Annotated in this window: 50 protein-coding genes, 2 tRNA genes and 2 pseudogenes (2 of these 54 cut by a window edge); 14 read left to right on the top strand and 40 right to left on the bottom strand. The window is 62.7% G+C overall.

What is annotated here, in order from left to right; genetic code table 11:
• The 4 genes from N430_RS04985 to N430_RS04970 all read right to left on the bottom strand — a co-directional run.
• Positions 1 to 458, bottom strand: partial view of an ATP-binding cassette domain-containing protein gene (locus N430_RS04985; protein WP_085676784.1) — the 5' portion only. 418 nt of this gene lie to the left of the window's left edge; 458 of the gene's 876 nt are visible here — the first part of the coding sequence; its start codon is at positions 456 to 458; its stop codon lies beyond the left edge, outside the window.
• Positions 455 to 1756 carry a high-affinity branched-chain amino acid ABC transporter permease LivM gene (gene livM / locus N430_RS04980; RefSeq protein WP_110633543.1) on the bottom strand — a complete coding sequence of 434 codons (1302 nt, stop codon included), beginning with the start codon at positions 1754 to 1756 and terminating at the stop codon, positions 455 to 457. Before livM ends, N430_RS04985 begins: the two co-directional genes overlap by 4 nt.
• Positions 1757 to 1758: 2 nt before the next feature.
• Positions 1759 to 2673 carry a branched-chain amino acid ABC transporter permease LivH gene (locus tag N430_RS04975; RefSeq protein WP_103445874.1) on the bottom strand — a complete coding sequence of 305 codons (915 nt, stop codon included), beginning with the start codon at positions 2671 to 2673 and terminating at the stop codon, positions 1759 to 1761.
• 153 nt (positions 2674 to 2826) lie between these two features.
• Positions 2827 to 3963, bottom strand: a complete 1137-nt coding sequence (locus N430_RS04970) for an ABC transporter substrate-binding protein (RefSeq protein WP_110633541.1) — start codon at positions 3961 to 3963, stop codon at positions 2827 to 2829.
• Between the two features lie 469 nt (positions 3964 to 4432).
• Between N430_RS04970 and pncB the strand changes: the two genes are divergently transcribed.
• Both pncB and nadE read left to right on the top strand, forming a co-directional pair.
• The gene (gene pncB, locus N430_RS04960; protein WP_110633534.1) at positions 4433 to 5638 is read left to right on the top strand and encodes a nicotinate phosphoribosyltransferase; all 1206 of its coding nucleotides are present in this window, start codon (positions 4433 to 4435) and stop codon (positions 5636 to 5638) included.
• Between the two features lie 3 nt (positions 5639 to 5641).
• Complete coding sequence (gene nadE, locus N430_RS04955) at positions 5642 to 6469, top strand: ammonia-dependent NAD(+) synthetase (protein ID WP_110633531.1); 828 nt, start codon at positions 5642 to 5644, stop codon at positions 6467 to 6469.
• 98 nt (positions 6470 to 6567) lie between these two features.
• Here the strand turns inward: nadE and azu are convergent, their stop codons facing one another.
• The gene (azu, locus tag N430_RS04950) at positions 6568 to 7017 is read right to left on the bottom strand and encodes an azurin (RefSeq protein WP_110633528.1); all 450 of its coding nucleotides are present in this window, start codon (positions 7015 to 7017) and stop codon (positions 6568 to 6570) included.
• 349 nt (positions 7018 to 7366) lie between these two features.
• Here azu and N430_RS04945 point away from each other — a divergent pair, with 349 nt between their 5' ends.
• Positions 7367 to 7954, top strand: a complete 588-nt coding sequence (locus tag N430_RS04945; protein WP_110633525.1) for a TIGR00730 family Rossman fold protein — start codon at positions 7367 to 7369, stop codon at positions 7952 to 7954.
• 130 nt (positions 7955 to 8084) lie between these two features.
• Here the strand turns inward: N430_RS04945 and N430_RS04940 are convergent, their stop codons facing one another.
• From N430_RS04940 to rnr, 8 genes are all read right to left on the bottom strand, one after another.
• Positions 8085 to 10388 carry a YgiQ family radical SAM protein gene (locus N430_RS04940; protein WP_110633522.1) on the bottom strand — a complete coding sequence of 768 codons (2304 nt, stop codon included), beginning with the start codon at positions 10386 to 10388 and terminating at the stop codon, positions 8085 to 8087.
• Positions 10389 to 10492: 104 nt separating this feature from the next.
• Positions 10493 to 11890: a replicative DNA helicase gene (dnaB, locus tag N430_RS04935; protein WP_060477967.1), complete on the bottom strand. Its 1398-nt coding sequence runs from the start codon at positions 11888 to 11890 to the stop codon at positions 10493 to 10495.
• Positions 11891 to 12001: 111 nt separating this feature from the next.
• A complete protein-coding gene (gene rplI / locus N430_RS04930) occupies positions 12002 to 12448 on the bottom strand; it encodes a 50S ribosomal protein L9 (protein ID WP_008101037.1) in 447 nt (148 codons plus the stop codon).
• Between the two features lie 20 nt (positions 12449 to 12468).
• The gene (locus N430_RS04925; RefSeq protein ID WP_060485666.1) at positions 12469 to 13332 is read right to left on the bottom strand and encodes a hypothetical protein; all 864 of its coding nucleotides are present in this window, start codon (positions 13330 to 13332) and stop codon (positions 12469 to 12471) included.
• Positions 13333 to 13365: 33 nt separating this feature from the next.
• Positions 13366 to 13596, bottom strand: a complete 231-nt coding sequence (gene rpsR, locus N430_RS04920) for a 30S ribosomal protein S18 (RefSeq protein ID WP_003249563.1) — start codon at positions 13594 to 13596, stop codon at positions 13366 to 13368.
• 28 nt (positions 13597 to 13624) lie between these two features.
• On the bottom strand, positions 13625 to 14050 hold the full coding sequence (gene rpsF / locus N430_RS04915; RefSeq protein WP_013974420.1) for a 30S ribosomal protein S6: 426 nt from the start codon (positions 14048 to 14050) through the stop codon (positions 13625 to 13627).
• A 282-nt stretch (positions 14051 to 14332) separates the two neighbouring features.
• Positions 14333 to 15079 carry a 23S rRNA (guanosine(2251)-2'-O)-methyltransferase RlmB gene (rlmB, locus tag N430_RS04910; protein ID WP_027920757.1) on the bottom strand — a complete coding sequence of 249 codons (747 nt, stop codon included), beginning with the start codon at positions 15077 to 15079 and terminating at the stop codon, positions 14333 to 14335.
• On the bottom strand, positions 15076 to 17661 hold the full coding sequence (gene rnr, locus N430_RS04905; RefSeq protein ID WP_110633519.1) for a ribonuclease R: 2586 nt from the start codon (positions 17659 to 17661) through the stop codon (positions 15076 to 15078). The genes rlmB and rnr overlap by 4 nt, the downstream gene beginning before the upstream one ends.
• Positions 17662 to 17933: 272 nt before the next feature.
• Between rnr and N430_RS04900 the strand changes: the two genes are divergently transcribed.
• The 4 genes from N430_RS04900 (at position 17934) to N430_RS04885 (ending at position 20962) form a co-directional block, all read left to right on the top strand.
• A tRNA-Leu gene (locus tag N430_RS04900) sits at positions 17934 to 18020 on the top strand.
• 88 nt (positions 18021 to 18108) lie between these two features.
• Positions 18109 to 18195: transfer RNA gene (locus N430_RS04895), tRNA-Leu, on the top strand.
• A 188-nt stretch (positions 18196 to 18383) separates the two neighbouring features.
• Positions 18384 to 19397 (top strand): extracellular solute-binding protein, encoded by a 1014-nt coding sequence (locus N430_RS04890; protein ID WP_110633516.1) that lies wholly within the window; start codon positions 18384 to 18386, stop codon positions 19395 to 19397.
• Positions 19397 to 20962 carry an iron ABC transporter permease gene (locus N430_RS04885; RefSeq protein WP_110633513.1) on the top strand — a complete coding sequence of 522 codons (1566 nt, stop codon included), beginning with the start codon at positions 19397 to 19399 and terminating at the stop codon, positions 20960 to 20962. Before N430_RS04890 ends, N430_RS04885 begins: the two co-directional genes overlap by 1 nt.
• Before the next feature lie 423 nt (positions 20963 to 21385).
• Here the strand turns inward: N430_RS04885 and N430_RS04875 are convergent.
• The 16 genes and pseudogenes from N430_RS04875 to N430_RS04805 form a co-directional block, all read right to left on the bottom strand.
• Positions 21386 to 22356: pseudogene (locus N430_RS04875) on the bottom strand (hypothetical protein).
• 9 nt (positions 22357 to 22365) lie between these two features.
• Entirely contained in the window at positions 22366 to 22833 is a 468-nt protein-coding gene (locus N430_RS04870; protein WP_110633507.1) for a type VI secretion system tube protein Hcp, read from the bottom strand.
• Between the two features lie 232 nt (positions 22834 to 23065).
• Positions 23066 to 23557 (bottom strand): DUF2867 domain-containing protein, encoded by a 492-nt coding sequence (locus tag N430_RS04865; RefSeq protein WP_110633504.1) that lies wholly within the window; start codon positions 23555 to 23557, stop codon positions 23066 to 23068.
• A 233-nt stretch (positions 23558 to 23790) separates the two neighbouring features.
• Entirely contained in the window at positions 23791 to 24495 is a 705-nt protein-coding gene (locus tag N430_RS29945; RefSeq protein ID WP_371260276.1) for a methyl-accepting chemotaxis protein, read from the bottom strand.
• Between the two features lie 201 nt (positions 24496 to 24696).
• Positions 24697 to 24909 (bottom strand): annotated as a pseudogene (locus tag N430_RS29940) (methyl-accepting chemotaxis protein); the annotation flags it as partial.
• Between the two features lie 1050 nt (positions 24910 to 25959).
• Positions 25960 to 27252, bottom strand: coding sequence for an adenylosuccinate synthase (locus tag N430_RS04855; protein WP_003249542.1), 1293 nt, complete (start codon positions 27250 to 27252; stop codon positions 25960 to 25962).
• Positions 27253 to 27307: 55 nt separating this feature from the next.
• Complete coding sequence (locus N430_RS04850; protein ID WP_110633498.1) at positions 27308 to 28495, bottom strand: ATP phosphoribosyltransferase regulatory subunit; 1188 nt, start codon at positions 28493 to 28495, stop codon at positions 27308 to 27310.
• 301 nt (positions 28496 to 28796) lie between these two features.
• On the bottom strand, positions 28797 to 29666 hold the full coding sequence (hflC, locus tag N430_RS04845) for a protease modulator HflC (protein WP_103445892.1): 870 nt from the start codon (positions 29664 to 29666) through the stop codon (positions 28797 to 28799).
• Positions 29666 to 30844 (bottom strand): FtsH protease activity modulator HflK, encoded by a 1179-nt coding sequence (gene hflK / locus N430_RS04840; protein WP_110633495.1) that lies wholly within the window; start codon positions 30842 to 30844, stop codon positions 29666 to 29668. Before hflK ends, hflC begins: the two co-directional genes overlap by 1 nt.
• Before the next feature lie 96 nt (positions 30845 to 30940).
• On the bottom strand, positions 30941 to 32242 hold the full coding sequence (gene hflX / locus N430_RS04835; RefSeq protein ID WP_110633492.1) for a ribosome rescue GTPase HflX: 1302 nt from the start codon (positions 32240 to 32242) through the stop codon (positions 30941 to 30943).
• Between the two features lie 12 nt (positions 32243 to 32254).
• Positions 32255 to 32515, bottom strand: a complete 261-nt coding sequence (hfq, locus tag N430_RS04830; protein WP_060510654.1) for an RNA chaperone Hfq — start codon at positions 32513 to 32515, stop codon at positions 32255 to 32257.
• Positions 32516 to 32610: 95 nt separating this feature from the next.
• Positions 32611 to 33582 carry a tRNA (adenosine(37)-N6)-dimethylallyltransferase MiaA gene (miaA, locus tag N430_RS04825; protein ID WP_110633489.1) on the bottom strand — a complete coding sequence of 324 codons (972 nt, stop codon included), beginning with the start codon at positions 33580 to 33582 and terminating at the stop codon, positions 32611 to 32613.
• Between the two features lies 1 nt (position 33583).
• Positions 33584 to 35473 (bottom strand): DNA mismatch repair endonuclease MutL, encoded by a 1890-nt coding sequence (gene mutL / locus N430_RS04820; protein ID WP_110633486.1) that lies wholly within the window; start codon positions 35471 to 35473, stop codon positions 33584 to 33586.
• Positions 35470 to 36900, bottom strand: a complete 1431-nt coding sequence (locus N430_RS04815) for an N-acetylmuramoyl-L-alanine amidase (RefSeq protein WP_110633483.1) — start codon at positions 36898 to 36900, stop codon at positions 35470 to 35472. The genes mutL and N430_RS04815 overlap by 4 nt, the downstream gene beginning before the upstream one ends.
• An 11-nt stretch (positions 36901 to 36911) precedes the next feature.
• Positions 36912 to 37370 carry a tRNA (adenosine(37)-N6)-threonylcarbamoyltransferase complex ATPase subunit type 1 TsaE gene (gene tsaE / locus N430_RS04810; RefSeq protein ID WP_371922761.1) on the bottom strand — a complete coding sequence of 153 codons (459 nt, stop codon included), beginning with the start codon at positions 37368 to 37370 and terminating at the stop codon, positions 36912 to 36914.
• A gap of 2 nt (positions 37371 to 37372) precedes the next feature.
• Positions 37373 to 38233, bottom strand: coding sequence for an NAD(P)H-hydrate dehydratase (locus N430_RS04805; protein WP_110633477.1), 861 nt, complete (start codon positions 38231 to 38233; stop codon positions 37373 to 37375).
• Between the two features lie 64 nt (positions 38234 to 38297).
• Here N430_RS04805 and queG point away from each other — a divergent pair, with 64 nt between their 5' ends.
• Positions 38298 to 39362, top strand: coding sequence for a tRNA epoxyqueuosine(34) reductase QueG (gene queG / locus N430_RS04800; protein WP_110633474.1), 1065 nt, complete (start codon positions 38298 to 38300; stop codon positions 39360 to 39362).
• 237 nt (positions 39363 to 39599) lie between these two features.
• Here queG and N430_RS04790 read toward each other — a convergent pair whose 3' ends face one another.
• Together N430_RS04790 and orn are read right to left on the bottom strand one after the other, a co-directional pair.
• Positions 39600 to 40211, bottom strand: a complete 612-nt coding sequence (locus tag N430_RS04790) for a trimeric intracellular cation channel family protein (RefSeq protein ID WP_103445901.1) — start codon at positions 40209 to 40211, stop codon at positions 39600 to 39602.
• A 91-nt stretch (positions 40212 to 40302) separates the two neighbouring features.
• Complete coding sequence (gene orn / locus N430_RS04785; protein WP_110633471.1) at positions 40303 to 40845, bottom strand: oligoribonuclease; 543 nt, start codon at positions 40843 to 40845, stop codon at positions 40303 to 40305.
• Between the two features lie 141 nt (positions 40846 to 40986).
• Here orn and rsgA point away from each other — a divergent pair, with 141 nt between their 5' ends.
• Together rsgA and N430_RS04775 are read left to right on the top strand one after the other, a co-directional pair.
• Positions 40987 to 42018, top strand: coding sequence for a small ribosomal subunit biogenesis GTPase RsgA (gene rsgA / locus N430_RS04780; RefSeq protein ID WP_110633468.1), 1032 nt, complete (start codon positions 40987 to 40989; stop codon positions 42016 to 42018).
• Between the two features lie 113 nt (positions 42019 to 42131).
• Complete coding sequence (locus tag N430_RS04775) at positions 42132 to 42611, top strand: molecular chaperone Tir (RefSeq protein WP_110633465.1); 480 nt, start codon at positions 42132 to 42134, stop codon at positions 42609 to 42611.
• Between the two features lie 30 nt (positions 42612 to 42641).
• On the opposite strand, the gene motB is transcribed toward N430_RS04775, so the two are convergent.
• Together motB and motA are read right to left on the bottom strand one after the other, a co-directional pair.
• Positions 42642 to 43667: a flagellar motor protein MotB gene (motB, locus tag N430_RS04770; protein ID WP_110633462.1), complete on the bottom strand. Its 1026-nt coding sequence runs from the start codon at positions 43665 to 43667 to the stop codon at positions 42642 to 42644.
• Between the two features lie 3 nt (positions 43668 to 43670).
• Positions 43671 to 44522: a flagellar motor stator protein MotA gene (motA, locus tag N430_RS04765; protein WP_079229923.1), complete on the bottom strand. Its 852-nt coding sequence runs from the start codon at positions 44520 to 44522 to the stop codon at positions 43671 to 43673.
• Between the two features lie 130 nt (positions 44523 to 44652).
• On the opposite strand from motA, the gene N430_RS04760 reads away from it, so the two are divergent.
• The 3 genes from N430_RS04760 to asd are packed head-to-tail and all read left to right on the top strand — an operon-like array spanning position 44653 to position 47920.
• Positions 44653 to 46188, top strand: coding sequence for an HDOD domain-containing protein (locus N430_RS04760; RefSeq protein ID WP_110633459.1), 1536 nt, complete (start codon positions 44653 to 44655; stop codon positions 46186 to 46188).
• A 44-nt stretch (positions 46189 to 46232) separates the two neighbouring features.
• Positions 46233 to 47042 (top strand): rhodanese-like domain-containing protein, encoded by an 810-nt coding sequence (locus tag N430_RS04755; RefSeq protein ID WP_110633456.1) that lies wholly within the window; start codon positions 46233 to 46235, stop codon positions 47040 to 47042.
• Between the two features lie 14 nt (positions 47043 to 47056).
• On the top strand, positions 47057 to 47920 hold the full coding sequence (gene asd, locus N430_RS04750; protein ID WP_110633453.1) for an archaetidylserine decarboxylase: 864 nt from the start codon (positions 47057 to 47059) through the stop codon (positions 47918 to 47920).
• 56 nt (positions 47921 to 47976) lie between these two features.
• Here asd and serB read toward each other — a convergent pair whose 3' ends face one another.
• Positions 47977 to 49191, bottom strand: a complete 1215-nt coding sequence (gene serB / locus N430_RS04745) for a phosphoserine phosphatase SerB (RefSeq protein ID WP_110633450.1) — start codon at positions 49189 to 49191, stop codon at positions 47977 to 47979.
• A gap of 135 nt (positions 49192 to 49326) precedes the next feature.
• Between serB and N430_RS04740 the strand changes: the two genes are divergently transcribed.
• A complete protein-coding gene (locus N430_RS04740; protein ID WP_110633447.1) occupies positions 49327 to 50790 on the top strand; it encodes an AhpA/YtjB family protein in 1464 nt (487 codons plus the stop codon).
• A 94-nt stretch (positions 50791 to 50884) separates the two neighbouring features.
• Here the strand turns inward: N430_RS04740 and N430_RS04735 are convergent, their stop codons facing one another.
• The 6 genes from N430_RS04735 to N430_RS04710 all read right to left on the bottom strand — a co-directional run.
• On the bottom strand, positions 50885 to 51595 hold the full coding sequence (locus tag N430_RS04735; protein WP_110633444.1) for a membrane integrity-associated transporter subunit PqiC: 711 nt from the start codon (positions 51593 to 51595) through the stop codon (positions 50885 to 50887).
• A gap of 175 nt (positions 51596 to 51770) precedes the next feature.
• Positions 51771 to 54029: a DNA topoisomerase IV subunit A gene (gene parC, locus N430_RS04730; RefSeq protein ID WP_110633442.1), complete on the bottom strand. Its 2259-nt coding sequence runs from the start codon at positions 54027 to 54029 to the stop codon at positions 51771 to 51773.
• A gap of 10 nt (positions 54030 to 54039) precedes the next feature.
• Complete coding sequence (locus N430_RS04725; protein WP_110633441.1) at positions 54040 to 54558, bottom strand: TIGR02281 family clan AA aspartic protease; 519 nt, start codon at positions 54556 to 54558, stop codon at positions 54040 to 54042.
• Positions 54555 to 55541 carry an esterase-like activity of phytase family protein gene (locus tag N430_RS04720; protein ID WP_110633436.1) on the bottom strand — a complete coding sequence of 329 codons (987 nt, stop codon included), beginning with the start codon at positions 55539 to 55541 and terminating at the stop codon, positions 54555 to 54557. Before N430_RS04720 ends, N430_RS04725 begins: the two co-directional genes overlap by 4 nt.
• Positions 55538 to 57442 (bottom strand): DNA topoisomerase IV subunit B, encoded by a 1905-nt coding sequence (gene parE / locus N430_RS04715; protein ID WP_110633433.1) that lies wholly within the window; start codon positions 57440 to 57442, stop codon positions 55538 to 55540. The genes N430_RS04720 and parE overlap by 4 nt, the downstream gene beginning before the upstream one ends.
• A 35-nt stretch (positions 57443 to 57477) precedes the next feature.
• Positions 57478 to 57671, bottom strand: partial view of a YqiA/YcfP family alpha/beta fold hydrolase gene (locus tag N430_RS04710; protein ID WP_110633430.1) — the final stretch only. The gene runs 415 nt beyond the window's last position; the window shows 194 of its 609 coding nt (coding positions 416-609); its start codon lies off the right edge, out of view; its stop codon occupies positions 57478 to 57480.

The following is a 57671-nucleotide window of genomic DNA, read 5'->3' as shown; positions in this document are numbered from 1 at the left end:
GCCTTGGTGTTGAGCACCCCGGCCAGCAGGTTGCGGTTGACCCACATGTGCTGGGCTACCAGCAGGTTTTCCACCACCGACATTTCCTTGAACAGGCGAATGTTCTGGAAAGTCCGCGCCAGACCTGCGCGATTGACCAGGTGGGTACCGCCGAACATCTTGTAGTACAGACGGTTGGCAAAGCGCGCCGGCGACACGAAATCTGCCGCCTGGAAGCGCTCGCCAAGCAGCTGGATGACATTGGTGTGGCTGCCGCGCACGTTCAGCTCGATGCGCCCGCCACTGGCCTTGTAGAAGCCGGTCAGGCAGTTGAACACGGTGGTCTTGCCGGCGCCGTTGGGGCCGATCAGGGCGAAGATCTGGTTGCGCTTGACCTTCAGGCTGACGTCGCTGAGCGCCTTGATGCCGCCGAACTGCATCATCAAGTTGTCGACCGAGAGAATGATTTCGTCGCTCATGGCGCCACTCCTTTACGCGGGGTCACACCGGTACGGCTGATGCGGATCAGCCCACGCGGTCGCCAGATCATCATCAGCACCATCAGCACACCGAACAGCAACACGCGGTACTCCGAGAAGCTGCGCAGCAGCTCCGGTGCCACGGTCAGCACGAACGCTGCGATCACCACGCCAACGGTCGAGCCCATGCCGCCGAGCACGACGATGGCGAGGATCAGCGCCGACTCGAAGAAGGTGAACGACGATGGGTTGACGAAGCCCTGGTAAGTGGCAAAGAACACCCCGGCCAGGCCTGCGGTGGAAGCACCGAGGGTGAAGGCCGAGAGCTTGACCAGCACGTGGTTCAGGCCCATCGAGCGGCAAGCGATCTCGTCTTCGCGCAGCGCTTCCCAGGCGCGGCCGACCGGCATGCGGGTCAGCCGGTGCTTGATGTACAGCACCGCCAGCACGACCAGGAACAGCACGGCGTAGATGAACACGAACTTGAGGTTGGCGTTGTACTCGATGCCGAGGAACTCGTGGATAGGTACCCCGCCGTCCTTGGCCCTGCGGCCGAACTCCAGGCCGAAGAAGGTCGGCGACGGTGCCGGCATGCCGTTCGGGCCGCCAGTGAACGACAGCCAGTTGTTCAGCACCAGGCGGATGATCTCGCCGAAGCCCAGGGTCACGATCGCCAGGTAGTCACCGTGCATTCGCAAGACCGGGAAGCCGAGGATGCACCCCGCCAGCGCTGCGGCAATGGCCGCCAGCGGCAGCACGCTCCAGAAGCCCAGGCCGAGGTACTGGTAGCCCAGCGCCAGGCCGTAGGCACCGATGGCGTAGAACGCCACGTAGCCCAGGTCGAGCAACCCGGCGAGGCCGACCACGATGTTCAGGCCCAGGCCCAACAGTACGTAGATGAGGCCAAGGATGACCACGGTCAGCAGGTACTTGTTGGCGAATACCGGGAAGATGATGGCGATCACCACCAGCGCCGGGATGATGTAGCGCAACCGCGACTTGTAGTCCGGCGCGTTGACGTGCACGCCCGACCCGCCGCTGTCGAAGCCTTCGAGCATGCGCCGCCCGGCGGCGGTCTGCACGTAGAGGCTGAGCAGGAAGCGCCCGAGCATCACCCCGCCGACCAGCCACGCCACCCGGCGTGGTTCGGCGTTGAAGGTGTAGCCGTCGAGGACCACACCGACGATCGGGCCGAACACGATGAGCGCCAGCAGGCCGGCGACGATGGTCTCGAGCAGGCTGCGCTTGATATCGAAACCTTTGGTTTCAGAGGCAGAGGCAATCTTGGCAATCGACATGTTCACACCTTAGCCACGAGCGGGCGACCCAGCAGGCCTTGTGGGCGGAAGATAAGGATCATCACCAGCAGCGAGAAGCTGAACACGTCCTTGTAGTCGGAGTTGATCAGGCCAGAGAACAGCGACTCGGAAATGCCCAGGATGATCCCGCCGAGCATGGCGCCTGGCAGCGAACCGATGCCGCCGAGTACCGCGGCGGTGAACGCCTTGATACCGATGATGAAGCCGGCGTAGAAGTCAAAGGTGCCGTAGTTGAGGGTGATCAGCACGCCGGCCAGCGCGGCCATCACCGCACCGATGACGAACACGTAGGAAATCACCCGGTCGGTGTTGATACCGAGGATCGAGGCCATTTTGCGGTCTTGCTGGGTAGCGCGGCACATGCGGCCGAGCTTGGTGTACTTGATCACGTAGGTGAGCAGGCCCATGCCGACGAACGCCGCCACCAGAATGAAGATCTTGGTGTAGGTCAGTTGCACGAAGCCGGTGCCGACTTCGATGCGCATGGCGCCTTCGAGCAGGGTCGGCACGCCTTGCTGGCGGGCGCCCTGGCTGATCTGTGCGTAGTTCTGCAGGATCAGCGAGATGCCGATGGCACTGATCAGCGGTGCCAGGCGGGTGGAGTTACGCAGGGGTTTATAGGCGATGCGCTCGATGGTGAAGCCATACACGCCCGTGACGACGATGGTGAACAACAGTGTGCCCAGCATCAGCAGGGGGAACGACTCGACACCGAAATAGGCCAGCAATGCCAGGCTGATCGCCGCGAGGTACGCGGAGATCATGTACACCTCGCCGTGCGCGAAGTTGATCATGCCGATGATGCCATAGACCATTGTGTAGCCGATGGCGATCAGGCCATAGACCGACCCGAGGGTCAGGCCGTTGACCAGTTGCTGCAGGAAAATACCATCCATAACGCAATCTCACCTGAGCGAGACTGCACGCGCGCTGACCACCACAAGCCACGGATGAAGCGGGCCTGGCAGCGCAGAACCGTGCAGGTCTCCGAATAAGGACCGGTACCGCAGGGGCAATGGCCCGGACGGGCGTCCGGGCCAGCTGCCGTATTATTTTTGTTTTTCCAGCTGGTGGTACTTGCCGTCCTTGTCCCACTGGTAGACCACGTAGTCGGAGACTTTCAGGTCGCCCTTGCTGTCCCACTCCTTCTTGCCCATGACGGTTTCGACCGGGTTGGCCTTGAGCCACTTGGCAGCATCTTCGCCCTTGTTCGACTTGGCGCCGTTGAAGCCAGCGGCCAGGGCCTGGACCGAGGCGTAGGCATACAGGGTATAGCCTTCAGGCTCGGTGCCGGCCTTGCGGAACTCCTCGACCACCGCCTTGCTTTCCGGCAGCAGGCGCGGGTCGGCACCGAAGGTCATGTACACGCCATCGACGTACTGCGCGCCGCCGGCAGTGGACACCAGTTCGTCGGTGACGATGCCGTCATCGGACATGAACTTGACGTCCTTCAGGCCCTGTTCGCGCAGCTGGCGCACCAGCGGGCCGGCTTCCGGGTGCAGGCCACCGAAGTAGACCACGTCGGCACCGGCGGCACGGATCTTGGTGACCACGGCGCTGAAGTCCTTCTCGCCACGGGTCAGGCCTTCGTACAGCACCGGCTTGACGCCGCGCTTCTCCAGCTGCGCCTTGGTCGCATCAGCCAGGCCCTGGCCGTAGGTGTCCTTGTCGTGCAGCACCGCGACCTTCTTGCCCTTGAGCACGTCGACGATGTAGTTGCCAGCGACGATGCCCTGCTGGTCGTCACGACCGCACATGCGGAACATCGCGTTCAGGCCGCGCTCGGTGACCTGCGGGTTGGTGGAGCCCGGGGTGATGGCGATCACGCCGGCTTCGTCATACACCTCGGAGGCCGGAATGGTGTTGGAAGAGCAGAAGTGGCCGACCACGCCGATCACCTTGTCCTGGTCGACCAGGCGGTTGGCCACGGCCACGGCCTGCTTCGGCTCGCAGGCGTCATCGCCTTTCACCAGGACGATCTTCTCGCCATTCACGCCGCCAGCGGCGTTGATCTTGTCGGCCGCTGCCTGCGCACCTTTCATGTACTGCTCGCCAAACGCTGCGTTGGCCCCGGTCATGGGGCCCGCGACGCCGATCTTGACGTCGGCCTGAACATACGAAGAAACACCCAGTGCCGTAGCTACGGCAAGAGCCAGGAAACCTTTCTTGTAAAACGTCTGCGACATGAGGTGGTGCTCCTAGAGTTTTTTTAGTGTGGCACTACAACTTCTCAGCCCTGAGCTCAGAGCAAGGGCCGTGCCATCGGTTTTGTCTTCCGGGAAAACACACTGCAGAGGTCGACCCCAGGCGACCGACGGCCTTTTCTTTATTGAGCGTGCAACCGTCTGCCACGCGGCAGGCGCCACCACACGTACAGACAAGGAGCAACCGTCGAGCGCCATCATTGCAACCCTGGCAAGTGTTTACGTGCAACCGCCCTGTAACAGTGGACGTCACCGAAGTGCACACCGCTGGTGCGCGACTGCTACAGGCAGCACTGTTTCAAGGCTAGCTGGTGCACGGAAAAACACCTGATTTGGCTATTACGCGGCCTCTGTGGGAACGGGCTTGCCCGCGAACAGGCCGGCCCAGACACAACAAGACTCAAAAGACTGGCACAATGTCCACCATTCGCCGTTTCCGGAGCCCCCTTTGATGAGCGAGAGCGCATTCGCCGAGCGCATCGTGCACAACCTGCTCGACACCGACTTCTACAAGCTCACCATGATGCAGGGCGTGCTACACAACTACCCAGACGCCGACGTCGAATGGGAGTTTCGCTGCCGCAATGGCGAGGACCTGCGCCCCTACCTTGGCGAGATTCGCCACCAGCTCGAATTGCTCGCCGACCTGACCCTGGATGATGGCCAGCCGGCCTTCCTCGAACGCATCAGCTTCCTCAAGCCCGACTTCCTGCGCTTTCTGCGCCTGTTCCGCTTCAACCTGCGCTATGTGCGCATCGGCATCGAGAACGACCAGCTGTTCCTGCGCCTGAAAGGCCCCTGGCTGCACGTGATCCTGTTCGAAGTGCCGCTGCTGGCGATCATCAGCGAAGTGCGAAACCGCCACCTGCACCCGCGCATGCGCCTCTCCGAGGCCCGTGATCAGCTGTACCGCAAGTTCGACTGGCTGCGCGCCCACGCCAGCGACGACGAACTGGCCGAGCTGCAGGTGGCCGATTTCGGCACTCGCCGGCGCTTTTCCAGCCGCGTGCAGGAAGACGTGGTGCGTGTACTGCGCGACGACTTCCCGGGCCGCTTCGTCGGCACCAGCAACGTCGACCTGGCATGGAAACTGGACATCAAGCCGCTGGGCACCATGGCTCACGAGTGGATCATGGCCCACCAGCAACTCGGCCCGCGCCTGATCGACAGCCAGATCGCCGCGCTGGATTGCTGGGTCCGCGAGTATCGTGGCCTGCTCGGCATCGCCCTGACCGACTGCATCACCATGGATGCCTTCCTCAACGATTTCGACTTGTACTTCGCCAAGCTGTTCGACGGCCTGCGCCACGACTCGGGCGAGCCGGTGGCCTGGGCGGAAAAGGCCATCGCCCATTACCAGAAACTGGGAATCGACCCGATGACCAAGACCCTGGTGTTCTCAGATGGCCTCAACCTGACCCGCTCGCTGGAAATCTTCCGTGCCCTGCGCGGGCGCATCAACGTCAGTTTCGGCATTGGCACCAACCTCACCTGTGACATCCCCGGTGTGGCGCCGATGAACATCGTGCTTAAAATGACCGACTGCAACGGCTCGCCGGTGGCGAAGATCTCCGACGAAGCCGCCAAGACCCAGTGCCGCGACGAAAACTTCGTCGCCTACATGCGTCACGTATTCAAAGTCCCCAGCAAGGAGTAACCCATGCAAGCGGTTCAGCAAGAGATTGCCCAGGCGCTGAAGGTCCAGCCGCCGTTCGCCGACGCCGCTGCGCTCGAGGCCGAAGTTGCCCGGCGCGTGGCGTTCATCAAGGACTGCCTGGCCAATGCCAGGCTCAAGACCCTGGTGCTGGGCATCAGCGGCGGCGTCGATTCGCTGACCGCCGCCCTGCTCGCCCAGCGCGCCGTCAACGAGCTGCGCGCCGAAACCGGCGACCAAGCCTACACCTTCATCGCCGTGCGCCTGCCGTACCAAGTGCAGCATGACGAGCATGACGCCCAGGCCTGCCTTGAGGTGATCAAGGCCGATGAGGTGCACACCGTCGACATCGCCCCGGCCGTGCGCGCATTGGCGGCTGAAGTGGTGGAGTTGAAGAATGGCTCGCCGACACTGGTGGACTTCGTGGTCGGCAACGTCAAGGCACGGACGCGCATGGTGGCCCAGTACACCATCGCCGGCGCCCGCGCAGGCCTGGTGATCGGTACCGACCACGCCGCCGAGGCGGTGATGGGCTTCTTTACCAAGTTCGGGGATGGTGCCTGCGACCTGGCGCCGCTGAGCGGGCTGGTGAAGAACCAAGTGCGGGCGATCGCTCGCAGCTTTGGTGCGCCGGAATCGCTGGTGGAGAAGGTGCCGACAGCGGACCTGGAAGACCTGGAGCCGGGCAAGCCGGACGAGGCGTCCCATGGCGTGACCTACCAGCAGATCGATGCCTTCCTGCATGGGCTGCCGGTTGACCAGGCAGCGTTCGACATCATCGTCGCCACCTACCGCAAGACCCAGCACAAGCGCGAACTGCCGTTCGCCCCTTGAAAAGCTTCGCGGGCAAGCCCGCTCCCACAGGGTTCGGTGATCAACCTGTGGGAGCGGGCTTGCCCGCGAATAGGCCCTGAAGCCCTATACAGCTGTCGTTACTTGACGACAACCTTGCCCTTCATCATCGAGATGTGGCCCGGGAAGGTGCAGAAGAAGCTGTAGTCACCACCGGCTTCCAGCTTGGAAGTGTCGAACTTCACTTCGGTTTTCTTTTCCGGCGCGCCGATCATCTTGGTGTGGGCGATGATCCCGGCGTTGGCGCCGTTGATGTAGTCGTTCTCCAGGCCTTTGCTCATACCTTCGGTAGCAATGCCCTGCATGTCTGCAGTCTTGCTGATCACCAGGTTATGGCCCATGACGTTCTTCGGCAGGCTGCCGGAGTGGGTCAGTTCGACGGTGAATTCCTTGCAGCTCTTGTCGACGGTGAATTCCTTGCTGGTGTAGGACATCTGGTCGGTCGAGTCGACGGTCACCGAGCACTCGGCTGCGAAGACAGAGGCGCTGGCGAGGGTCAGCAGGGATACCGCTACAGCTTTCGCAAACATCATGAATCTCCTTGGCAGGGTTTTATCAATTGCGAGACTGCCTGAAACCGTTCTACCCCCTGCTGATATGGGTCAAGGGGGTGTCAAGTGGCCAGCCAGTTGAATTGTTCAATGGATTGTATACAACCAATCTAAGGGCACATCATGCCCTTTTAATAGACGATGGGACAACCCTCTCATTCAGGAGCCATCGCAATGTCCCTTTCAAGTTTCATGAACAGCATGCTCGCCGCCTACGCCCACGGGGCCACGGGTGCCAGCTGCGAATTCTCACGTCCGGAGTAAAACCGGCATTGGAGACGTCAGACTATTCGCTTTACCCTGTCAGCGATATGACTGGAGAAGCCCGATGTCTGTACGTTCCGTTTGTGTGTTCTGTGGCGCCAGTATCGGCGCCAACCCTGCCTACCGTGAGGCGGCCGCCGCGCTTGGCCAGGCCATTGCCCGCCGCGGCCTGACGCTGGTCTACGGCGGTGGCGCGGTCGGCCTGATGGGCACCGTCGCCGATGCGGCCATGGCGGCCGGCGGCGAAGTGATCGGGATCATTCCCGAAAGCCTGATGAATGCCGAGATCGGGCATAAAGGCCTGAGCCGGCTGGAGGTGGTCGACGGCATGCATGCGCGCAAGGCGCGTATGGCCGAGCTGAGCGATGCCTTCATTGCCCTGCCGGGTGGCCTGGGCACGCTGGAAGAGCTGTTCGAGGTGTGGACCTGGGGGCAACTGGGCTATCACGCCAAACCACTGGGGCTGCTCGATGTGAATGGCTTCTACGAGAAGCTGGGCGGGTTCCTCGACCATATAGTCGAAGAAGGCTTCGTGCGGCCGCAGCATCGGGCCATGTTGCTGCTGGCGCAGCAGGCCGATGCGCTGCTGGATGGGATGGAACGGTTCGAGTCGCCGGTGTTGCCAAAGTGGGTCGACAAGAAGCCTGACTGAAGGCTGATATCCTGGGACCGCTTCGCGGTCCTTTCGCGACACAAGGCCGCTCCTACAAGGAATCGCGTTAACCTGTAGGAGCGGCCTTGTGTCGCGAAAGGGCTGCGCAGCAGCCCCAAAGTGGATCAGCTTAACGCGGGATTACGGGCTGGCGTGGCTTCTTGCCCTTGCCGCCACCGCCCTTGGCCGCTTCCTTGCGCTCCTTGGCCGCCTGCTGGTTGCGGGCAAACGCCTCGGCCTTGGCCTTCTCGCGCTTGTCCCACGGCTTGCTGCCATCGCTGCCACGCGGTGGCAGGCCGGTGTGCTGGGTGAGGATCTTCTGATCCTTGCCCACCTTGTGGCTGCCGGCCGGGGTCGAGTTCTTGCGGCGCGCGCTCTGGTACGTGTCGGTCTGCGGCTGGTGCAGCGGTATCAGCTGGTGCTTGCCCGGCCCGATCAGGTCGGCACGGCCCATGCGCTGCAGCGCTTCACGCAGCATCGGCCAGCCCTTCGGGTCGTGATAGCGCAGGAACGCCTTGTGCAGGCGACGCTGCTCCTCGCTCTTGACGATCTCCACCCCTTCGCTCTTGTACGTGACCTTGCGCAGCGGGTTCTTGCCCGAGTGGTACATGGCCGTGGCCGAGGCCATCGGCGACGGGTAGAACGCCTGCACCTGGTCAGCGCGGAAGCCGTTGCCCTTGAGCCACAGGGCCAGGTTCATCATGTCTTCGTCGGTGGTGCCCGGGTGCGCGGCGATGAAGTACGGGATCAGGTACTGCTCCTTGCCCGCCTCTTTCGAGAACTTCTCGAACATGCGCTTGAAGCGGTCGTAGGTACCGATGCCCGGCTTCATCATCTTGTCCAGCGGCCCACGCTCGGTGTGCTCCGGGGCAATCTTCAGGTAGCCGCCAACGTGGTGGGTGACCAGCTCCTTGACGTACTCCGGCGATTCCACCGCCAGGTCGTAGCGCAGGCCCGAGGCGATCAGGATCTTCTTCACGCCTGGCAGGGCACGGGCCTTGCGGTACAGCTCGATCAGCGAGCTGTGGTCGGTGTTGAGGTTCTCGCAGATGCCCGGGAACACGCACGACGGCTTGCGGCAGTGCTTCTCGATCTCGTGGCTCTTGCAGGCGATGCGGTACATGTTGGCGGTCGGGCCGCCAAGGTCGGAGACCACGCCGGTGAAGCCCGGCACCTTGTCACGCATCTCTTCGATTTCGTGCAGGATCGACTCGTGGGAGCGGTTCTGGATGATGCGGCCTTCGTGCTCGGTGATCGAGCAGAAGGTGCAGCCACCGAAGCAGCCACGCATGATGTTCACCGAGAAACGGATCATCTCGTAAGCCGGGATGCGCTCTTTGCCGTAGGCCGGGTGCGGAATACGCGCGTAGGGCATGCCGAACACGTAGTCCATTTCCTCGGTGGTCATGGGAATGGGTGGCGGGTTGAACCACACATCCACTTCGCCATGCTTCTGCACCAGGGCGCGGGCGTTGCCCGGGTTGGTCTCCAGGTGCAGCACGCGGTTGGCGTGGGCATAGAGCACCGGGTCGTTACGGACCTTTTCGAACGACGGCAGGCGGATCACCGACTTTTCCCGGGTCACGCTCGGGCTGTCGAGGATCTGCACCACCTTGGCTTCATTCGGGTCTTCCTGGTCGCCCTTGGCCTGCTCGATGGCGCAGGCCTGGGTGTCCTGGGTATTCACGTACGGGTTGATGATCTTGTCGACGCGGCCCGGGCGGTCGATACGGGTAGAGTCGATCTCGTACCAGCCTTGCGGCGTGTCACGGCGTACGAAGGCAGTGCCGCGCACGTCGGTGATCTGCTCGATGCTTTCACCCTGCGACAGGCGCTGGGCCACTTCGACGATGGCCCGTTCGGCGTTGCCGTACAGCAGGATGTCGGCGCTGGCGTCGATCAGGATCGAATGGCGGACCTTGTCCTGCCAGTAGTCATAGTGGGCAATGCGACGCAGCGAGGCCTCGATGCCGCCCAGCACGATCGGTACGTGCTTGTAGGCTTCCTTGCAGCGCTGGCTGTACACCAGGCTGGCACGGTCCGGGCGCTTGCCCGCCAGACCACCCGGGGTATAGGCGTCGTCGGAGCGGATCTTCTTGTCCGCAGTGTAGCGGTTGATCATCGAGTCCATGTTGCCGGCCGCGACGCCAAAGAACAGGTTTGGCTCGCCCAGTTTCATGAAGTCGTCTTTGGACTGCCAGTTCGGCTGGGCGATGATGCCCACGCGGAAGCCCTGGGCTTCCAGCAGGCGGCCGATGATGGCCATGCCGAACGACGCGTGGTCGACGTAGGCATCCCCGGTCACGATGATGATGTCGCAGGAATCCCAGCCGAGCTGATCCATCTCCTCCCTGCTCATCGGCAGGAATGGTGCTGGCCCGAAGCATTCGGCCCAGTACTTGGGATAGTCGTAGAGTGGTTTGGCTGCTTGCATGTCAGTGACCGGTTTTGATGTGCAGGGAAATCGCGGGCGCGGAATATAGCACAAATTTTGATCAAATCCGACGGTGGTTGTCGGATTCATGTGAGGCCAGTGGCTTATTCGTCGTCGTCGAAGTTGTACATGCCCGGCGCGAGGTTCTCGAAGCGGGTGTACTTGCCGATGAACGCCAGGCGCACGAAGCCGATGGGGCCGTTACGCTGTTTACCGATGATGATTTCCGCCACGCCCTTGTGCTCGGTTTCGGGGTGGTACACCTCGTCGCGGTACACGAACATGATCACGTCGGCGTCCTGCTCGATTGCACCGGATTCACGCAAGTCAGAGTTAACCGGGCGCTTGTTCGGCCGCTGTTCCAGGGAGCGGTTCAGCTGCGACAGGGCGATCACCGGGCAGTTGAACTCCTTGGCCAGGGCCTTGAGGGAACGGGAGATCTCGGAAATCTCGTTGGTCCGGTTGTCACCGGCGGAGCCTGGAATCTGCATCAGCTGCAGGTAGTCGACCATGATCATGGCGATCTCGCCATGCTCACGGGCCAGGCGGCGGGTACGCGCACGCATTTCCGACGGGCTGATACCGGCGGTATCGTCGATGAACAGCTTACGGTCGTTGAGCAGGTTCACCGCCGAGGTCAGGCGCGGCCAGTCGTCGTCATCGAGCTGGCCGGAACGCACCTTGGTCTGGTCGATGCGGCCCAGCGACGAGAGCATACGCATGATCAGCGACTCACCTGGCATTTCGAGGGAGAACACCAACACCGCCTTGTCGGTCCGCAGAACAGCGTTTTCCACCAGGTTCATGGCGAAGGTGGTCTTACCCATCGACGGACGGCCGGCGACGATGATCAGGTCGGCCGCCTGCAGGCCGCTGGTCTTCTCGTCCAGGTCGGTGAAGCCGGTGGACACGCCGGTGATGTCGCTGTCGGAATTGAACAGCGTATCGATACGGTCGATGGCCATGGTCAACAGCTCATTGACGCCCACCGGGCCGCCGGTTTTCGGCCGCGCCTCGGCGATCTGGAAGATCTGCCGTTCGGCATCGTCGAGGATTTCCTCGGCATTACGCCCTTGCGGGTTGAAGGCGTTGTCGGCGATGTCGGTACTGATGCTGATCAGTTGGCGCAGCGTGGCCCGCTCGCGAATGATCGCGGCATAGGCCTTGATGTTGGCCACCGACGGGGTGTTCTTGGCCAGCTCGGCCAGGTACGCCAGGCCGCCGACCTGGGACGACAGGCCTTCCTTGTCCAGCTGCTCGTGCAGGGTCACCACGTCGAATGGCTGGTTGGCGTCGGCCAACTTGTGCACGGCACGGAAGATCAGGCGGTGGTCATGCCGGTAGAAATCGCCATCCGACACCTGGTCCAGCACCCGCTCCCAGGCATTGTTGTCCAGCATCAGGCCACCGAGCACGGCCTGTTCGGCCTCGATGGAATGCGGCGGCACCTTCAGGGCAGCGGTTTGCAGGTCGAGCTGTTCGGAGTTGGTGATCTCGTTCATGGCCACGAAAGAATTCTGGAGGATGAAAAAGACAAAGGGCACGGCCTGAACGAACAGGACCGTGCCCGATGTTAACCGGCTATCCCGTGAGGGACCACCAGTCAGCGCAGCTTAGGCAGCTACGACGACCACACGTACGGTGGCTTCAACGTCGCTGTGCAGGTGCACGGCTACGTCGTATTCGCCAACCTGACGGATGGTGCCGTTCGGCAGACGAACTTCAGCTTTGGCCACTTCAACGCCGGAGGCGGTCAGGGCGTCAGCGATGTCGTGGGTGCCGATCGAACCGAACAGCTTGCCTTCGTCGCCAGCGGTGGCAGTGATGGTCACTTCCAGCTCGGCCAGTTGGGCAGCACGGCTTTCAGCCGAAGCTTTACGGTCAGCAGCTGCTTTTTCCAGCTCGGCGCGACGCTCTTCGAACGCAGCCAGGTTGGCGGCGTTGGCAACGGTGGCCTTGCCGAATGGCAGCAGGAAGTTACGGCCGTAACCAGCCTTAACTTTAACTTTGTCGCCCAGGTTGCCCAGGTTAGCGACTTTTTCCAGCAGGATCAGTTCCATTTGGTAAAACCTCTTAACTTTTAACCTTCACCGTTCGCGGAGTCTTTCCCCGGAGGGGACTTGCGACCGCGAAAATCAATCAGGCTGTCGACAATGGCCAGGACCATCAGCAACGGGTAGATCAGCTGCATGATCAGCGGCAACGTCACGTACATGCCCACCAGCCAGAAACCGGCCAGTCGCCCCTGTGCCACAAGGCCGTGCATCAAGGCGATGCCAGCCAGCACCAGTACCAGGCTCGACGCCGATGCCAGGATGATGAACTGCGACCCGATAAACGGAGCCACCACCATCACTGCCACCAAGACCGCCATGGTCTGTTTCGGCAACTTCAGTTCGCGAAATTCGCGACCGAAGCCTCCAGGGTTGTACAACGCTGCCTGCCAATAACGCGCCAGCACCAGGGCCAACACGCTGAACAATTGCACCGTCACTGCTGTGGAAGCGACCAGCACAGGGCGGATCAGCTCACCGGAGAGCACCGGCTCCCCTTCGATTTTCGGCATGGCTTCGGCAAACGCCTTGGCCAGCACATCGAAGGTCTGCGCCAGGGCCATGTCGAGCACGAGGCTGAAAACCACGGCAAACACGGCACTGGCGACCAGCACACGGCTCCAGGGATGCTCGGCGCGCAACAGCGCGGCCAGGCCCAGGGCACCAGCAATCACCAGGAAGGTGATCGGATCGCCCATGAACCACACGGCCAGCCCGGCCAGCAGGCCGCCGGCGATGACCGTTGAAGCATCCTTGAACCCACGCCGCAGCAGCACAAGGCTGCCAGCAGCGGCACTCAACCAGAACAGCAGCGGCAGTACCGCGCTGATGACCACCACCAGGGTGGCCTGCACACGACCGCGCATGATGAAACTTGCTAACGCTCGCATGCTAATCCCTTACTGCTTGTCGACGACCCGGTCTCAGCGGCCGTGGCTGTCGGTGTAGGGCAGCAGGGCCAGGAAGCGGGCGCGCTTGATAGCGGTAGCCAGCTGACGCTGATAACGAGCTTTGGTACCGGTGATACGGCTTGGAACGATCTTGCCGGTTTCGGATACGTAAGCTTTCAGGGTGTTGAGATCTTTGAAGTCGATCTCTTTCACGTCTTCAGCAGTGAAGCGGCAGAATTTACGACGACGGAAGAAACGTGCCATTTAATAGGCTCCTCTAAAGGTCCGTGGATTACTCGTCAGCGTTATCGCTGGAGTCGCTGTCATTGCTGTCGTCGCCGTCGGCGGATTCAGCATGCTCAGGACGCTCACGACGCTCACGGCGCTCGCTGCGGTTTTCTTCAGCCTTCAGCATCTCGGACTGGCCGGTTACGGCTTCGTCGCGACGGATGACGAGGTTACGGATAACGGCATCGTTGTAGCGGAAGTTGTCTTCCAGCTCGGCCAGGGCCTTGCCAGTGCACTCAACGTTCAGCATCACGTAGTGAGCCTTGTGAACATTGTTGATTGCGTAGGCCAGTTGACGACGGCCCCAGTCTTCCAGGCGGTGGATCTTGCCGCCATCTTCTTCGATCAGCTTGGTGTAACGCTCAACCATGCCGCCGACTTGCTCGCTCTGGTCCGGGTGAACCAGGAAGATGATTTCGTAATGACGCATGAATGCTCCTTACGGGTTAGTAGTCTGCCAGCGTATCTGATCAGACAAGGAGTGAATGACACTGTATGTCTTGCACGGAGGGGAGGCACATAGGCGCCTGCCAGCTCGGCAAGGGGCGCAATTGTAGAGAAGGCGGGGCGTACAAGCAAGGAGAGTGGTGAATATTTGAACAGCTGGAAACATATTCACAGGCAACCGGCCCTTTCGCGGGACAAGCCCGCTCCTACACGATCCCTGTAGGAGCGGGCTTGTCCCGCGAAGAGGCCGGTGAAGCTTACGTGATCAGCGCTTGGCCTGACGCTGGCGCACGGCCTCGAACAGACACACGCCCGTCGCCACCGACACGTTCAGGCTGCTGACGCTACCGCTCATCGGCAACTTCACCAGGAAGTCGCAATGCTCGCGGGTCAGCCGGCGCATGCCCTTGCCTTCCGCGCCCATGATCATCACCAGCGGGCCGGTCAGGTCCTGCTGGTAGATCTCCTGTTCAGCCTCGCCAGCGGTACCCACTACCCAAAGGCCACGCTGCTGCAGTTTCTCCAGCGTGCGCGCCAGGTTGGTCACGGCCACCAGCGGAATCACTTCCGCCGCGCCGCAGGCCACCTTGCGCACCACAGGCGTCAGGGTGGCCGACTTGTCCTTGGGCACGATCACCGCCGTGGCACCGGCCGCATCGGCGGTGCGCAGGCACGCGCCAAGGTTGTGCGGGTCGGTCACACCATCCAGCACCAGGATCAGCGGTGGGGTTTCGCTGCGTTCGAGCAACTCCTCGAGCATCAACTCGCCCCACACCTGGCTCGGGCTCACCTCGGCGACCACGCCCTGGTGCACGCCTTCGACCCAGGCATCCAGCTCACGGCGCTCGGCCTGGCCGACCGGCACGCGGTTTTCCGCGGCCAGTTCCAGCAGCGCCTGGATGCGCGGCTCGCTGCGCCCTTCCGACAGCCAGATCTGCTTGACCCGCTTCGGGTGGTGCTGCAGCAGTGCCTGCACGGCGTGCACGCCGTAGATCTTTTCCAGCTGACTCATGACTTGCTCTTGCTCTTGCGTGGCGCGCCGGACTTCGGCGGGCCTTTACGGTGCTTGGTCGGTTTGCCGGACGGCTTGCCGCCCTTGTCCGACTTGCTGCTGGCGTGGCCGCTGGTGCGCGCCTCGCTCATCAGCGCCTTTTTCATTTCGCGGCTCTTGCGCACTTCGGCGTTGCGCTGCACGGCGTCTTTCGGGAAGTACGCCTCCGCAGCCTCGCTCTTGCGGCTGCGCGGCTTCGGCGTGGCCTTGGCCTCGACCGCTGGCTCGGACTTCTCGGCCTTTTCGGCGCCTGGCGCGGCAGCACCACGCCCCTTGCGGCCAATCGGCGCATTGAGTTGCTGCTCGGAGACCTCGAAGTCGATCTTGCGCTCGTCGAGGTCAACACGCATGACCTTGACCTCGATGGTGTCGCCCAGGCGGAAGCTGCGCCCGGTGCGCTCGCCCGACAGGCGGTGGTGCACCGGGTCGAAGTGGTAATAGTCGCCCGGCAGCGCACTGACGTGCACCAGGCCTTCCACATAGATGTCGGTCAGCTCGACGAACAGGCCGAAACCGGTGACTGCGGTGATCACGCCCGGGAAGGTCTCGCCCACGCGATCCTTCATGAACTCGCACTTGAGCCAGTTGACCACATCACGGGTGGCTTCGTCGGCACGGCGCTCGGTCATCGAGCACTGCTCGCCGAGCTGGTCGAGGGCATTCACGTCGTACGGGTAGATACGCGCCTTGGGGATGCTCATGGCCCCGGCCCGCTTGACGTGCGGGGTCTCGACCTTGGAACGGATGATGCTGCGGATGGCGCGGTGCACCAACAGGTCCGGGTAACGGCGGATCGGCGAGGTGAAGTGGGTGTACGCCTCGTAGTTCAAGCCGAAGTGGCCGTTGTTGTCGGTGCTGTACACCGCCTGGCTCAGCGAGCGCAGCATCACGGTCTGGATCAGGTGGAAGTCCGGGCGCCCGGCGATGCTCGCCAGCAGGGCCTGGTAGTCCTTCGGCGATGGGTCCTTGCCCTTGTGCAGGGTCAGGCCCAGCTCGCCGAGGAAGGCGCGCAGTTTTTCCAGGCGCTCCGGCGGCGGGCCGTCGTGCACGCGGTAAAGGGCTGGGACTTCGTGCTTCTGCAGGAACGCGGCGGTGGCAACGTTGGCTGCCAGCATGCATTCTTCGATCAGCTTGTGGGCATCGTTGCGCACGGTCGGGCGGATTTCCGCGATCTTGCGCTCGTCGCCGAAGATGATTCGGGTTTCCTGGGTCTCGAAGTCGATGGCACCCCGAGCGTGGCGGGCATCCACCAGCACCTTGTACAGGTTGTACAGGTTCTTCAGGTCCGGCAGGACTTCCTTGTACTCCTCGCGCAGCGCCTTGCCCTCACGGGTACGGGCATGTTCGAGCATGCTGCTGACCTTGTTATAGGTCAGGCGGGCGTGGGAGTGGATAACGCCTTCGTAGAACTGGTAGTCGACCATCTGGCCGGCTTTGTTCATGGTCATTTCACAGACCATGGCCAGGCGATCGACATGCGGGTTCAGCGAGCACAGGCCGTTGGACAGCTCTTCGGGGAGCATCGGCACCACGCGCTCGGGGAAGTACACCGAGTTGCCGCGTTGCTGGGCTTCGTTGTCCAGGGCCGAGCCAAGGCGTACGTAGCTGGAGACGTCGGCGATTGCCACATACAAGCGCCAGCCACCAGAGAACATGCGCAGCTTGCCCAGCGGTTCGCAGTAGACGGCGTCATCGAAGTCGCGGGCGTCTTCGCCGTCGATGGTGACGAACGGCAGGTGACGCAGGTCGATGCGCTTCTCTTTGTCCTTCTCTTCGACTTCGGAGCGGAACTTGCGCGCTTCCTTGACCACATCGTTGGGCCAGACATGGGGAATGTCGTAGCTGCGCAGGGCAACGTCGATTTCCATGCCCGGCGCCATGTAGTTGCCGATCACCTCGACCACATCACCCTGCGGCTGGAAGCGCGGGGTTGGCCAGTGGGTGATCTTGATCTCGACGAACTGGCCGATCTTGGCGCCACCGTTACGCCCGGCGGTCACCAGCACTTCCTGCTGGATCTTCGGGTTGTCCGGGGTCACGTAGCCGATGCCGCCTTCTTCGAAGTAGCGGCCGACCACGCTTTCATGGGCGCGGGAGATGACTTCGACCAGCACGCCTTCGCGGCGGCCACGGCGGTCGACGCCGGAGACGCGGGCCAGGCCGCGGTCGCCGTCGAACACCAGGCGCATCTGCGACGGGCTGAGGAACAGGTCTTCGCTGCCGTCATCAGGGATCAGGAAGCCGAAACCGTCACGGTGGCCGGAGACACGGCCACAGATCAGGTCCAGCTTGTCTACCGGGGCATAAGTGCCGCGCCGGGTATAGATAAGCTGGCCGTCACGCTCCATGGCACGCAGGCGGCGGCGCAAGGCTTCGATCTGGTCTTCTTCATAAAGACCGAACTCTGCCGCCAGCTCCTCGCGCGCGGCCGGTTCGCCACGGTCGGCGAGGCGCTGCAGGATCAGCTCACGGCTGGGAATAGGGTTGTCGTATTTTTCCGCTTCGCGAGCGGCCTCGGGATCGAGGGATTGCCAATCGGCCATCAGAAGGGGTTCACCTTGGGGTATATAGATAGGAATTCTGGCATGTGCGTATTGAAACCGGAAATGTCAGCCTTGGACAGCCCCCGCTGCTGTGTATAGAGAGGGGCAATAGGCCTTCGGAATCAACAAGTTGAATTTTTTGAAATTTTTTTCGCTTGGGGGGTTTACAGCCCCCCCGGACCGTCCGTATAGTGCGCACCACAACGACGGACAAGCCCGAAGTTGTAGTAGAGATGAGCGGCGCTGTAAAGCATCTTTTATCTCGAATGTGTGCCCAGGTGGCGGAATTGGTAGACGCGCTGGTTTCAGGTATCAGTGACCGCAAGGTCGTGGAAGTTCGAGTCTTCTCCTGGGCACCAAATATTTTCAAGTAACAGATGACCAAGGATCTGTTACTACTGTGTGAAAGCGAACGATAGTCGCCTTCTCCAGATGATGTAAAGCTTTGCCCAGGTGGCGGAATTGGTAGACGCGCTGGTTTCAGGTATCAGTGACTTAACGGTCGTGGAAGTTCGAGTCTTCTCCTGGGCACCATACAAAAACCCACTAGCTTGCTAGTGGGTTTTTTCTTGCCTGCGATTTTTTGTACCCCCCACCTCCCCTCGCAACCCCCGGCATTACACGTTTGTCTGCCGATGAATTTCTCGTCACCCGGCCACTTGAGAAACGATTTCGTTTACCATTGTTTCCGAATATGTAGCCGTAAGCGAGGAAGTACCCGCATGACGATTCGCCCGCAACCGCTGATGCGCACCCTGGCCGCCGCAGTTCTAAGCCTGGTGATCGGCGCTCCGGCCGCCCTGGCAGACGAACCGGTCACGCTGACCATGTACAACGGCCAGCACAAGGAAATCGGCGAAGCCATCGCCAAGGCCTACGAGGCCAAGACCGGTATCCACATCAATATCCGCAAGGGCAGCAGCAACCAGCTGGCCAGCCAGATCATCGAGGAAGGCGACCGCTCGCCGGCCGACATCATCTATACCGAAGAGTCCCCACCGCTGAACAACCTGGGTGAGCTGGGCCTGCTGGCGAAGATCGATGCCGCCACCGCGAACATGGTGCCCACGGAATACGTAGGCGCCAACGGTACCTGGATGGGCATCACCGCCCGTACCCGCATCGTGGTGTTCAACCCGAAGAAGGTCGACGAGAAAGACCTGCCGACCACGGTCATGGATTTCGCCAACCCGGAGTGGGAAGGGCGCGTCGGCTATGTACCGACCAGCGGCGCCTTCCAGGAACAGGCCGTGGCCATCCTGAAGATGCACGGGCGTGAAGCCACCGAAGAATGGCTGACCGGCCTGAAGGCCTTCGGCAAGACCTACACCAACAACATGGTCGCTCTCAAGGCCGTGGAAAAAGGTGAAGTCGCTGCGGTACTGGTGAACAACTACTACTGGTATGCGCTGCAGCGCGAGCGCGGCAAGCTCGACACCAAGCTCTATTACCTGGCCGATGGCGATGCCGGCAACCTGGTCACCATCTCCGGCGCTGCCGTGGTCAAGGCCAGCAAGCACCCGAAAGAATCTCAGGCCCTGCTCAACTGGATGGCCAGCGAAGAAGGCCAGCGCGTGATCACCCAGACCACCGCCGAGTACCCGCTGCACAAGGGCATGGTCTCCGACCGCGGCCTGAAACCTTTCGAAGACTTGCGCCCGCCGAAGATCTCGCCAGCCGACCTGGGCAATGCCGAGGAAGCGCTGGAGCTTGAACGCGAGGTCGGCCTGCTCTGATGACCGCCGCCCTGTCCGAGCCGGCGCAGGTACGTTTCGTGCCGCGCCGCAAGCGCCCCTCGATCTGGGTGCTGCTGCCTGTGCTGTTCCTGGTGGCGATGAGCTTGCTGCCGCTGCTGTACGTCGCCATGAAAGCCTGGGAGGCCGGCTGGCGCGAAGCCCTGCACCTGCTCTGGCGCCCGTTCGTCTGGGGGTTGATGAAGAACACCCTGATGCTGATGGCCGGGGTGACGCTGGCATGCATGGTAGTCGGCCTGGCCCTGGCCTGGCTGCTCGAGCGCAGCAACCTGCCCGGTCGGCGACTATGGGGCGTGGTGCTGTGCCTGCCGTTCGCGGTGCCGTCATTCGTCAGCAGCTTCACCTGGGTGTCGCTGAGCTCGGATTTCGAAGGCCTCGGCGGGGCGATCCTGGTCATGGCACTGTCCAAGTACCCGCTGGTGTTCCTGCCGGTGGCGGCAACCCTGCGCAACCTCGACACGTCGCTTGAAGAGTCGGCGCGCACCCTGGGTTACAGCCGCTGGGGCGTGTTCCGCAAGATCACCCTGCCACTGCTGTGGCCGTCGATGCTGGGCGGCGCACTGCTGATTGCGTTGCACATGCTGGTCGAGTTCGGCGCGCTGTCGATCCTTGGCCTGCAGACCTTCACCACGGCGATCTACCAGCAATTCGAACTGGAGTTCAGCAACGCCAACGCGGCGATGCTCTCGGCTGTGCTGCTGGCGCTGTGCCTGCTGATGCTGTGGCTGGAACTGCGCGTGCGCGGCAAGGCTCGGCATGTGCGTATCGGCCAGGGCGTGGCACGCCGTGGGCAGCCGGTGCGACTGCGTGGCTGGATGCCGTTGGCGCAGCTGTTCTGCCTGGGCCTGGCGATTCTCGGCAGCGGCATTCCGCTGGCCATGCTGGGTTACTGGTTGAGCGTGGGTTCGTCGGCGGCCTTCCCGGTGGCGGCGATCAGTAAAGCGTTGCTGACTTCGCTGTCGGTGTCGCTGGGTGGCGCAGGTTTCTGCGTGCTACTGGCCCTGCCGGTCAGCTTCCTGGTGGTGCGCTACAAAGGTCGCCTGGCGATCTGGGCCGAGCGCCTGCCGTACCTGTTGCACGCCCTGCCCGGCCTGGTGATCGCGCTGACGCTGGTGGTGTTCTCGCTGCACTACGTGCCGGCGCTGTACCAGACCACCGCACTGTTGCTGCTGGCCTATGCGCTGCTGTTCCTGCCGCTGGCCCAGGCGCCGGTGCGTACCGCGCTGAACAAAGCCTCGCCAACCCTCGAAGAAGCAGCCCGCACCTTGGGTGCCAGCAGCTTCGCGGCGTTCTGCCGGGTGACCTTGCCGATCATCTTCCCGGCGCTGGCGGCGGCGTTTGCGCTGGTGTTCCTTGATGCCATGAAGGAGCTGACCGCTACCCTGCTGCTTAGCCCGACTGGCATGACCACCCTGGCCACCGAGGTCTGGGCGCATACCGCCAACGTCGAGTTTGCGGCGGCAGCGCCTTATGCGGCGTTGCTGATTGTGGTCTCAGGGTTGCCGGTGTATCTGCTGACTACGCGGATGTATTTGAACAAGGCTTGAGAACGAATCCAGGCTGGCGAGCAGCCTGGATTTTCGAACAACAGACACGGACTTACCTCCAGTACTCTATCCAGACAAAAAACAGCACAATCAGTGCAATCAGCACAATTTGTACCGTCCACAAGCGCACTAACAGCCTCTGCAGGTCGACGGGAGCATTACTCACATCATCGCTATTTAATAGCCCCTTTCGAACACTAAAACTTCTCATAGATAGCATTGCAGAAATTGACCCTAGCCGCATGACTTTCCCGAGCAACCCAGCATGAGAATATATTTCTCTATTCACAGCCACCATTCGGCTATTTGACAAGACCGATTCGACGCGATCCAAATATCGATACGCAACAAATATCCACACACCAAACATCAAAAACGGCGAAGTCAATACAATCACACCAAGTAATGCCAGGTGTAAATTACTCATCGCACTGCCTCATACAGAATCTCTCCGACTCTTTCTCCCAAAACTTCGCCAAACTCACCGCCAGCGATACCTCCAGCCGCCCCACCCAAGACCACGCATGCGAAAGTTGCCGTTCCACCGGTGGGTATACCCACAGCAACACATGCGATTGGCCCCAAGACGCCCCCGACATATCCACCAACTCCTCCCAGCCCCAAGCCACCAACGAGCGAACTCCTCTCCACATACTTAGCCTCTCTACACTCCTCCTCCCGCCCAAGCACGCAAGCGTTACGAATTGACAGTTCGGTTGACGCCACATCAAGTGCCATCCCTAAATACGTACCTTTTTTACCCAATTAGCCGCCTTAGCCACACCAGATATTTTTGCTGCATACCCTTTAATCTCACCACCGTGAAGAAATCTTTTGGTAGATATATCCAGCGCATTCTTGATTTTGCCCCGTCTGCGCAACCCTGACCCATACGCAGCCATACTATCTAGCTGCGCCTCCAACTTCAAAAACAGCGCTGTACGCTTCGAGTAGAATTCATTACGAGCTTTCAACGTGCCTTGATGCAAGTAGTTTCGGTGTAGCTGCTCTATTTCCTCTAACGTTTTCTTGATAGCTTCAAGATGCTTACTCCAAGCGTCACTAGCTGTACCGGCGCCGATGGCCGCACGGGACAGCAAGCTCTGCAGCAGCTCAAAATTCTCCAGAAGGAACCCGTCAAACCCACCGCCGTTCAATTCGATGTCAAGGTGTATACCTAAGGCCTTACCCATGAGAAATGCCTCATGAGCAGTACAGGACGGCGTGCTTGGGTCACCTACGATTATCAGTTCGCCAGGGAAAACAACAGTGTTGACGATATGCGCGTTCAACACATCAAACTTGGCCCGCTGGTTCCCGTTCATGGGTGTATCGGCCTTCAGCGACCCATAGGACTGCGCCTGTGGATTGATGAAGCTACGTGCCTCGGACATGGTCGCACCTCACGCATACTTCTTGTTACTGATGCGATCCCAGCCGCCGGTCACATTGCCGCCGGCGCTACCATCGAGACGTTTCTGCCGCGTGTAGGTGGTCTTGATGCGTCCGTAGTTCAGCTGCACCACCTCCATTGGCACTCCGGTACTGGCACTCTGGGCGTAGTCGGCGATGATCACTTCTTCGAGGACGACTTCGTAGTATTTGAGCTTGTCACCACCGGCGCGGCAGACCACCAGCTTCACCTCCTTCAGGTGCTGACCGGCGCAGCTGGCGCTGTCCAGATGCTTGGTGAAGGAGAAGTTGGTGAGTGTGGTACGGCCTGATGATGCGCCGCCTGCAGAGCTGGCGGTGGCAGAGGTGCTCTGGTTGACACCGAACTTGTAGCCAGCAATCTCGATCCAGTTGGTGAATTGCTCGTCCAGTGCTTCGCCAGCAATTTCGGTGATTTGAATATAAGCATCGAAAGCCATGCTTACCTCTCCTTGGCAATATTTGGGCTGAATAACGACAGCGCTCTCGCATTGTCGTCTTGCGGTTGTGCCTGAAAAGCAGACGGCGGATTAGCACCGTCGCCTCGAGGCCTGGTTGACACTAGTTCCCTGTGCCAAGCCACGCAATAGCACGCACGTTCCCAAGCAAACTTTGGGAAATTGCCTACAAGATTGGGTAAAAATTCTGATTTATTAGGTAAGGATATGTTGCTTACCGACGTTTGAAACGATGGCCCTGCAGGTTGCCCAGCATCCGCCGCAAGATCACACCATGAACCCTTCCGACCGGCACCATGTACAAACGGCCGAAGGTGTTGAAGCACCTAACCGATGTGGTCACTTCCAACTGCGCGAGGCCGTACTCCCCTCTCGACACATCCATGCAGACCATCACCGCCAGGTGCGTATCACGCGAAGTCAGCACTAGTTGCTGGTCGCTGATGGCCTCGACGGTGAAGAAGTCCAGGTGCTCGCCGACAGCTGGCACATGCGCTGGATCGCGGGTAGAGAAGCCGTGGATATCGGCGACATTGAATCGACGCGAGATGAAGTCACGAATGCGGAAGGCCCTGGCTAGCCAGCCTGGGACATCCGAGGTCATGGCGCAGTAGGCTTGCAGGGCCGTCATCGGGGCAGTGAGCTTTACGCTGGCACTGTGGAGAAAATCGAGGTCGGCCTGGGCGGCGACCAGTTGGGCGGACATGAGCAACTCCCTTTGTCATGTGTCGCTGACAGCCTAGCAAAACCGCTCGGTGTGAGATCAGCTGTCTTGCTCAATTTCCAGAATTTAGCGCGATCCCCGTGGGAGCGGCCTTGCGTCGCGAAAGGGCCGCGAAGCGGCCCCAGCAATAGATGTGTTTACGCGGATATCCTGGGACCGCTTTGCGGTCCTTTCGCGACGCAAGGCCGCTCCCACAAGAGGGGACCGCGCAAGCTTCAAGCCCTGAACTGACCAAGGCTGGCGCGCAATTGGGCCGCCAAGTCATCCAGCACCTTGCTGCTGGCGGTGGTCTGCATCACCACTTCGGCCGAGCGCTCGGCTTGGGCATGGATGTTCTCCACCCGACCCCGCACCGCTTGCGCGCCATGGGCTTGCTGCTCAGCAGCGCGGGTCGCCAGGCCGATGGCCGCGTGCACCTGCTCCACGGCGGCCTGCACTGACTGCTGGCGACGCTCGTTATCACGCAACACCAACAACCCTTCGCTGGCCTTGAGTCCGGCTTGCCCGATAGTCGCCACCGCTTCCTTGGCACCTTTCTGCAGGGCGGCGATGTGCGCTTGAATGTCGCCAGTCGAGCTTTGGGTCTTGCTCGCCAGCGCACGCACCTCATCGGCCACTACGGCAAAGCCGCGCCCCGTCTCACCAGCGCGTGCGGCTTCGATTGCGGCGTTGAGGGCCAGCAGGTTGGTCTGCTCGGCGATGCCATGGATGACAGTCAGCACCACTTCGATCTGTTCGCTCTGCTTGGCCAGGCGTTCGATTACCTGCGAGCCGGTTTCCACCTGCCCGGCCAGGTTCTCGATCAGACTCGCCAGTTGCGTGGAGGAACGGCTGTTCTCGTCGGTTGCCTGGCGAATGTCCACTACCTGCTGCAACGCCGCCTGCATGGCGTGGCTTTCGGCCTGGGCCTCGTCAGCCATGCTCGACAGGTCGCGCAGACTGGCGGCCACTTCGTCACGCTGCAATGCCGCCGCGGCATCGGCACCAGCGTTGCGCTTGGCCATTGTGCCGATCTCGACGCCGGTACGCTGGGCTACCTCGCCGGCCTCGCGGACGATGGGCTGCAGTTTGTCGACGAAGCGATTGACCGCCGACGCCATGTCACCGATCTCGTCGCGGCTGTCGAGGGTCACGCGCTTGGTCAGGTCGCCTTCGCCAGCAGCCAGATCATTGAGCGCGGCGATCAGCAGGCGCAGCTTGCTGAGCACCCGGCGACCTAACACCACAGCCACCACCAGCAGCACACCCAGACCAACCACCACCAGGCCCAGGCCAATCCGCCAACGCAGCTCGGCGGCCGCATCACGCACGGTCTGTGCGGTGTTGGCCTGCATCGCGGTGGCGCTGGCCTGTGCGGTTTCCAGGCGCTCGCGCAGGGCTTTGCCACTGTCGGCAGCCGCAGCGCCCAGGCTATCGCCGACCAGTTGCTCGCCGCTGGCGATCAAGGCACTGAAGCGCTGGTCGAGGGCCTTGAGCTCCTGATCAACGCCAGCAGTAGAAACACCCATCAGGACTTTGCCGATCTCGGCACCATTGGGGTTGATCGGCGCTTCGACGAAATACACCGAAGGATCGCGACGCGCGGCGTCGAGCACCTTGTCCAGCGCTCGCTCGCCCTGCCCCTTCTCGATCAAAGCCTGGTTGATCGGGTTCTGCCGGTTCAGGTAGCGGGTCAGGTGTTGGCCCTGGGCGTCGTCGTAGATCACAAACAGCACGTTGGGGTTGCGCTGGGCGCGGCGGGCGAAGTCGGAGAGCATCGGCACGTCGTTATCCCAGATCGCCCGCGGGGCGACCGAGGCCAGCAGCTCGGCCATATCGTTGGCCGAGTCCTTGAGGTTTTTCTCCAGGGTGGCGCGCAGCTGCTGCTGTTCATCCTGCAGCCGCGTGGATAGGCCCGCACTCAGACGCTGACGAGTGCTGCTGGAAAGGCTCTCAAGGCCCCCGCGCACGTCCTGCCCGGCCTGCTCCAGCTCACCGGCGAGCTGGCGACTGTCATTGCCCAGGCGCTCGCCCAGGTCGGCCTCCAAGGCCGTCACGGTGCTACGGGTCAGCGCAACGGCAACCAGCACCTGCACCAAAAGGGCGATACCAAGGGCAACAAACACAGGCCGCAAGAGGCGGCTTCGTAACAGTGAAAGGATGGCAGACACGGTGTAACCCTCGTGTTTTCTGGCGCCACTATTTTGATGGCATCTACAGAAACTTCTTACAGCAAGGGTTGTGCCGCACACAGCAGGGATAAGCGCCAAGGTTTAGCAATGGGTTTTCCTGTACGGGCCTCTTCGCGGGTTTACCCGCGAAGAGGCCGGCACAGGTGAACCCCACAAATGAAAACGCCGCGATCCTTTTCAGGACCGCGGCGTCAGATCAGCCTGGAGGGCAGATCAGGCGAACGGATGACGCAGGACGATGGTCTCGTTGCGGTCCGGGCCGGTCGAAATGATGTCGATCGGCGCGCCTACCAGCTCTTCGATGCGCTTGATGTAGTCACGTGCAGCTTGCGGCAGCTCTTCCAGGGTTTTCACGCCCAGGGTCGATTCGCTCCAGCCTGGCATCTCTTCGTACACCGGCTCCAGGCCGATGTAGCTGTCGGCATCGGAAGGGGCGTCGATGACGGCACCGTTCTCGTTCTTGTAGCCAACGCAGATGTTGATGGTTTCCAGGCCGTCCAGCACGTCCAGCTTGGTCAGGCAGATGCCCGAGATGCTGTTGACGTCGATGGCACGACGCAGGATGACGGCATCGAACCAGCCACAACGGCGGGCACGGCCGGTGGTCGAACCGAACTCGTGGCCACGCTTGGCCAGGGTGGCACCGGTCTCGTCGAACAGTTCGGTCGGGAACGGACCGGAACCCACGCGAGTGGTGTAGGCCTTGGTGATGCCCAGGATGTAGTCCAGGTACATCGGGCCAACGCCGGAACCGGTGGAGATGCCGCCAGCGGTGGTGTTGGAGCTGGTGACGTACGGGTAGGTACCGTGGTCGATGTCCAGCAGCGAGCCCTGGGCGCCTTCGAACATGATGTCCTTGCCAGCGCGACGCAGGTTGTGCAGCTCGGCGGTGACGTCCAGCATCATCGGCTTGAGCTGTTCAGCGTAGGCCATGCACTCGTCCAGGGTCTGCTGGAAGTCGATGGCCGGCTCTTTGTAGTAGTTCACCAGCTGGAAGTTGTGGTAGTCCAGCAGCTCACCCAGCTTGGCAGCGAAACGCTCGCGGTGGAACAGGTCGCCGACGCGCAGGCCGCGGCGTGCAACCTTGTCTTCGTAGGCTGGGCCGATGCCACGGCCGGTGGTGCCGATCTTGGCTTCGCCACGGGCTTTTTCACGGGCCTGGTCCAGAGCCACGTGGTACGACAGGATCAGCGGCGCAGCCGGGGAGATGCGCAGGCGCTCGCGCACCGGTACGCCCTTCTCTTCCAGCTTGGTGATTTCACGCATCAGGGCGTCCGGCGCAACGACCACGCCGTTGCCGATCAGGCACTGTACGCCTTCACGCAGGATGCCCGAGGGAATCAGGTGCAGAACGGTTTTCTCACCGTTGATCACCAGGGTGTGGCCCGCGTTGTGGCCACCTTGGTAGCGCACTACGGCGGCAGCATGTTCGGTCAGCAGATCGACGATCTTGCCTTTGCCCTCATCACCCCACTGGGTGCCCAGGACGACGACATTCTTACCCATTACATTGGTCCTCATTCACGCAAACTTGGTTGCCGGCCTTTGCCGACGCAGAAACTCACTGGGCCAGCGGCAGAACCTGCCAGCGCCCGTCTTGCTGAATCAATTGCCGATCACAATCCGCCTCGAGAGCAGCACTCAACGGCTGGCCAGGCAGAGCCTGGACCACACGCTGGCCCTCGTTGCGCAACTGGCAGACCTGCTGCCAGAGGGCCGCGTCGCCACTGTCCGGCATCCAGATGCCGCCAGTTGGCAATACGACCTCCGCTCGCCCCAGTGTGACCAGGGTCTTCAAATCCGTGGAGAAACCGGTAGCCGGGCGTGCCCGGCCGAAGTCGGCGCCGATGTCGTCATAGCGGCCGCCCTGGGCGATCGATTGACCCTCGCCCGGGACGAACACGGCGAACACCACGCCGGTGTGGTAGTTGTAGCCGCGCAGCTCGCCGAGGTCGAAGTACAGCGGCAGGTCCGGGAAGCGCGACGCCAGCCGATCAGCGATCGCCAGCAGGTCGTCGAGCGCCGCCAGGACGCTGGCCGGGGCACGGCCCAGGCGCACGCGGGCTTCGGCCAGCACTTCACGGCCGCCGCACAGCTCTACCAGGGCGCGCAGCATATTGCCCAGGTCCTTCGGCAGATCGGCAGTCAGTGCCTGCACTTCATCGACCGACTTGCGCTGCAGGGCGTCGAACAGTTGCTGCTCGACCGCGCCCGACAGGCCAGCGGCACGGGCCAGGCCGCGGTAGATACCGACGTGACCAAGATCCATGTGCACGTCGGCAACGTCGGTCAACTGCAGCGTGGCGAGCATCAGGCTGATGACTTCGACATCGCTGGTCGGGCTGGCGTCGCCGTACAGCTCGGCACCCAGCTGAATCGGGCTGCGCGAGGTGGACAGGGCACGCGGCTGGGCATGCAGCACGCTGCCGGCGTAGCACAGGCGGCTCGGGCCTTCACGGCGCAGGGTATGGGCGTCGATGCGCGCCACCTGCGGGGTGAAGTCGGCGCGGAAGCCCATCAGGCGGCCCGACTGCGGGTCGACCACCTTGAAGGTGCGCTGATCCAGGTCCTGGCCGGCGCCGGTGAGCAGCGACTCCAGGTACTCGATATGCGGGGTGACGACCAGCTCGTAGCCCCAACTCTGGAACAGGTCCAACACCTGGCGGCGCGCGATTTCGATGCGCGCAGCCTCAGGTGGCAGTACTTCCTCGATGCCATCTGGCAGCAGCCAGCGGTCTACCGTTGCCATTACGCCATTTCCCCTCTGGTCCGGGCGGCTTGCCAGCTGGCGAGCCGTCAGTAAAGCCGGTATCGCGCACAGCAGCGGGCAGCACTGATCCCAGCGCAGCCACTGTACCCGATACCCTCAAATTGCCTTGCGAGCTGACCAAACCGTCAACTGGCGCTTTGCCAATCAACCTTGCAGACGCAAAAAAGCCGGGAAATTTCCCGGCTGCCTCATCATACACCCCTTTTCATTCAGGATGCACCCCGCCTGGTGTTTTAGCTGCCAGGCGGGGCGCCGCTGCATGAATATCAGGGCCTGAGCATTACGGCTTGCTCTTGTCCAGGAAGCGGAAGAACTCGTTCTTCGCGTCCAGCACCAGCACGTCGCTCTTGCTCGAGAAGCTGTCGCGGTACGCCTGCAGGCTACGGTAGAACGCGTAGAAATCGGCGTCCTGGGTGTAGGCCTTGGCGTAGATGGCGGCCGACTGAGCGTCGCCGTCACCACGGGTCTCTTCCGCCTCGCGGTAGGCTTCGGCCAGCAGTACACGGCGCTGGCGGTCGGCATCGGCGCGAATACCTTCGGCCAACTCGTTACCTTTGGCGCGGTGCTCGCGGGCTTCACGCTCACGCTCGGTGCTCATGCGGTCGAACACGCTGCGGTTGACTTCCTTCGGCAGGTCGATGGCCTTGACGCGCACGTCAACGACCTCGATACCCAGCTCCTTGCTGGCCATGCGGTTCAGCGATGCGGTGATGTCAGCCATCAGCGCGTCACGTTCACCGGAAACCACCTCGTGCAGGGTGCGCTTACCGAACTGGTCACGCAGGCCGCTTTCCAGACGACGCGACAGACGCTCGTCGGCGATCTGCTTCATGCCGGAAGTGGCGGTGTAGAAGCGCTCGGCATCCTTGACGCGCCACTTGGCGTAGGCGTCGACCATCACAGCCTTCTTCTCCAGGGTCAGGAACCGCTGGGTCGGGGCGTCGAGGGTCATCAGGCGTGCGTCGAACTTGCGTACCTGGTTCACGTACGGAATCTTCACGTGCAGGCCAGGCTGGACATCCGCCTGGACCACCTTACCGAAGCGCAGCAGTACCGCACGCTCGGTCTGGGACACGATGTAGAAGCTGTTCCAGGCCACAATGGCCAGAACCACGGCGGCGATCAGGGCGATCAGCGATCGGTTGCTCATCAGCGGCTCTCCCTAGTGCGCAGTGGCTGCTGTTGCTGTTGCAGGTCCTGCGCGGCACGCGTGGCCGCATCGTTGACCGACGGGCTGACGCTGGTGCTTGGCGCGGACGCGTTGCGGCTGCCTTCGACCATCTTGTCCAGCGGCAGGTAGAGCAGGTTGTTCTGCCCGTCCTTGGCCGTGACCAGGACCTTGCTGGTATTGCTGTAGACCTCTTGCATGGTCTCCAGGTACAGGCGCTGACGGGTCACGTCAGGGGCCTTGCGGTACTCGGCGACCAGCTTGGTGAAGCGATCAGCCTCACCCTTGGCGCGGGCGATGACTTCGTCGCGGTAACCGTTGGCGTCCTCGATGATGCGCTGGGCCTGACCGCGGGCTTCCGGCACCACGCCATTGGCGTAGGACTCGGCCTGGTTGCGGGCACGCTGCTCGTCTTCGCGGGCGCGGATCACGTCGTCGAAGGCTTCCTGCACTTCACGCGGGGCTGCCGCGCTCTGTACGTTGACCTGGGTGACGGTGATACCGGTGCGGTAGTTGTCGAGGAAGCGCTGCAGGCGCTCGCGGATATCCACGGCCATCTGCTCACGGCCCTCGGTCAGCACCTGGTCCATCGAGGTGGAACCCACCACGTGGCGCAGGGCGCTGTCGGTCGCATGCTGCAGGCTGACCTCAGGCTGGTCGACGTTAAGCACGAAGTCCTGCAGGTTGCTGATCTTGTACTGGACGGTCAGCGGCACCTCGACGATGTTCTCGTCTTCGGTGAGCATCTGCCCCTGCTTGGTGTAGGCACGCTCGCGCGTGACGTTTTCCATGTACTTGCGATCGATTGGCGGGAAGTAGATGTTCAGGCCGGGACCGACCGTCTCATAGTACTTGCCGAAGCGCAGCACCACGGCCTGCTCCTGCTCGTCGACCACGTACACGGCGCTGTACAGCCAGATTGCAGCAAGCACCGCCAGGCCAATGCCCAGCAGACCATAGCCGCCACCCTTGCCGACATTGCGGTCACCGCCGCCACGTTTCTTGCCACTGCCGAACATGCCGTTCAGGCTGTCCTGCAGCTTGCGGAAGGCCTCGTCCAGATCCGGCGGACCCTTCTTGTCGCCACCACCGCCGCCACCGCGACGGCCGCCCCAGGGATCCTGATTGTTCGAGTTGCCACCCGGCTCGTTCCAAGCCATAGCGCTCTCCATCTGATAAAGCAAAGACGCGCCCACGGCGCGCCGTCCAATGCTACAGAATGCCTGCCACTGCTGCCCGGCGACCTCACCGGGCATTTATTGCAAAGTGTGTTGCTCGACAAACACTTGCGGCTCCATGCCTTCACGACTGACCAGGCGATTCAACTCGACCCTGGGCAGGCGAACATTCAGCAGGCTGCGCCCTTCTTCGTCATGCTCTTCACTCCGCACGGCACCCAAGGCAAAGAATTGCGCGCGCAAGCGGGCAAAACGCTGCTCCAGACACAGGGTACCGACAAACAGATCATCCCCCAGCAACTCGGCAATCGCCTGGCCGACCAACTCCAGGCCACGTCCATCGCGTGCCGATACCCAGACCCGCTGCGGTTTGCCATCGGCATCGCGCTGAATCTGCGGCTCGACATCTTCGAGCAGGTCGAGTTTGTTATAGACCTCGAGGATCGGCAAGCCTTCGGCACCGATCTCGCCCAACACGGCCAGCACTTGCTCGATCTGCTCCATGCGCTCTGGCTCATGGGCGTCGATCACATGCAGCAGCAGGTCCGAGTTGCTCGATTCTTCGAGCGTAGCCCGAAATGCCTCGACCAGCTTGTGCGGCAGGTGACGAATGAAGCCCACGGTGTCGGCCAGCACGATCGGGCCCAGGTCGGCCAGTTCGAGCCGGCGCAAGGTCGGGTCGAGCGTGGCGAACAGCTGATCGGCCGCGTACACCTCGGATTCGGTCAGGGCATTGAACAGTGTGGACTTGCCGGCGTTGGTATAGCCGACCAACGAAACCGAAGGGATATCCGCGCGCTTGCGGCCACGACGGGCCTGCTCGCGCTGGCTGCGCACCTTTTCCAGGCGCCCCTTGATCTGGCGGATGCGTACCCGCAGCAGACGGCGGTCGGTTTCCAGCTGGGTTTCACCCGGGCCGCGCAGGCCGATACCACCCTTCTGCCGCTCAAGGTGGGTCCAGCCGCGCACCAGTCGCGTGCTCATGTGGTCGAGCTGGGCCAGTTCGACCTGCAGCTTGCCTTCATGGGTACGCGCCCGTTGGGCGAAGATATCGAGGATCAGCCCGGTACGGTCAAGCACACGACACTCGAAGACTCGCTCGAGGTTGCGCTCCTGACTGGGCGTGAGGGTGTGATTGAAAATCACCAGGTCTACCTGTTCGGCTTTGACCAGGTCGCGTAGTTCCTCGACCTTGCCGCTGCCAATCAGGTATTTGGCCGTAGGCTGATGCCTGGCTACCGTGGCCAACGAGACGATGTCGGCTCCGGCCGACAGTGCCAGTTCCTGAAACTCCTGCGGGTCTTCGCGCGCCTCAGGGTTCTGACCTTCCAAGTGAACGAGCAACGCCCGCTCACCACCACCGTGGCGCTCAAAGAACAATGCAGGCTCCTATCAGGCGTTGCCTGGCTCGCTGTCGCCGTGCTCGCCGTCGGTCGGGCTTGGCAGGCGGACCGGACGGGCCGGAACGACGGTCGAAATGGCGTGCTTGTAGACCATCTGGCTGACGGTGTTCTTCAGCAATACCACGAACTGGTCGAAGGATTCGATCGAGCCCTGCAGCTTGATCCCGTTGACCAGATAGATCGATACCGGGACCTTTTCTTTTCTCAGTTGGTTCAAGTAAGGGTCTTGTAGCGAATGCCCTTTTGACATATGCCGCACTCCTGTAAGGATAAATAAATAGAAAATCAGAAAAATTGATAAGTCAGGCCGCCCCTTCGCAAGAATAGACGGCTATCAGCAGGGACTCAGCTCAATATGGAGACGGCCCCAAGGTATTTCAAGGTGCGGGACAGATTGTCGCAGGCCAGGCTGTCAAGCCAATGCACGTCAGGCCAGCCACGCAACCAGGTGAACTGCCGCTTGGCCAGCTGTCGAGTGGCAATGATACCGCGTTCGCGCATCTCATTCTCAGTCAGCTTGCCGTCGAGGTAGTCCCAGACCTGTCGATAGCCCACTGCCCGTATAGACGGCAGTCCGGCGTGCAAGTCACTTCTGGCTCGCAGCGATCGGACCTCGTCGATGAAGCCCTGTTCCAGCATCTGTGAAAATCGTAACGCAATTCGCTTATGCAGAATGTGACGATCCGCAGGCGCAATCGCCAAACTTGCGACAGTATAGGGCAAATGCCCGCCAGCGCCTGCGTCTGCGCCGCTACTTTCCGCGAATTGACGCTGGCGATGAGCCGTCATGCTCTCGCCGCTCACCCGGTAAACTTCCAGCGCGCGGATCAGCCGCTGCGGGTCGTTGGGGTGAATGCGCGCCGCTGATTCCGGGTCGACCTCCGCCAGTTGCCGGTGCAACTCGGCCAGGCCCAGCGCCTCGGCCTGGGCTTCGAGCTCCGCACGCACGGCGGCATCGGCCGCTGGCATGTCTGCCAGGCCTTCGATCAGCGCCTTGTAATAAAGCATGGTGCCGCCGACCAGCAGCGGAATCTTGCCGCGCGCGGTGATATCGGCCATCGCTTCCAGGGCGTCGGCACGAAATTGCGCCGCCGAGTAGCTTTCAGCCGGATCGCGGATATCGATGAGCCGGTGCGGGTAGGCCGCCAGAATCTCTTTGGAAGGCTTGGCCGAACCAATGTCCAGGCCGCGATAGACCAGCGCCGAGTCGACACTGATCAGCTCGCAGGGCAGGACCTTGGTCAATTCGATGGCGAGGTCGGTCTTGCCGGCCGCCGTCGGGCCCATGAGGAATATTGCTGGGGGTTTGCCGCTCATGTCATCGACCGCGCAGGAATAGTTTGTCCAGATCGTCCAGGCCCATCTGGGTCCAGGTCGGACGGCCGTGGTTGCACTGGCCGCTGCGCTCGGTGTTTTCCATGTCGCGCAGCAGGGCGTTCATCTCGGGGATCGCCAGGCGCCGGTTGGCGCGCACGGCGCCGTGGCAGGCCATGGTGCCGAGCAGTTCGTTGAGGTGCGCCTGGATGCGGTCGCTGGTGCCGTATTCCATCAGGTCGGCGAGTACGTCCTGCACCAGGCGATTGGCCTCAGCCTGCTTGAGCAGCGCCGGAATCTGGCGGACCGCCAGCGTCTCCGGCCCCAGGCGCTGCAGTTCGAAGCCCAGGCGCTGGAACCACTGGCCGTGCTCCTCGGCGCAATCAGCTTCGCGCTGGCTCAGCGCCAGGGTTTCCGGCACCAGCAGCGGCTGGCCGCTGAGGCCTTCGCTGGCCATGGCCACCTTGAGGCGCTCGTACATGATGCGCTCATGGGCCGCGTGCATGTCCACCAGCACCAGGCCGATGGCGTTCTCGGCGAGGATGTAGATGCCCTTGAGCTGCGCCAGGGCGTAGCCCAGCGGCGGGATGTCGCCCTGGCTTTGCGGAAGCGCCGAGGGGGCAGGTGCGCCCTCGCTCAGTGGCTTGTAGAACTCGCGGTAGACCGCCTGGGACTCGGCGGCCGGCAACGGCTGCGAAGGGCGCGGGGTGTACTGGTACTGGTAACCGGCGCCACTGCCGCCATTGGAAATGGAGTGTTGCGGCTGTTCGAGCACTGGCGAGGCCAGGCGCATTTCACCCTGCGGGCCGAATTCACCGACCTGCTGCCCTGTCGGGCGAACCACTTCTGGCACGGCGGCGGGCGCAGCCAGCTGATCTTCCGGGCGCACGTCAGCCAGGGCCCGGTGCAGCGTGCCATAGAGGAAGTCATGCACCGAGCGGCCTTCGCGGAAGCGCACTTCGTGCTTGGTCGGGTGCACGTTGACGTCGACGCCATTCGGCTCGAGTTCGAGGAACAGCACGAAGGTCGGGTGCCGGCCGTTGAACAGCACATCGCGGTAAGCCTGGCGTACGGCATGGGCGACCAACTTGTCACGCACCGCACGGCCGTTGACAAAGAAGTACTGCAGATCGGCCTGGCTGCGCGAGAACGTCGGCAGGCCAACCCAGCCCCACAGCCTCAGGCCATTGCGCTCGACGTCGATCGGCAGCGCCTGCTCCATGAAGCCCGGCCCGCAGATGGCGCCGACCCGCCGCGCACGGGCAGTTTCATCATGCGCCTCATGCAGGCTGAGAATGCTCTTGCCGTTGTGGCGCAAGTGGAAGCCGACATCGAAGCGGGCCAGGGCCAGGCGACGGATGACTTCCTGCAGGTGATCGAATTCGGTCTTCTCGGCCTTGAGGAACTTGCGCCGGGCCGGGGTATTGAAGAACAGGTCGCGGACTTCCACCGAAGTGCCAACCGGATGCGCAGCGGGCTGCACGCGCGGGGTCATGTCACGGCCTTCAGTCTCGACCTGCCAGGCCTCACCAGCGCTGGCAGTACGCGAAGTCAGGGTCAGGCGCGCCACCGAGCTGATCGATGCCAGCGCCTCACCGCGGAAGCCGAGGCTCAACACGCCTTCCAGGTCTTCCAGCTCGCGAATCTTGCTGGTGGCGTGACGGGCCAGGGCCAGCGGCAGGTCGTCGGCGGAAATGCCACTGCCATCATCACGCACCCGCAGCAGCTTCACACCGCCCTGTTCGACTTCCACATCAATGCGCCGGGCACCGGAGTCCAGGCTGTTTTCCAACAGTTCCTTGGCCACCGACGCCGGGCGCTCGACCACCTCGCCGGCGGCAATCTGGTTAGCCAGCCGCGGGCTGAGCAGCTGGATGCGCGAACCACCACTCATTGCGAAGCCAGCGTGGTAGCGGGGATATCAAGGTGCTGGCCGACCTTCAGCTCATCGGTCTTGAGGCTGTTGTTACTGCGCAGGCTGCTCACGCTGACCTGGTAACGCACGGCGAGCATCGCCAGGGTTTCGCCCGGGCGCACGGTGTGTTCACGCGGCCCCTGGGCAATCTTGCCACTGTCACGCAGCCAGGCAATGTAGGTGCCGGGCGGCGGGTTCTGCTGGAAGTACTGGCGCACGCCGGTATGAATCGAACGCGCCAACGCCTGTTGATGGCTGGCGCTGGCCAGCTTGGCCGCTTCGTTGTTGTTCGAGATGAACCCGGTTTCAACGAGGATCGACGGGATATCCGGCGACTTCAGCACCATGAAGCCTGCCTGCTCCACCCGCTGCTTGTGCAGCGAGGTGACACGCCCCATGTTGCCGAGCACCTTCTGCCCGACGTTCAGGCTGGAGCTCAGCGTGGCGGTCATCGACAGGTCGAGCAGCACACCCGCGAGCATGCGGTCCTTGTCGTCGAGGCTGACGTTGCCGGCACCACCGATCAGGTCGGAACGGTTTTCCGTGTCGGCCAGCCAGCGTGCGGTCTCGGACGTCGCGCCACGGTCGGACAGGGCGAACACCGAAGCGCCGAAGGCGGCGCGCGACGGCGCGGCGTCGGCGTGGATCGAGATGAACAGGTCGGCACCCTTCTTGCGGGCGATCTCGGTGCGCTTGCGCAGCGGGATGAAGTAGTCACCGGTGCGGGTCAGCTCGGCGCGATAGCCCTTCTCGGTGTTGATCTGGCGCTGCAGTTCCTTGGCGATCTGCAGCACGATGTCTTTCTCGTGCTGGCCGCTTGAGCCGGACGCACCTGGGTCTTCGCCGCCATGGCCGGCATCGATGGCCACCACAATGTCGCGCTTGCCGCTAGGCACCGGTGGCAGCTTGATCGCTGGCTGAGCGGGGGTTACCGGCACAGCTGGCGTGGTTGCAGGGGTTTGCACCGGCGTTGGCGGCGGGGTCGGCGCCGTGGCGGCTATGGCGTCGGCCTCCTGGTCGTACAGATCGACCACCAGGCGGTTGCCGTACTGGGCATTGGGCGCCAGGGTAAAGCTCTTGGGCGTGACCGACTTCTTCAGGTCGACCACCACGCGCAAGTCGGTAGGGGTACGTTGGGCCGAGCGCACACTGCTGATCGGCGTATTCGCGGTCGACACGTTCAGCGGCGCGGCCAAAGTCGCACCGTTGATGTCGATCACCAGGCGATCGGGTGCACTGAGGGTGAAGACGCTGTGCTGCACGGGGCCGGACAAATCGAAGACCAACCGCGTGTTGTCCGGCGCGCGCCACAGGCGCACGCTCTTGACTTGAGTGACGGCCAGAGCGTCAACGGTCACCGCTGTCAGCAGCAATCCAACGACAGCGACCAGTGCGCGTATGCGCATACCTACCCCACTTACTGTTTATAGTGTTCGGCCAGTGCAGTGCACCAGGCCTCGCCGCGAGCCCCCTGCGGCGTAAGGTCAAGCGAGCGGCCGCCCGCTTGGGGGCTTATGGTAATGGTCAGGTCGGGCTTTGGCAAAACGCCCGCACCCTTTTGTGGCCATTCGAACAGGCACAGCGGATCGCCCTCGAAATAGTCACGAATGCCCATGAACTCCAGCTCTTCCGGGTCGACCAGGCGATACAGGTCGAAATGGAAAGCGCGTATTTCACCAATTTCGTAGGGTTCTACCACGGTGAAAGTCGGACTTTTCACTGCACCAGTATGGCCCAGCCCACGAATCAGGCCACGCGAGAGCGTGGTCTTGCCCGCCCCCAGGTCGCCTTCAAGGAAAATCACGCCACGACCGCCGGTCACCTCGGCCATTTTTGCGCCGAAATCGACCGTGGCCGCTTCATCGGCCAGAAACAGGGTTAAGCCAGACACGCAGAATGCTCCTCCAACAATTCACGAATGACCGGCGCCAGATCACTGGCTGCCAGGCCTCTACCTTTGACGCCGAGGCGCTCTCCTGCACAGGCGTGCAGCCATACCCCCAGGCCAGCCGCGCTCCAGGCATCCAGCCCTTGGGCCAGCAACGCCGCCAGCACGCCGGTCAGCACGTCGCCCAGCCCTGCACCGGCCATCGCCGGATGCCCCCGATTGCACAGCGCCAGCTGGCCGGCGGGGTCGGCCACCAGGGTGCCAGCGCCCTTGAGCACGCAGACGCTGGCATAGCGGCGTGCCAGCTTGCGCGCCGCCCCCGGGCGATCGGCCTGGACGGCCTCGGTGGAGATGCCCAACAACCGCGCCGCCTCCCCCGGGTGCGGGGTGAGGATGCTGCCGCTGGGTAGCGCCAGTGGCGTGCGAGCCAGCAGGTTCAGGGCGTCGGCATCCCACACCTGCGGCCGCTCGGCGTTGGCCACCGCTGACAGCAGGCTGCGACCCCAGGCAGCCTGACCCAGCCCGGGGCCCACCACCAGCACCGAGGCACGCTCCAGCACACCCATCAACTGATTGGCCGACTCGACCCCCAGGCACATGGCTTCCGGCATGCGCGCCAGCCCGGCCATGACGTGCTCCGGGCGCGTCGCCACGCTGACCAGCCCGGCACCGCAGCGCAGCGCAGCCTCGGCACTGAGCAGCACCGCACCGCCGGTGCCCAGGTCGCCACCGACGACCAGCACATGGCCGAAGTCGCCTTTATGGGCATGCGCATGCCGTGCCGGCAGGCGTGCAACGGTCACGCTGCTGAGCAGTTGCGGGGCGTTGCTGGGATGTTTGGTCTGCGGCATGGGGTCAAAGGCTCCAATGTCTGGCAGAATTATACGCACCTGAGCCCGTATTGCCTGCCCATCCATGTCCGCCTGTACGCCTGACCTCGCCCAACTGGCCCAATCCATCAAGATCTGGGGCCAAGAACTCGGTTTTGCCCACGTCGGCATCGCCGGTGTCGACCTTGGCGAACACGAACAGCACCTGCAGCGCTGGCTCGACGCCGGCTACCAGGGCGAAATGGAGTACCTCGGCGCCCATGGCAGCAAGCGCTCCCACCCCGACCAGCTGATACCCGGCACGGTGCGCGTGGTGTCGCTGCGCATGGACTACCTGCCCGGCGACACGCAGATGGCGCAACGCCTGGCCCAGCCGGAAAAGGCCTACGTGTCGCGCTACGCCCTGGGCCGCGATTACCACAAGCTGGTGCGCAAGCGCGTGCAGTTCCTGGCGGACCGCATCCAGGAAGCAATCGGCCCGTTCGGCTACCGCGCCTTCGTCGACAGCGCCCCGGTGCTGGAGAAGGCCCTGGCCGAGCAAGCCGGGCTGGGCTGGATCGGCAAGAACACCCTGCTGCTCAACCGCAAGGCCGGCAGCTACTTCTTCCTGGCCGAGCTGTTTGTAGATTTGCCGCTGCCGGTGGACGAGGCGCATACCAGTGAACATTGCGGGCGCTGTCAGGCGTGCCTGGACATCTGCCCGACCCAGGCCTTCGTTGGCCCTTATGTGCTGGATGCGCGGCGCTGCATCTCCTACCTGACCATCGAGTTGCGCGGGCCGATTCCGGTGGATTTGCGTTCGATGATGGGTAATCGCGTGTTTGGCTGCGATGACTGCCAGATCGTCTGCCCCTGGAACCGCTTTGCCAATCACAGCAAGGAGCAGGACTTCCAGCCACGGCATGGGCTGGAGAATGCCGAGCTGGCTGAAATGTTCCTGTGGGACGAGCGCACCTTCCTGCGCAAGACCGAAGGCGGGCCATTGCGGCGGGCGGGCTATGAGCGGTTCTTGCGCAACCTGGCGGTGGGCCTGGGTAATGCGCCTTCGACGATACCGGTGATCGAGGCGTTGAAGGCCCGACGGGAGGATGAGTCGGAACTGGTGCGCGAGCATGTGGAATGGGCGCTGGCCCGGCATGGTCTAGTTTAGATCGCGCTGTTGCTGACAAGTGTTTGCCAGGAGTCTTGCAGCGCCTGTGAGATCGAGCGCCGCCCGCGCGGCGCATCGCGGGCAAGCCCGCTCCCACATCTGTTTCGGGCCAGTCTCTCCTGTTGGCGGCACAGGAGTAACTGGCCCGAAACAGATGTGGGAGCGGGCTTGCCCGCGATGCGCCGCGCGGGCGGCGCTCGATCTCAAAACCAGCACAGAGCTAAAGGCGAGCCCCCCTCACTGCTGGTCGTTGTAGTGAAACTTGGGCATTTCCCAGTGGAAACGGATCGCCAGCAAACGCACCAGGAAGCCACCGAACAAGGTCAGCAGCATCGCCTGCTCCGCCGGTAGCTTGAAGTACACGCAGCCCAGATAGAACCAGGCCGCCGCGAACGACACGCTGGCATACAGCTCGCGACGGAACACCAACGGGATGTCGTTACAGAAGATATCCCGCAGGATCCCGCCAAACACCCCGGTAATCACCCCGCTGATCGATGCCACAAGCATGCCCTGCCCCATCTCCAGCGCGGTCATGCAGCCAATCAGGGTAAAGGCCACCAGACCCAGGGCATCCAGCACCAGGAACAACGAACGCAAACGGCGCATCATCGGCGCGATGAAAATCGTCAGCAGCGCGGCGCAGCTGGTCAGCACCAGGTATTCCGGGTGTTTCACCCAGGTCAGCGGGTAATGCCCCAGCAGCACGTCGCGTACCGAGCCGCCCCCCAGGGCGGTCACGCAGGCGATCAGCACCACGCCAAACCAGTCCATGCCGCGGCGGCCGGCGGACAGGGCACCGGTCATGGCTTCGGCGGTGATGGCGATCAGGTAGAGCATCAACAACATGGCGCGGGTCCGTGCAGGAAAGCCGCGCAGTCTAACCAGTTGCCCGAGGCACCAAAAGAGGGCGCGAGCACATTAGCTGCGCCCTTTCGGCTCATACCTTGATGAAATGCTCGCGGTAGTGCCGCAGTTCGGCGATCGACTCGCGAATATCGTCCAGCGCCAGGTGGGTGCTGCCCTTCTTGAAGCTGTCACGCACATCCGGTGCCCAGCGCGCGGCCAGTTCCTTCAGGGTGGAGACATCGAGGTTGCGATAGTGGAAGTAGTTTTCCAGGCCGCGCATGTGGCGGTAGAGGAAACGGCGATCCTGGCAGATGCTGTTGCCGCAGATCGGCGACTTGCCTTTCGGCACCCATTGCTCGAGGAAGGCGATGGTCTGCGCTTCGGCTTCAGCCATGCTGATCTTGCTGTCACGCACGCGCTGGGTCAGGCCCGAGGCGCCATGGGTGCGGGTGTTCCACTCGTCCATGCGCGCCAGCACTTCGTCACTGTGGTGGATGGCGATCACCGGGCCTTCGGCCAGGGTGTTGAGCTCGCTGTCGGTGACGATGGTGGCCATCTCGATGATGACGTCGTGGTCCGGATCCAGGCCGGTCATTTCCAGATCGATCCAGATCAGGTTCTGTGGGTTGTGCATGAAAGGGCTCCTCGTATAGGCCGTCATATTAGCCTAGCGACGCCGGCCTGCGCATGCGCGGTGCAAAGGTAACCAGAATGGTCCGTGAGCGGGCGTGCTAAACTGCCTGCCGTTTTCAACTTGCCCCACCTTGGAAGGTCCATGGCCAAACGCCAGCTCAATCGTCGCCAGAACTGGCGTATCGAAAAAATCCAGAACGAACGCGCTGCTCGCGCCGCCAAACGCGAGCAGCACGTGCTGCAAGAGCTGGAGGGTGGCGACCTGGGCCCGGAACAATTGGGCCTGGTCATTGCCCATTTCGGTGTGCAGGTCGAGGTGGAAGCCCAGGATGGCGAAGTCGCCGGCCAGGTATTCCGCTGCCACCTGCGGGCCAACCTGCCGGCGCTGGTCACTGGCGACCGCGTGGTCTGGCGCGCCGGCAACCAGGGCATCGGCGTGATCGTCGCGCAGATGCCGCGCAGCACCGAACTGTGCCGGCCGAACAACCACGGCCAGCTCAAGCCGGTCGCAGCCAACGTCGACCTGATCGTGATCGTCTTCGCCCCGGCGCCAGAGCCGCACCCGAACCTGATCGACCGTTACCTGGTGGCCGCCGAGCACGCCGGTATCCGCCCATTGCTGCTGCTGAACAAGGCCGACCTGATCGACGAAGAAAACGGTCCGGGCCTGCACGCGCTGCTCGAAGTCTACCGCGAGCTGGGCTACCCGCTGCTGGAAGTCTCCGCGCACCACGGCGACGGCATGCAGCGCCTGCAGCAGATGCTCGACGGGCACATCAGCGTGTTCGTCGGCCAGTCGGGCGTGGGTAAGTCGTCGCTGGTCAACAGCCTGCTGCCAGATGCCGGCACCCGCGTCGGCGACCTGTCCGAATGGTCTGGCCAGGGCCAGCACACCACCACCACGGCGCGCCTGTATCACTTCCCCAACGGCGGCGATTTGATCGACTCGCCGGGTATCCGTGAATTCGGCCTCGGCCATGTCAGCCGCGACGACGTGGAAGATGGCTTCATCGAATTCCGCGACTTGTTCGGCACCTGCCGCTTCCGCGACTGCAAGCATGATCGCGAACCAGGATGCGCACTGCTCAAGGCCCTCGAAGAGGGGCGTATCAAGCCGCAGCGGATGAACAGCTACCGCTCGATCATCGCCAGCCTGCCGGAAGACAGCTACTGATCTGTAGGAAATATTACCGGGGCGCGTAGGACGCCTCCGGTTTTCCTGCCATCTATTGCCCTGACCGTTGCTTTCCCGGAAGGTCGTGACTTCTATCAGGGAGGGCAACCGCGATGCCGGTTTTGATCAGTTACCGCCACGAAGAGCGGCTTGACGCCTTCATCCTCAACGAACGCCTGCTGCTCGAAGGCATCACCGCGCAGCTGGTGGAGTTCGGTGGCAATGGGCAGACCCGCGAAGACGCTCATGGCAGCGCTTGCCAACACATCAACGACGCAACCCACTGGATTGGCCTGCTACCCGCAGAAGCAGGCGATGACTGGTGGACTGCCGGGCTGCTGGAAGCTGCGGTAACAGCCAATCGACGGGTGAGTTTCTATCGCGGAGGGGGCTGTGAGCTACCCGAGCACTTCGGCAGGTGGCCGGTGATGCGCGAGCGCGCGCATATCGATCTGTTCGTGCGGGCGTATCACGATGAGTGCACGTTTCAGCGGGCGATGACTCTGCCGGCGGAGCCTGGGTCGGGTGTCGACCAGGACAATGCAGATTTCTTTCACGCCGATCTCAAGTCCAAGATCAGGCGGGGGTTTTGAGGAAACTGAGGGCGCTTTGCGCCCCCAGGGTCACTGATCCTTCTGCTCATCCATCTTCAAGGTCCCATCCTCGAAGATATTCAGCTTCTGGCGCAGTTCACGCGGTTGCATCGGAGCAGCATCCCCTGCCGCCGGCGCTGCCGGGGCCGCGGCCCCAGGCGCTGCACCTGTTGGCGGAGCCGGTTGGGCTGGCGCCTCGGGTGCACCCTGCTCACCCTCGATGTTGCGCTGCGCCTTCTTGGTCAGGACGATGATGTCGATACGGCGGTTGACCGGGTTGAACGGGTCCTTGCGGTCGAACAGCGACGACGAGGCATAACCCACCACCCGTGCCACCTGGCCATCCGGATAGCCACCGGCAACCAAGGCACGACGCGCGGCGTTGGCGCGGTTGGCCGACAGCTCCCAGTTGCCGAAATCGCCAGTGCCAGCGTACGGCTTGGCATCGGTGTGGCCACTGATACTGATCTTGTTCGGCACCGCCTTGATGGTGTCGGCCATGGCCAGCAGGATGTCTTCGAAATACGGCTGCAGGCGCGCACTGCCGATGTCGAACATCGGCCGGTTCTCGGCATCCATGATCTGGATGCGCAGGCCGTCCTGGGTAATTTCGAACAGGATCTGGTCCTTGAACTTCTGCAGCTGCGGGTTTTCCTCGACTTTGTTCTGCAACTCCTGCAGCAGCAGCTCGAGGCGCTCGCGCTCGACCTGTTCGGCCATGGTCTCGACCTGGTCCTTGTCCAGCTGGATGCTGGTGTCAGGTGTAGGCTCGGACTTCTGCTCCGGGTTGATGGTCTTTTCCGGCGCCAACTGCGGCGAACCACCCAGGTCGATGATGTAAGGCGTGCCACTCTCGGAAAAACCGATCGGGTCCTTGAAGTAGCCGGCAATGGCGATCTTCTGTTCAGGCGTGGCCGTGGACAACAGCCACAGCACCAGGAAGAACGCCATCATCGCCGTGGCGAAGTCGGCGAAGGCGATCTTCCAGGCGCCACCATGGTGCCCGCCACCGAAGCGCTTGACGCGCTTGATGATTATCGGCTGATTGTTCTCCATGACTCAGCGACCGCGAACCGCTTGTTCCAGCTCGGCAAAGCTTGGGCGATGCTTCGGATACAGCACCTTGCGCCCGAACTCCACGGCCAGCGAAGGCGGCATACCGGAAGCCGAGGCCACCAGCGAGGCCTTGATCGACTCATAGAGGTTGAGCTCTTCCTTGGCATCGTGCTCCAGGCACTTGGCCAGCGGGCCGAAGAAGCCATAGGCCGCGAGAATACCGAAGAAGGTACCGACCAGCGCCGCACCGACGTGCATGCCGATGGCCTTCTGATCGCCGTCTCCGAGCGATGCCATGGTCACCACGATACCCAATACCGCCGCGACGATACCAAAGCCCGGCATGCCGTCGGCGATGCCGGTGACCGCGTGCGACGGATGCTCGAGCTCTTCCTTCATGCTCAGCAGCTCCATGTCGAACAGGCCTTCGAGCTCATGGGGTGCCATGTTGCCGGTGGACATGATGCGCAGGTAGTCACAGATGAACGCTGTCATGCGCTCGTCGCCCAGCACCGCCGGGTACTTGGCGAAAATCGGGCTGGCTGCGGCGTCTTCGATATCGCTCTCGATCGCCATCATGCCTTCGCGACGGCTCTTGTTGAGGATTTCGTACACCAGGCCCAGAACTTCCAGATAGAAAGCATGGGAGAAGCGCGAGCCGAACATCTTCATCGACTTCTTGATTACATGCATGGTCATGTAACCAGGGTTGGCCTGCATGAAGGCGCCAAAGGCTGCACCGCCGATGATCAGCACTTCGAACGGCTGGATCAGCGCCGCGATCTTGCCGTGGGAGAGTACATATCCGCCGAGCACGCTCGCGAATACGACGATGATGCCGATAATTTTAGCCATAGGATCAAAGCACTTGCTGTCGTGGTCAGGGAGTGGGACGGGAGCTTTAAAACTCTTCTTCTACTTATCGGCAGAACTGCGCCAGACTATAGCCACTAAAAGCGAAAAGCCAGTTCGGACTGATGTCAAAATGCCAATGGAATCCAAGGTGCCCACTCAGAATCCGCGTACTGTAGAAGCCTGGGTCAAGCTGCTCGACGGTGTTCGTGTACCGGTCCCGAAGCAGAGTTACGACCGAGTCATGAGCGCGATCAACGACAGTCGACGCTCGTTGCGCGAAATCGCCGAACTGATGCAGGACAGCCCCGCCCTGGTGTTGTCGGTGATGCGCGAGGCCAACCACCCCGCCAACGCCAGCCAGGCCGAGCCCGCCGAAAGCCTGGAAGTCGCCCTCAACCGCCTGGGCCTGGCACGCAGCAGGGAACTGCTGATGCGCCTGCCGGCCTTGCCGGAAGACGACATCCCGCCGGTGCTGCGCCAATTCCTGTTGATCAGCCAGCACGCCGCGCAACAGGCCAGCGGCCTGTTCGCCAGCCGCCTGGCGCGCCTGTGGCAGGAGATCCACTGGGGCAGCCTGCTGTTCCTCGCCCCCCTGTGGCCGCTGGCCCAGGCCCAGCCCAAGCTGCTGGACGCCTGGGAGCTGCGGGTTATCCACAAGGGTGAAACTGCCGCCGACGTGGAACAGGAACTGTTCGGTGTGCGCATTTTCGCCTTGTGCCAAGCGATGGCCGAGCACTGGCGCCTGCCCAAATGGGTTACCCAAGGCTATCGGCTGCTGCTCGAAGAGCGCGACCAGTTGGCGCTGGTACTGAGCATCGCCCGCGAAGAATACCTGCTCATCCAGCAACATCGCCTGGACGAAGCACCTGGCTTGCGCCGCTGGTTCAACGAACCGGCCAATACCGTGCTATTGGCCAACAACCTGGCCCTGGCGGCGCAGGTGGGCTGGGACAACCCACACTTGTTGCGTTGGCAGCTGCTGACAGCGCTCTACCTGCAAACTTCACTGGAAGACGTGCAGCAGCAGGTGCACCAACAAGCTGCCGCCAGCGCTCGGCGTCACGCCCGCCATGCCCTGTTCCACCCCGCCGAGGCGCTGATCTGGCCTTGGGATCAGCGTCGCCCGCACCCGGACATGCTCACCCCGCCGCCGCCCTCCAGCGAGGCACTGAGCCGCTGGCGCAAGCTGTGCCAGGAACTGCTGACCCAACCCAGCCCGTTCACCAATGCCGTGCACCTGGCTACCCATGCGCGCGAAGCACTGGAAGCCTGCGGGATGCAGCGCATCATGCTGCTGAGTCTGGACAAGGCCGCCGATTACCTGCGTGTGCAACAGATCGCCGGCCTGCCCAAGGAAGCAGGTGGCATCGCCCTGGACATCGAGCAGAACAAGCTGCTGCAAAAGCTGATGAGCAAGGCCGGCCAACTGCGCCTGACGCCCGAGAATCACGCCCAGTTCTCGGCACTGCTGCCAGCGCCGCTGCGTGCGCTGTTCCATAGCGAACACCTGTTGCTGCGTTCGCTGGCCGTAGGCGATCAGGTGCTGATGCTGGCGGTGGCCGACCAGGGCGGCAAGCCTCTGGCCGATGTCAGCGTTCAGGCCTTCGGCAAGACTTCGCAATGTATCGAGCGTGCGCTGGCGGTGTTTGCCAACCGCGGCGCCTGAGCCTTGCGCTACAATCGCCCCTCTTTCCACTCTGGAGAACGTGGATGACTGACTTTTCCGGCCTGCCTTTGGTGATCGAAGCCGCAGACCTGCTGCCGCGCCTGGATTCACCCCAGCTGATCCTGGTCGACCTGAGCAGCGCCAACCGCTATGTCAGCGGGCACATCCCCGGCGCCCGCTTCGTCGAAGGCAAGCGCACCCAGCTCGGCCAACCGCCGGCGCCCGGCCTGCTGCCGGCCCTGGGCGACCTGGAAAAGCTGTTCAGCGAACTGGGCCACCGCGACGACGCCGTCTACGTGGTGTACGACGATGAAGGTGGCGGCTGGGCCGGGCGCTTCATCTGGCTGCTCGATGTCATCGGCCATACGCGCTACCACTACCTCAATGGCGGCATCCAGGCCTGGCCGGCGGACAAGCTCTCCACCGACGTGCCAACGCCGGGCAATACCCCCGTGCATCTGCAACTGCACAGCGAACCGACTGCCACCCGCGAATACCTGCAAAGCCGCCTGGGCGCCGATGACCTGGTTATCTGGGACGCCCGTGGCCCACAGGAATTCAACGGCGAGAAAGTCCTGGCCGCCAAGGCCGGGCACATTCCCGGCGCCGTCAATTTCGAATGGACTGCTGGCATGGACCTCAACGATCACCTGCGCATCCGCGCAGACATCGCTGAAGTGCTGCAGCAACTGGGCATCACGCCAGACAAGGAAGTGATCACCCACTGCCAGACCCACCGCCGCTCCGGTTTCACCTACCTGGTGGCCAAGTCCCTCGGCTACCCACGCATCAAGGCCTATGCCGGTTCGTGGAGCGAATGGGGCAACCACCCGGACACGCCTGTCGAAGTTTAAGGACATTCAACTCAATGAAATCCCGTCTGTTCATCCTCAGCCAATACCTGCTGCCGCACCACTTGCTGTCGCGCCTGGCTGGCTGCGTCGCCGAGTGCCGTGCGCGCTGGTTCAAGAACGCCTTCACCGCCTGGTTCGCCAAGCGTTACCAGGTGAACATGAACGAAGCGCTGGTCGAAGACCTGACCGCCTACGAGCACTTCAACGCCTTCTTCACCCGCGCCCTCAAGCCAGGTGCACGCCCGCTGGACGAAACCCCAGGCGCAATCCTCTGCCCGGCCGATGGTGCCGTAAGCCAGCTGGGCCCGATCGAACACGGTCGTATCTTCCAGGCCAAAGGCCACAGCTTCAGCGCGCTTGAGTTGCTTGGCGGTGATCCGGCACTGGCCGCGCCGTTCATGGGCGGCGAATTCGCCACCATCTACCTGTCGCCGAAGGATTACCACCGCGTGCACATGCCGCTGGCCGGCACCCTGCGCGAGATGGTCTACGTGCCGGGCCGCCTGTTCTCGGTCAACCAGACCACTGCCGAAAACGTTCCGGAACTGTTCGCCCGCAACGAGCGCGTGGTGTGCCTGTTCGATACCGAACGCGGGCCAATGGCCGTAGTGCTGGTCGGCGCCATGATCGTCGCTTCGATCGAGACCGTATGGGCAGGCCTGGTCACTCCGCCAAAGCGTGAGCTGAAGACCTTCCGTTACGACGAAGAAAGCCGTGCTCCAATTCACCTGGAAAAAGGCGCCGAACTGGGTCGCTTCAAGCTGGGTTCGACCGCCATCGTGCTGTTCGGGCCAGACCAAGTGAAATGGGCCCAGACCCTCGGCGCAGCTTCGGCTGTACGCATGGGCGAACTGCTGGCAACCCCTGCCCAGGCTTGATCCTGGCAATAAAAAAGGCCCTGCATGCGCATGCAGGGCCTTTTTTTAACGGCGGATCAGCCGCGGGCGTCGCGGTCGCGCAGGCCCAGCAGGTACAGCACGCCATCCAGCCCCAGGGTGGAAATCGCCTGCTTGGCCGACTGGCGCACCAATGGCTTGGCGCGGAAGGCCACGCCCAGGCCGGCCAGCGACAGCATCGGCAGGTCATTGGCACCATCACCCACGGCGATGGTCTGCTCCAACTGCAGGCCTTCCTCGCTGGCCAGCTGTTGCAGCAGGTCAGCCTTGCGCTGGGCATCGACGATCGGCTCCACGGCCACGCCGGTTACCTTGCCATCGACCACTTCCAGTTCGTTGGCGAACACGTAATCGATACCCAGGCGCGCTTGCACCTGCTTGGCGAAGTACGAGAAACCACCGGACAGGATCGCCGTCTTGTAGCCCAGGCGCTTGAGCTCGGCGAACAGGTTTTCGGCACCTTCGGTCAGGCGCAGGGAAGCACCGATCTCGTCGAGTACGCCGACATCCAGGCCCTTGAGCAGCGCCATGCGCTCCTTGAAGCTGGCGCGGAAGTCCAGCTCGCCGCGCATGGCCCGCTCGGTGATCGCGGCAACCTGCTCGCCCACGCCGGCGGCCTTGGCCAGTTCGTCGATGACTTCCGCCTCGATCAGTGTCGAGTCCATGTCGAATACCGCCAGGCGGCGGTTGCGGCGGAACAGGTCGTCCTTCTGGAACGCGATGTCGATGTTCAGCTCTTCGGACAACGCGAAGAAGTCAGCACGCAATGCCTGGGCGTCGCTCGGCACGCCACGCACGGAAATTTCCAGCGCCGCCTTGCCCTTCTCGCTCGGAGCGCCCAGGGCAACCCGCGCCGACAGGCGCTCGATGCGTTCGATGGTCAGGCCATACTGGCTGATGACAGCGCTGACGCGCTGCAGTTGCTCGGGGGTGATCTTGCGGCTGAGCAGGGTCGCGATATGTCGCGCTTCGCCCTGGGCATCGGCCCAATGCTGGTAGTCGGCCTCGGAAATCGGCGTGTAGCGCGCTTGCAGGTTCAGCTCGTGGGCCTTGGACTGCACGCTCTGCAGCAGGCTGGTAGCCACTTCGTTATCCGGAATATCGACCAGGATGCCGAACGACAGGGTGCCGTGCATGACCGCCAGGCCGATGTCGAGGATGTTCACACCGCCCTGGAGCAGGACGCCGGTAATGGCGGCAGTGAGACCCGGGCGGTCCTCACCGGTGATGTTGATCAGAACGATTTCGCGCACAACCTGGCTCCGACTTCGATGAAAAATGCGCATTCTACCGATTTTCCATGACCATCGGGCGCCAACTCTACTTTGCCGACAAAACACTGCTCGCTATACTGCCCAACACTTTTATGCCATTAAGAGCCGCGCTCTGTGAACCGGCCCACGCCCGTCAAAACCGACAACTTCTTCATCATGATCTTCCGAGCCCTGCGCCAACGTCGCGTGCCTCTGGCATTGCGCATCGCCACCACCAACATTTTCCTGGTGGCGCTGGCGCTGGTGATCTATGCCTGCGTGATGGGCCTGCAGTTCAAGCAGGCCATGCACGAGCAGGCCGACGCCCTCGGCCAGAGCCTGACCACCCAGACCGCCACCTCGGCAACCGAGCTGCTGGTGTCCAACGACATCCTCAGCCTCAACGTGCTGCTAGGCAACCTGGTGAAGAACCCGCTGGTAGCCCATGCGGCCATCTACAGCGTGGATAACCGCATCCTCGCCGAGGCTGGCCAGCGCCCGCGCAACAGCCTGCTGGGTGAGGCCGAAGGCTTGTACCAGACCAAGATCACGTTCCAGGACGTGACTGCCGGTCAGTTGCGTATCAGCCTGGACATGAGCCAGTTCCAGCAGCCGATGCTGATCAGCCTGCAGAGCATGGGCATTCTCGCCGCCATCCTGCTGGCCCTGGCGCTGAGCTTGAGCCTGCGTCAAGGCCGCCACATCACCCTGCCGTTGCTGCAATTGCGGGTGTGGCTGCGTGACCCGCACCCTTACACCCCGGCCATCGACCGCCAGGACGAGATCGGCGACATCGCCCGCCAGCTGCACGCCCGCCTGGCACCGCCACCTCCGCCAGAGCCGGAACCGGATGAAGAAGAGTACGAGGACGAGTTCGACGAGCTGCGCGACGAAGTCCCGGCCAAGCCTGCACAGCGCGCCAAGGCCGTGGTCCAGGCGGACGAGGACGACGACGCTGCCTTCGCCGGGCTGCTGGACGACGAGGAGCAGCCAGCGGCCAAACCTGCCGTGGTCGAATCTGACGAGCCACAGAACACCGCCGTGCTGGCCGTTCAACTGGGCTCCCAGGAGCAACTGCGCCGCCTGCCGCGCACGCGCCTGACTGAGTTGCTGGAGCGCTACCGTGGCTGCCTGGAGCAGGCAGCATCGCTGTATGAAGGCGAGGTTCACACGCTCAATGATGGCAGCACCCTGGTGCTGTTCCACAGCCGCGACTGCGGCGAGGATTACCTGACCAACGCCATTTGCTGTGGCGAGCTGCTGCGAGCGCTGGGCCATGCCCTGCAGATCGAAGTGGCCGACAGCGGCATCACCCTGCAACTGCAACTGGGCCTGGCCCTGGGTGATGACCTGCAAGGGCTGGAGCAGGTCGACCTGCTGATGGCCGAGAAGGCCCAGGACGCACTGGCACTGTCGCAGCACAGCCGTAACCTGCTGCTGGTGGAGCGGCAGATCAGTGATGACGAACTGATCCGCAAACGTGCGCGCATTCGCCCGATTGCCAGCCCTGAAGGGGCTTGTTGTGTAGAGCGGTTGCTGGAGCCTTACCCGTCGATGCTGGAGCGCCAGCTGGCGCGGATGCACGAGCGCCGGGCCTGACTTCAGATCCAGGGGGTGCTTTGCGCCCCAGCAGTTCAAGCCACCCACAAAAAAGCCCGCGAGCATGCGGGCTTTTTTGTGTCTGGCTGTTGGATCAGAACCGATAGACTTCCATATCGGTACGAATCGGCGAAGCCATCGGGATCTTCGATTTCCCGGGTTCTTTCTTGACCTGGACCGGCGCTGCCTGCTTCTTCGGCGCCTCTTCAGCAACTGCTGGCTGATTGGCCAGCGGCTTGACCGCCGTGCTCAACTGTTCGGCCAGCTTCTGCAGCAACTGCCCCTGGGCCTGAACCTGGGACGACTCGCTGCCCTCGTGCGGCTGCTCGAGGTGAACGATACGGTTGTCACGCACATGGCCACGACGGTCGAGCAGGCGCCATTGCGCATCGAGAATCGCTGGCTGGTTCTTGCCCGAGTCCAGGCGAGTGATCGACAGCAGCACCTGCACGTCCGGGGTAAAACCCGTGCTGGCCGGAGCCAGCACCACGCGCTGGCTGTCCAGGCGCCAGGCCAGCTGACGCACCAGCAACTGATCGATGTCTGCCGACAGGCTACCGGCCCAACGACCGTCGGTCGCCGAACTCAGGCTGCCATCGGCCTGACGCTGCAAGAAGGTTTCGCGCTGCAGGTAATCGGCTACCGACACCGGACCGAGCACCACGGCCATGCCTGCACTCTGTGAAGGCTGGCCTGGATCACCGCTGTCGAGTTGGTACAGGGCAACCGGCTGATGCATGCTGCACCCGCTCAGCCCCAGCAAACCCGTCATCAACAGCGCAAATGGAAGGCGCAGGAATTTCATTCAACCCATCCAGGCGGTCGCCACCAGGCAAACCGCAGTGATACTGATAGAGATTCAATCGGGCACACGGCCACGCCGGCACCGCAGGGGCACTATCATCCGCGAAATATCGGCCCGACTCCAGCATTTCTGCCTGGAACGGCGCTGAAATTGCCGTTCCAGACATTTCGTCGGATTATGCCGGGCCTTCTACCTGCAGGCTGTCGACCCGCTGGAAGCCCCGGGGCAGCTTGCTGCCGCGTCGGCCACGTTCGCCCTTGTAGTGCTCCAGGTCGTCTGGCTTAAGAGACAGGGTACGCTTGCCGGCCTGCAATACAAGGGTTGCACCCTCGGCAATCACCGCCAGATCGGTGACAAATTCTTCACGACTGGCGACCCGATCACTGGGCACACCGATGATCTTGTTGCCCTTGCCTTTGCCCAGCTGTGGCAGGTCGGAAACCTTGAATACCAGCAGGCGACCTTCGGTGGTCACCGCCGCCAGCCAGTCCTGTTCACGGTCCGCCACCGGCCGCGGCGTGATGACTTTGGCGCCGTTAGGCAAGCTGAGGAGCCCTTTGCCGGCCTTGTTCTTGGCTTGCAGGTCTTCACCCTTGACCACGAAGCCGTAACCGGCGTCCGAAGCCACCACGTACAGCGCTTCATCGTCTGGCAACAGCACGCATTCGAACGTCGCCCCAGGTGGCGGCGTCAGGCGGCCGGTCAGCGGTTCGCCCTGCCCCCGCGCCGATGGCAGGGTATGCGCGGCCACCGAATAACTGCGCCCGGTGGAGTCGATCAGCACGGCAAACTGGTTGGAACGGCCCGCAGCAGCGGCCTTGAAGCCGTCGCCAGCCTTGTAGGACAGGCCGGTGGCGTCGATGTCGTGACCCTTGGCACAGCGCACCCAGCCTTTTTCCGACAACACCACGGTGACCGGTTCGGTCGGCATCAGCTCGTTTTCCGACAGGGCCTTGGCTTCGGCGCGCTCGACGATTGGCGAGCGGCGGTCGTCGCCATAGGTTTCGGCGTCCTTGATCAGTTCGCTGCGCACCAGCTTGCGCAGCTTGGCGTCGCTGCCCAGCAGGGCCTGCAGCTTGGCCTGTTCCTTGAGCAGCTCGTCCTGCTCGCCGCGAATCTTCATCTCTTCCAGGCGCGCCAGTTGACGCAGGCGAGTCTCGAGGATGTAGTCGGCCTGGATCTCGGTCAGCTGGAAGCGCTCGATCAGGGCCTGCTTGGGGTGCTCTTCGGTACGGATGATGTGGATCACTTCATCCAGGTTGAGGAACGCGGTGAGCAAGCCTTCCAACAGGTGCAGGCGCTTCTCGACCTTGTCCAGACGGTGCTGCAGGCGACGGCGAACGGTGTTGGTGCGGAACTCCAGCCACTCCAGCAGCAGCGCGCGCAGGTTCTTCAGCTGCGGGCGGCCGTCGAGGCCGATGATGTTGACGTTGACCCGGTAGCTGCTTTCCAGGTCGGTGGTGGCGAACAGGTGCTGCATCAGTTCATCGGCATCGACGCGGTTGGAACGCGGGATGATGACGATGCGGCATGGGTTCTCGTGGTCCGACTCGTCACGCAGGTCGGCGACCATCGGCAGCTTCTTGGCCTGCATCTGCGCGGCGATCTGCTCCAGCACCTTGGCCCCGGAGACCTGATGCGGCAGTGCGGTGACAACGATGTCGCCATCTTCGACGCGGTACACGGCGCGCATGCGGATCGAGCCGCGGCCGCTTTCGTAGATCTTCTGGATTTCGGCACGCGGGGTGATGATTTCGGCTTCGGTCGGGTAGTCCGGGCCCTGGATGTGTTCGCACAGCTGCTCGATGGTGGCCTTGGGCTCGTCGAGCAAGCGCACACAGGCGCTGGCCACTTCACGCAGGTTGTGTGGCGGCACGTCGGTGGCCATGCCCACGGCGATACCGGTGGTGCCGTTGAGCAGGATGTTAGGCAGGCGCGCCGGCAGTACTGCAGGCTCCTCCAGTGTGCCGTCGAAGTTTGGTACCCAGTCGACGGTGCCTTGGCCCACTTCGCTGAGCAGCACTTCCGAGTAACGCGATAGACGTGCCTCGGTATAACGCATGGCGGCGAACGACTTCGGATCGTCCGGTGCACCCCAGTTGCCTTGACCATCGACCAGTGTGTAGCGATAGCTGAACGGCTGCGCCATCAGCACCATGGCTTCATAGCAGGCCGAATCACCGTGGGGGTGGAACTTGCCAAGCACGTCGCCGACGGTACGGGCAGACTTCTTGTGCTTGGCGTCGGCATTGAGCCCCAACTCGCTCATGGCATAGACGATACGTCGCTGCACCGGCTTCAGGCCATCGCCGATGTGTGGCAAGGCCCGGTCCATGATCACGTACATGGAGTAGTTGAGGTAGGCCTGTTCGGTGAAGTCAGCCAGCGAGCGGCGTTCGACGCCATCCAGGCTGAGTTCCAGTGAGTCGCTCATGCGGGCCTCGTCATTTCAGGTTCTGGCGCAGCAGCATGGTGCCGCCGCGCTGGGTAAATTCAAGTTGTTTCAGGGCGCTCATACCCAGCAGCACGGTCTGCCCGTCCAGGCCTGGCACCACCAGGGCGCGCACGTTCTGCAGGCGGATATCGCCCAGTTGCAGGGTATCCAGCCGGGTGCGGTAGCCTTCGGTACGGCCATTGGCAGTGCTCAGCATCACCGGGCTGCCGCGCTGCAGGTCCAGGTCCTTGGCCAGCGACTCGGGGATCGCCACGTCGGTGGCGCCAGTGTCGAGCATGAAATGCACCACCTGGCCGTTGATCGCGCCGTCCAGCACGAAGTGCCCCTGGCCATTGCTCAGCAGGCGCACTTCGATGAAACCGTCGCCATGGGACGACTGCACCTGGGTATTCGGGTTGCGCTCATGGTCTTCCCAGTGCCCGAAGAAACGCGTGGCAAGGAACAACCCCGCCGCCCAGGCGAGCATCATCAGTACCTTGCCCGCGCGTTTGCCCGGTGGCTGGCTCATGGCGTGACGCTCCAGCCGCCCTGCGGCGCGTCAAAGCGCCAGACGATCGGCCGGCTTTCGCCATCGGCACGATCACCGTTGTTGTTGTCCAGGCCGATCCAGGCGCCCTTGGCATCGATCACCAGCGCTTCGGCCAGGCCGTACGGCTGGTCGTAGCGGCGTTCCGGCACCAGTGCCTCGGCGGCGAATGACCAGCACTGCTCGACCTTGCCATCGGTGGCATCACGCCGGCACACGCGGTAGGCATTGCGTTCCAAGGTGAACAGCTTGCCCTCGAACCAGGCGAGGTCGGCAAAATCACGCGACAGTGCCCGCGGGTTGGGCATCTGTGGCGGCTGCATCTCGACCCCGGCTTCGCTCAGCAACACGCAGCTGCGCCCGCAGGTCCAGACCGACTGCTGGCGTTCGATGGCCACCAGGCCGCGCCGTTCACGCTCTGCCGCCAGCCACAGGCGATCACCTTGCGGATTGATGGCCAGGCCCTCGAACAGGGCATTGAAGTTCAGCAGCATGCCGCTGGCACGGGCCTGACGCACCATCATCGGGTCGATTTTCAACCACTCCGGCTCACCCCCGTCAGGCAGCTGCAACACCGCCGCATGGGCTTCACTGACCAGGTAGAGGTTGCCCGCCTGGTCACAGGTGATGCCTTCGTAATCAAGCTCGCCACCGCGCACGTAGGACGCTGCCCAGTTACGCGATTTCAACCCCCACGGCAGGCCACTCTCAGGCACCGGCGGTGGTGTGAAGGTCAGCGGCTGCGCGCGCCAGACGGCGTTCTGCTGGTCGAAGCGGTAAATGCGATCGTCATCACGGTCGGAAACACCCCACAGCCCGCCCCGGCATTCGACCAGGCCAGACAGGTTGCCGCCGCGCATGCCCTCGATCGGGTGCTCGGAGGCCAACTTCAGTTCCGGCCAGCTGCCCGCCAGGCTCGGCAGGGCAACCAGCGCCAGGCAGGCCGCGACCAGCAGACGAATCAAACCAGCACCTCAGCCAGGTTGCCTTTGGTTTCCAGCCAGTTCTTGCGGTCGCCGGCGCGTTTCTTGGCCAGCAGCATGTCCATGATCTCGGTGGTGCCCTGCACGTCGTCCAGGGTCAGCTGGACCAGGCGCCGGGTATTCGGGTCCATGGTAGTTTCACGCAGCTGCGGCGGGTTCATCTCGCCCAGGCCCTTGAATCGGGTGACCTGCGGCTTGCCGCGCTTTTTCTCGGCCACTAGACGGTCGAGGATGCCGTCACGCTCGGCTTCATCGAGGGCGTAGTAGATTTCCTTGCCGAGGTCGATGCGGTACAGCGGCGGCATGGCAACGTAGACGTGGCCGGCCTCGACCAACGCACGGAAGTGTTGGACGAACAGTGCGCAGAGCAAGGTGGCGATGTGCAGGCCGTCGGAGTCGGCGTCGGCGAGGATGCAGATCTTGCCGTAGCGCAACTGCGACAGGTCGGCCGCGCCCGGGTCGACACCAATGGCCACTGCAATGTTGTGCACTTCCTGGCTGGCCAGCACTTCGCCGCCGTCCACTTCCCAGGTGTTGAGGATCTTGCCGCGCAGCGGCAGGATGGCCTGGAATTCCTTGTCGCGGGCCTGCTTGGCCGAACCACCGGCGGAGTCACCCTCGACCAGGAACAGTTCGGCGCGCATCGGGTCCTGCCCGGCGCAGTCGGCCAGTTTGCCTGGCAACGCCGGGCCCTGGGTGATGCGCTTGCGCTCGACCTTCTTGCTGGCCTTGAGGCGCCGGCCGGCGTTGCTGATGGCCAGTTCGGCCAGCTGCATGCCCAGCTCGGGGTGGGCGTTGAGCCAGAGGCTGAAGGCGTCCTTGACCACACCGGAGACGAACGCTGCCGCCTCACGGGACGACAGGCGTTCCTTGGTCTGGCCCGAGAACTGCGGCTCCTGCATCTTCATCGAGAGCACGAAGGTGATGCGCTCCCAGACGTCTTCCGGCGCCAGCTTGACGCCGCGCGGCAACAGGTTGCGGAACTCGCAGAACTCGCGCATGGCATCGAGCAGGCCTTGGCGCAGGCCGTTGACGTGGGTACCGCCCTGGGCGGTGGGGATCAGGTTGACGTAGCTTTCCTGAACGCTGTCACCGCCTTCGGGCAGCCACAGCAGGGCCCAGTCGACAGCCTCCTTGTTACCCGCCAGGCTGCCGCAGAACGGCTCGTCGGGCAGGCGCTGGAACTCGCTGACCGAGTCGACCAGGTAGGAACGCAGGCCATCTTCGTAGTGCCACTCGACCTTCTCGCCGCTGGCCTTGTCCTCGAAGCTGACCAGCAGGCCCGGGCACAGTACGGCCTTGGCCTTGAGCACGTGCTTGAGGCGGCTGATGGAAAACTTCGGCGAATCGAAGTACTTCGGGTCCGGGCTGAAGTACACGCTGGTACCGGTGTTGCGCTTGCCGACCGAGCCGACCACTTCCAGCTCGCTGGCCTTGAAGCCATCGGCGAAGGTCATCTGGTACTCGTTGCCGTCGCGTTTGACGCGCACGCGCACCTGGGTCGACAGGGCGTTGACCACCGAAATGCCCACGCCGTGCAGGCCGCCGGAGAACTGGTAGTTCTTGTTAGAGAATTTACCGCCGGCGTGCAGCTTGGTAAGGATCAGCTCAACGCCTGACACGCCCTCTTCAGGGTGGATGTCCACCGGCATGCCACGGCCATCGTCGCTGACTTCCAGCGAGTGGTCGGCATGGAGGATGACCTGCACCGAACGGGCGTGGCCGGCCAGGGCTTCGTCGACACTGTTGTCGATGACTTCCTGGGCCAGGTGGTTAGGCCGGCTGGTATCGGTGTACATGCCCGGGCGTTTACGCACCGGGTCGAGGCCGGAGAGGACTTCGATGGCGTCTGCGTTATAGGCGCTAGCGCTGGGATTGGCCATGGATTCTCGTCGTCAGTCTGGTGAATGCAAAAAAATCAAAATACAGAAAAATCGAGCGCCGCATACTGCTGCCGGGCAATACCGGCGAAGGCCAGCAGGCCTGGCAGCTGCTCGGCAAAGCCCTGGAAGCTGTGGTCGCCACCGGCCTGGATACGCAGGGCGCAAGCCCGGTAATAATGCTCGGCGTGGCGGTAGTCCAGGGTTTCATCGGCGGTCTGCAGCCACACTT

It is taken from the genome of Pseudomonas sp. CC120222-01a, assembly GCF_003097235.1.
Lineage (GTDB): Bacteria > Pseudomonadota > Gammaproteobacteria > Pseudomonadales > Pseudomonadaceae > Aquipseudomonas.
Note: the sequence above shows the minus strand (reverse complement) of the source record. Positions and strands in the feature narration are given on the sequence as shown.

Bases quoted from the DNA above. Each gene is read 5' to 3' on its own strand.
- livM (WP_110633543.1), bottom strand. From the start codon at position 1,756: ATGTCGATTGCCAAGATTGCCTCTGCCTCTGAAACCAAAGGTTTCGAT.
- N430_RS04975 (WP_103445874.1), bottom strand. From the start codon at position 2,673: ATGGATGGTATTTTCCTGCAGCAACTGGTCAACGGCCTGACCCTCGGG.
- N430_RS04970 (WP_110633541.1), bottom strand. From the start codon at position 3,963: ATGTCGCAGACGTTTTACAAGAAAGGTTTCCTGGCTCTTGCCGTAGCT.
- pncB (WP_110633534.1), top strand. From the start codon at position 4,433: ATGAGCGAGAGCGCATTCGCCGAGCGCATCGTGCACAACCTGCTCGAC.
- nadE (WP_110633531.1), top strand. From the start codon at position 5,642: ATGCAAGCGGTTCAGCAAGAGATTGCCCAGGCGCTGAAGGTCCAGCCG.
- azu (WP_110633528.1), bottom strand. From the start codon at position 7,017: ATGTTTGCGAAAGCTGTAGCGGTATCCCTGCTGACCCTCGCCAGCGCC.
- N430_RS04945 (WP_110633525.1), top strand. From the start codon at position 7,367: ATGTCTGTACGTTCCGTTTGTGTGTTCTGTGGCGCCAGTATCGGCGCC.
- N430_RS04940 (WP_110633522.1), bottom strand. From the start codon at position 10,388: ATGCAAGCAGCCAAACCACTCTACGACTATCCCAAGTACTGGGCCGAA.
- dnaB (WP_060477967.1), bottom strand. From the start codon at position 11,890: ATGAACGAGATCACCAACTCCGAACAGCTCGACCTGCAAACCGCTGCC.
- rplI (WP_008101037.1), bottom strand. From the start codon at position 12,448: ATGGAACTGATCCTGCTGGAAAAAGTCGCTAACCTGGGCAACCTGGGC.
- N430_RS04925 (WP_060485666.1), bottom strand. From the start codon at position 13,332: ATGCGAGCGTTAGCAAGTTTCATCATGCGCGGTCGTGTGCAGGCCACC.
- rpsR (WP_003249563.1), bottom strand. From the start codon at position 13,596: ATGGCACGTTTCTTCCGTCGTCGTAAATTCTGCCGCTTCACTGCTGAA.
- rpsF (WP_013974420.1), bottom strand. From the start codon at position 14,050: ATGCGTCATTACGAAATCATCTTCCTGGTTCACCCGGACCAGAGCGAG.
- rlmB (WP_027920757.1), bottom strand. From the start codon at position 15,079: ATGAGTCAGCTGGAAAAGATCTACGGCGTGCACGCCGTGCAGGCACTG.
- rnr (WP_110633519.1), bottom strand. From the start codon at position 17,661: ATGGCCGATTGGCAATCCCTCGATCCCGAGGCCGCTCGCGAAGCGGAA.
- N430_RS04890 (WP_110633516.1), top strand. From the start codon at position 18,384: ATGACGATTCGCCCGCAACCGCTGATGCGCACCCTGGCCGCCGCAGTT.
- N430_RS04885 (WP_110633513.1), top strand. From the start codon at position 19,397: ATGACCGCCGCCCTGTCCGAGCCGGCGCAGGTACGTTTCGTGCCGCGC.
- N430_RS04870 (WP_110633507.1), bottom strand. From the start codon at position 22,833: ATGGCTTTCGATGCTTATATTCAAATCACCGAAATTGCTGGCGAAGCA.
- N430_RS04865 (WP_110633504.1), bottom strand. From the start codon at position 23,557: ATGTCCGCCCAACTGGTCGCCGCCCAGGCCGACCTCGATTTTCTCCAC.
- N430_RS29945 (WP_371260276.1), bottom strand. From the start codon at position 24,495: ATGGCTGACGAGGCCCAGGCCGAAAGCCACGCCATGCAGGCGGCGTTG.
- N430_RS04855 (WP_003249542.1), bottom strand. From the start codon at position 27,252: ATGGGTAAGAATGTCGTCGTCCTGGGCACCCAGTGGGGTGATGAGGGC.
- N430_RS04850 (WP_110633498.1), bottom strand. From the start codon at position 28,495: ATGGCAACGGTAGACCGCTGGCTGCTGCCAGATGGCATCGAGGAAGTA.
- hflC (WP_103445892.1), bottom strand. From the start codon at position 29,666: ATGAGCAACCGATCGCTGATCGCCCTGATCGCCGCCGTGGTTCTGGCC.
- hflK (WP_110633495.1), bottom strand. From the start codon at position 30,844: ATGGCTTGGAACGAGCCGGGTGGCAACTCGAACAATCAGGATCCCTGG.
- hfq (WP_060510654.1), bottom strand. From the start codon at position 32,515: ATGTCAAAAGGGCATTCGCTACAAGACCCTTACTTGAACCAACTGAGA.
- miaA (WP_110633489.1), bottom strand. From the start codon at position 33,582: ATGAGCGGCAAACCCCCAGCAATATTCCTCATGGGCCCGACGGCGGCC.
- mutL (WP_110633486.1), bottom strand. From the start codon at position 35,473: ATGAGTGGTGGTTCGCGCATCCAGCTGCTCAGCCCGCGGCTGGCTAAC.
- N430_RS04815 (WP_110633483.1), bottom strand. From the start codon at position 36,900: ATGCGCATACGCGCACTGGTCGCTGTCGTTGGATTGCTGCTGACAGCG.
- N430_RS04805 (WP_110633477.1), bottom strand. From the start codon at position 38,233: ATGCCGCAGACCAAACATCCCAGCAACGCCCCGCAACTGCTCAGCAGC.
- queG (WP_110633474.1), top strand. From the start codon at position 38,298: ATGTCCGCCTGTACGCCTGACCTCGCCCAACTGGCCCAATCCATCAAG.
- N430_RS04790 (WP_103445901.1), bottom strand. From the start codon at position 40,211: ATGTTGTTGATGCTCTACCTGATCGCCATCACCGCCGAAGCCATGACC.
- orn (WP_110633471.1), bottom strand. From the start codon at position 40,845: ATGCACAACCCACAGAACCTGATCTGGATCGATCTGGAAATGACCGGC.
- rsgA (WP_110633468.1), top strand. From the start codon at position 40,987: ATGGCCAAACGCCAGCTCAATCGTCGCCAGAACTGGCGTATCGAAAAA.
- N430_RS04775 (WP_110633465.1), top strand. From the start codon at position 42,132: ATGCCGGTTTTGATCAGTTACCGCCACGAAGAGCGGCTTGACGCCTTC.
- motB (WP_110633462.1), bottom strand. From the start codon at position 43,667: ATGGAGAACAATCAGCCGATAATCATCAAGCGCGTCAAGCGCTTCGGT.
- motA (WP_079229923.1), bottom strand. From the start codon at position 44,522: ATGGCTAAAATTATCGGCATCATCGTCGTATTCGCGAGCGTGCTCGGC.
- N430_RS04760 (WP_110633459.1), top strand. From the start codon at position 44,653: ATGCCAATGGAATCCAAGGTGCCCACTCAGAATCCGCGTACTGTAGAA.
- N430_RS04755 (WP_110633456.1), top strand. From the start codon at position 46,233: ATGACTGACTTTTCCGGCCTGCCTTTGGTGATCGAAGCCGCAGACCTG.
- asd (WP_110633453.1), top strand. From the start codon at position 47,057: ATGAAATCCCGTCTGTTCATCCTCAGCCAATACCTGCTGCCGCACCAC.
- N430_RS04735 (WP_110633444.1), bottom strand. From the start codon at position 51,595: ATGAAATTCCTGCGCCTTCCATTTGCGCTGTTGATGACGGGTTTGCTG.
- parC (WP_110633442.1), bottom strand. From the start codon at position 54,029: ATGAGCGACTCACTGGAACTCAGCCTGGATGGCGTCGAACGCCGCTCG.
- N430_RS04725 (WP_110633441.1), bottom strand. From the start codon at position 54,558: ATGAGCCAGCCACCGGGCAAACGCGCGGGCAAGGTACTGATGATGCTC.
- parE (WP_110633433.1), bottom strand. From the start codon at position 57,442: ATGGCCAATCCCAGCGCTAGCGCCTATAACGCAGACGCCATCGAAGTC.